At 58.4% G+C, this 56,077-nt stretch carries 56 protein-coding genes and 1 tRNA gene (1 of these 57 cut by a window edge); 27 read left to right on the plus strand and 30 right to left on the minus strand.

The features are described from left to right. Positions 1–196 (plus strand): hypothetical protein (locus tag AAFN47_RS19580; protein WP_499810945.1); only part of this gene is annotated, 196 nt, incomplete at its 5' end. Here the strand turns inward: AAFN47_RS19580 and AAFN47_RS19585 are convergent. From AAFN47_RS19585 to AAFN47_RS19595, 3 genes are all read right to left on the minus strand, one after another. Continuing rightward, positions 193–1,065: a hypothetical protein gene (locus AAFN47_RS19585; protein ID WP_499810946.1), complete on the minus strand. Its 873-nt coding sequence runs from the start codon at positions 1,063–1,065 to the stop codon at positions 193–195. The two genes, AAFN47_RS19580 and AAFN47_RS19585, sit on opposite strands and share 4 nt — an antisense overlap. Positions 1,066–1,482: 417 nt before the next feature. Next, positions 1,483–1,569, minus strand: a tRNA-Leu gene (locus AAFN47_RS19590). 92 nt (positions 1,570–1,661) lie between these two features. After that, entirely contained in the window at positions 1,662–2,186 is a 525-nt protein-coding gene (locus tag AAFN47_RS19595; RefSeq protein ID WP_499810947.1) for a methylated-DNA--[protein]-cysteine S-methyltransferase, read from the minus strand. A gap of 163 nt (positions 2,187–2,349) precedes the next feature. Between AAFN47_RS19595 and AAFN47_RS19600 the strand changes: the two genes are divergently transcribed. The 3 genes from AAFN47_RS19600 to AAFN47_RS19610 all read left to right on the plus strand — a co-directional run bounded on the left by AAFN47_RS19600 (position 2,350) and on the right by AAFN47_RS19610 (position 6,167). Beyond that, the gene (locus AAFN47_RS19600) at positions 2,350–4,614 is read left to right on the plus strand and encodes a hypothetical protein (RefSeq protein ID WP_499810948.1); all 2,265 of its coding nucleotides are present in this window, start codon (positions 2,350–2,352) and stop codon (positions 4,612–4,614) included. Next, positions 4,611–5,690: an HlyD family secretion protein gene (locus AAFN47_RS19605; protein ID WP_499810949.1), complete on the plus strand. Its 1,080-nt coding sequence runs from the start codon at positions 4,611–4,613 to the stop codon at positions 5,688–5,690. The genes AAFN47_RS19600 and AAFN47_RS19605 overlap by 4 nt, the downstream gene beginning before the upstream one ends. Positions 5,691–5,945: 255 nt before the next feature. Continuing rightward, the gene (locus tag AAFN47_RS19610) at positions 5,946–6,167 is read left to right on the plus strand and encodes an EF-hand domain-containing protein (protein WP_499810950.1); all 222 of its coding nucleotides are present in this window, start codon (positions 5,946–5,948) and stop codon (positions 6,165–6,167) included. 128 nt (positions 6,168–6,295) lie between these two features. Here the strand turns inward: AAFN47_RS19610 and lepA are convergent, their stop codons facing one another. Both lepA and AAFN47_RS19620 read right to left on the minus strand, forming a co-directional pair. Then, complete coding sequence (gene lepA, locus AAFN47_RS19615; protein WP_499810951.1) at positions 6,296–8,116, minus strand: translation elongation factor 4; 1,821 nt, start codon at positions 8,114–8,116, stop codon at positions 6,296–6,298. Between the two features lie 70 nt (positions 8,117–8,186). Then, positions 8,187–9,041 (minus strand): C40 family peptidase, encoded by an 855-nt coding sequence (locus tag AAFN47_RS19620; protein ID WP_499810952.1) that lies wholly within the window; start codon positions 9,039–9,041, stop codon positions 8,187–8,189. A gap of 127 nt (positions 9,042–9,168) precedes the next feature. Between AAFN47_RS19620 and mbfA the strand changes: the two genes are divergently transcribed. Together mbfA and budA are read left to right on the plus strand one after the other, a co-directional pair. Continuing rightward, positions 9,169–10,152, plus strand: coding sequence for an iron exporter MbfA (gene mbfA / locus AAFN47_RS19625; protein WP_499810953.1), 984 nt, complete (start codon positions 9,169–9,171; stop codon positions 10,150–10,152). Positions 10,153–10,234: 82 nt separating this feature from the next. Further along, positions 10,235–11,059, plus strand: a complete 825-nt coding sequence (gene budA, locus AAFN47_RS19630; protein WP_499810954.1) for an acetolactate decarboxylase — start codon at positions 10,235–10,237, stop codon at positions 11,057–11,059. Positions 11,060–11,064: 5 nt separating this feature from the next. Here budA and AAFN47_RS19635 read toward each other — a convergent pair whose 3' ends face one another. The 5 genes from AAFN47_RS19635 to AAFN47_RS19655 form a co-directional block, all read right to left on the minus strand. Further along, on the minus strand, positions 11,065–14,190 hold the full coding sequence (locus AAFN47_RS19635) for an efflux RND transporter permease subunit (protein ID WP_499810955.1): 3,126 nt from the start codon (positions 14,188–14,190) through the stop codon (positions 11,065–11,067). Next, positions 14,191–15,354 carry an efflux RND transporter periplasmic adaptor subunit gene (locus tag AAFN47_RS19640; RefSeq protein ID WP_499810956.1) on the minus strand — a complete coding sequence of 388 codons (1,164 nt, stop codon included), beginning with the start codon at positions 15,352–15,354 and terminating at the stop codon, positions 14,191–14,193. It lies immediately after the preceding gene. 111 nt (positions 15,355–15,465) lie between these two features. Continuing rightward, complete coding sequence (locus AAFN47_RS19645; RefSeq protein ID WP_499810957.1) at positions 15,466–16,509, minus strand: aldo/keto reductase; 1,044 nt, start codon at positions 16,507–16,509, stop codon at positions 15,466–15,468. 84 nt (positions 16,510–16,593) lie between these two features. Beyond that, a complete protein-coding gene (locus tag AAFN47_RS19650; RefSeq protein ID WP_499810958.1) occupies positions 16,594–17,220 on the minus strand; it encodes a transglutaminase-like cysteine peptidase in 627 nt (208 codons plus the stop codon). Positions 17,221–17,354: 134 nt separating this feature from the next. After that, entirely contained in the window at positions 17,355–18,143 is a 789-nt protein-coding gene (locus AAFN47_RS19655; RefSeq protein WP_499810959.1) for an alpha/beta hydrolase, read from the minus strand. Between the two features lie 215 nt (positions 18,144–18,358). Between AAFN47_RS19655 and infC the strand changes: the two genes are divergently transcribed. The 7 genes from infC to AAFN47_RS19690 all read left to right on the plus strand — a co-directional run bounded on the left by infC (position 18,359) and on the right by AAFN47_RS19690 (position 25,177). After that, positions 18,359–18,895: a translation initiation factor IF-3 gene (infC, locus tag AAFN47_RS19660; protein WP_499811078.1), complete on the plus strand. Its 537-nt coding sequence runs from the start codon at positions 18,359–18,361 to the stop codon at positions 18,893–18,895. Positions 18,896–19,177: 282 nt separating this feature from the next. Continuing rightward, positions 19,178–19,378 carry a 50S ribosomal protein L35 gene (gene rpmI / locus AAFN47_RS19665; RefSeq protein ID WP_220228947.1) on the plus strand — a complete coding sequence of 67 codons (201 nt, stop codon included), beginning with the start codon at positions 19,178–19,180 and terminating at the stop codon, positions 19,376–19,378. Positions 19,379–19,401: 23 nt separating this feature from the next. Further along, positions 19,402–19,803, plus strand: a complete 402-nt coding sequence (gene rplT, locus AAFN47_RS19670) for a 50S ribosomal protein L20 (RefSeq protein WP_499810960.1) — start codon at positions 19,402–19,404, stop codon at positions 19,801–19,803. Positions 19,804–19,938: 135 nt separating this feature from the next. Continuing rightward, positions 19,939–21,021 (plus strand): phenylalanine--tRNA ligase subunit alpha, encoded by a 1,083-nt coding sequence (gene pheS, locus AAFN47_RS19675; RefSeq protein WP_499810961.1) that lies wholly within the window; start codon positions 19,939–19,941, stop codon positions 21,019–21,021. Between the two features lie 39 nt (positions 21,022–21,060). Next, complete coding sequence (gene pheT, locus AAFN47_RS19680) at positions 21,061–23,475, plus strand: phenylalanine--tRNA ligase subunit beta (protein WP_499810962.1); 2,415 nt, start codon at positions 21,061–21,063, stop codon at positions 23,473–23,475. Positions 23,476–23,495: 20 nt separating this feature from the next. Further along, on the plus strand, positions 23,496–24,482 hold the full coding sequence (locus AAFN47_RS19685; RefSeq protein WP_499810963.1) for a Gfo/Idh/MocA family protein: 987 nt from the start codon (positions 23,496–23,498) through the stop codon (positions 24,480–24,482). Positions 24,483–24,574: 92 nt separating this feature from the next. Further along, on the plus strand, positions 24,575–25,177 hold the full coding sequence (locus tag AAFN47_RS19690) for a nucleotidyltransferase family protein (RefSeq protein ID WP_499810964.1): 603 nt from the start codon (positions 24,575–24,577) through the stop codon (positions 25,175–25,177). Between the two features lie 4 nt (positions 25,178–25,181). Here the strand turns inward: AAFN47_RS19690 and AAFN47_RS19695 are convergent, their stop codons facing one another. Genes AAFN47_RS19695 through AAFN47_RS19705 form a run of 3 tightly spaced genes read right to left on the minus strand, consistent with a single transcriptional unit; the run spans position 25,182 to position 28,169 of the window. Next, on the minus strand, positions 25,182–25,631 hold the full coding sequence (locus tag AAFN47_RS19695) for an HPr kinase/phosphorylase (protein ID WP_499810965.1): 450 nt from the start codon (positions 25,629–25,631) through the stop codon (positions 25,182–25,184). Positions 25,632–25,639: 8 nt separating this feature from the next. Next, positions 25,640–27,442: a sensor histidine kinase gene (locus AAFN47_RS19700; RefSeq protein WP_499810966.1), complete on the minus strand. Its 1,803-nt coding sequence runs from the start codon at positions 27,440–27,442 to the stop codon at positions 25,640–25,642. A gap of 19 nt (positions 27,443–27,461) precedes the next feature. Further along, a complete protein-coding gene (locus tag AAFN47_RS19705) occupies positions 27,462–28,169 on the minus strand; it encodes a response regulator transcription factor (RefSeq protein WP_499810967.1) in 708 nt (235 codons plus the stop codon). Positions 28,170–28,535: 366 nt separating this feature from the next. On the opposite strand from AAFN47_RS19705, the gene AAFN47_RS19710 reads away from it, so the two are divergent. From AAFN47_RS19710 to AAFN47_RS19720, 3 genes are all read left to right on the plus strand, one after another. After that, positions 28,536–30,158, plus strand: a complete 1,623-nt coding sequence (locus AAFN47_RS19710; RefSeq protein WP_499810968.1) for a phosphoenolpyruvate carboxykinase — start codon at positions 28,536–28,538, stop codon at positions 30,156–30,158. Positions 30,159–30,256: 98 nt separating this feature from the next. Beyond that, the gene (gene arfB / locus AAFN47_RS19715) at positions 30,257–30,691 is read left to right on the plus strand and encodes an alternative ribosome rescue aminoacyl-tRNA hydrolase ArfB (RefSeq protein WP_499810969.1); all 435 of its coding nucleotides are present in this window, start codon (positions 30,257–30,259) and stop codon (positions 30,689–30,691) included. Beyond that, a complete protein-coding gene (locus AAFN47_RS19720) occupies positions 30,681–31,301 on the plus strand; it encodes an alpha-ketoglutarate-dependent dioxygenase AlkB family protein (RefSeq protein WP_499810970.1) in 621 nt (206 codons plus the stop codon). The genes arfB and AAFN47_RS19720 overlap by 11 nt, the downstream gene beginning before the upstream one ends. 12 nt (positions 31,302–31,313) lie before the next feature. Here the strand turns inward: AAFN47_RS19720 and coaA are convergent, their stop codons facing one another. From coaA to hisB, 7 genes are read right to left on the minus strand one after another with little or no spacing between them, the layout of a single operon-like run. Continuing rightward, positions 31,314–32,306 carry a type I pantothenate kinase gene (gene coaA, locus AAFN47_RS19725; protein WP_499810971.1) on the minus strand — a complete coding sequence of 331 codons (993 nt, stop codon included), beginning with the start codon at positions 32,304–32,306 and terminating at the stop codon, positions 31,314–31,316. Continuing rightward, on the minus strand, positions 32,299–32,631 hold the full coding sequence (locus AAFN47_RS19730; RefSeq protein ID WP_499810972.1) for a phosphoribosyl-ATP diphosphatase: 333 nt from the start codon (positions 32,629–32,631) through the stop codon (positions 32,299–32,301). The genes coaA and AAFN47_RS19730 overlap by 8 nt, the downstream gene beginning before the upstream one ends. A gap of 19 nt (positions 32,632–32,650) precedes the next feature. Further along, complete coding sequence (gene hisF / locus AAFN47_RS19735) at positions 32,651–33,427, minus strand: imidazole glycerol phosphate synthase subunit HisF (protein WP_499810973.1); 777 nt, start codon at positions 33,425–33,427, stop codon at positions 32,651–32,653. Next, the gene (hisA, locus tag AAFN47_RS19740) at positions 33,424–34,167 is read right to left on the minus strand and encodes a 1-(5-phosphoribosyl)-5-[(5-phosphoribosylamino)methylideneamino]imidazole-4-carboxamide isomerase (protein ID WP_499810974.1); all 744 of its coding nucleotides are present in this window, start codon (positions 34,165–34,167) and stop codon (positions 33,424–33,426) included. The genes hisF and hisA overlap by 4 nt, the downstream gene beginning before the upstream one ends. Further along, a complete protein-coding gene (gene hisH, locus AAFN47_RS19745; RefSeq protein WP_499810975.1) occupies positions 34,164–34,814 on the minus strand; it encodes an imidazole glycerol phosphate synthase subunit HisH in 651 nt (216 codons plus the stop codon). Before hisH ends, hisA begins: the two co-directional genes overlap by 4 nt. Before the next feature lie 5 nt (positions 34,815–34,819). Continuing rightward, positions 34,820–35,305, minus strand: a complete 486-nt coding sequence (locus tag AAFN47_RS19750; protein WP_499810976.1) for a DUF2628 domain-containing protein — start codon at positions 35,303–35,305, stop codon at positions 34,820–34,822. 7 nt (positions 35,306–35,312) lie between these two features. Then, positions 35,313–35,918, minus strand: a complete 606-nt coding sequence (gene hisB, locus AAFN47_RS19755; RefSeq protein WP_499810977.1) for an imidazoleglycerol-phosphate dehydratase HisB — start codon at positions 35,916–35,918, stop codon at positions 35,313–35,315. A gap of 179 nt (positions 35,919–36,097) precedes the next feature. On the opposite strand from hisB, the gene hslV reads away from it, so the two are divergent. From hslV to AAFN47_RS19770, 3 genes are all read left to right on the plus strand, one after another. Then, entirely contained in the window at positions 36,098–36,676 is a 579-nt protein-coding gene (gene hslV, locus AAFN47_RS19760; RefSeq protein ID WP_499810978.1) for an ATP-dependent protease subunit HslV, read from the plus strand. Between the two features lie 54 nt (positions 36,677–36,730). Beyond that, positions 36,731–38,038 (plus strand): ATP-dependent protease ATPase subunit HslU, encoded by a 1,308-nt coding sequence (hslU, locus tag AAFN47_RS19765; RefSeq protein ID WP_499810979.1) that lies wholly within the window; start codon positions 36,731–36,733, stop codon positions 38,036–38,038. A 161-nt stretch (positions 38,039–38,199) separates the two neighbouring features. Next, complete coding sequence (locus AAFN47_RS19770) at positions 38,200–39,147, plus strand: DUF1402 family protein (protein ID WP_499811079.1); 948 nt, start codon at positions 38,200–38,202, stop codon at positions 39,145–39,147. Positions 39,148–39,152: 5 nt separating this feature from the next. Here AAFN47_RS19770 and AAFN47_RS19775 read toward each other — a convergent pair whose 3' ends face one another. The 4 genes from AAFN47_RS19775 to AAFN47_RS19790 form a co-directional block, all read right to left on the minus strand. After that, positions 39,153–39,524, minus strand: a complete 372-nt coding sequence (locus AAFN47_RS19775) for a helix-turn-helix domain-containing protein (protein WP_499810980.1) — start codon at positions 39,522–39,524, stop codon at positions 39,153–39,155. Beyond that, complete coding sequence (locus tag AAFN47_RS19780) at positions 39,521–40,057, minus strand: Smr/MutS family protein (protein WP_499810981.1); 537 nt, start codon at positions 40,055–40,057, stop codon at positions 39,521–39,523. The genes AAFN47_RS19775 and AAFN47_RS19780 overlap by 4 nt, the downstream gene beginning before the upstream one ends. Further along, positions 40,057–41,151: a murein transglycosylase A gene (gene mltA, locus AAFN47_RS19785; RefSeq protein ID WP_499811080.1), complete on the minus strand. Its 1,095-nt coding sequence runs from the start codon at positions 41,149–41,151 to the stop codon at positions 40,057–40,059. The genes AAFN47_RS19780 and mltA overlap by 1 nt, the downstream gene beginning before the upstream one ends. 81 nt (positions 41,152–41,232) lie before the next feature. Beyond that, the gene (locus AAFN47_RS19790) at positions 41,233–41,934 is read right to left on the minus strand and encodes a Tim44/TimA family putative adaptor protein (protein WP_499810982.1); all 702 of its coding nucleotides are present in this window, start codon (positions 41,932–41,934) and stop codon (positions 41,233–41,235) included. A gap of 264 nt (positions 41,935–42,198) precedes the next feature. Here AAFN47_RS19790 and AAFN47_RS19795 point away from each other — a divergent pair, with 264 nt between their 5' ends. Beyond that, positions 42,199–42,696, plus strand: coding sequence for an FxsA family protein (locus AAFN47_RS19795; protein ID WP_499810983.1), 498 nt, complete (start codon positions 42,199–42,201; stop codon positions 42,694–42,696). Between the two features lie 139 nt (positions 42,697–42,835). Beyond that, entirely contained in the window at positions 42,836–43,366 is a 531-nt protein-coding gene (secB, locus tag AAFN47_RS19800) for a protein-export chaperone SecB (RefSeq protein ID WP_220228972.1), read from the plus strand. 12 nt (positions 43,367–43,378) lie between these two features. Here the strand turns inward: secB and dnaQ are convergent, their stop codons facing one another. From dnaQ to AAFN47_RS19825, 5 genes are read right to left on the minus strand one after another with little or no spacing between them, the layout of a single operon-like run. Next, positions 43,379–44,077, minus strand: a complete 699-nt coding sequence (gene dnaQ, locus AAFN47_RS19805) for a DNA polymerase III subunit epsilon (protein WP_499811081.1) — start codon at positions 44,075–44,077, stop codon at positions 43,379–43,381. 4 nt (positions 44,078–44,081) lie between these two features. Then, a complete protein-coding gene (coaE, locus tag AAFN47_RS19810) occupies positions 44,082–44,678 on the minus strand; it encodes a dephospho-CoA kinase (RefSeq protein ID WP_499810984.1) in 597 nt (198 codons plus the stop codon). Further along, positions 44,675–45,520 carry a shikimate dehydrogenase gene (locus AAFN47_RS19815; protein WP_499810985.1) on the minus strand — a complete coding sequence of 282 codons (846 nt, stop codon included), beginning with the start codon at positions 45,518–45,520 and terminating at the stop codon, positions 44,675–44,677. The genes coaE and AAFN47_RS19815 overlap by 4 nt, the downstream gene beginning before the upstream one ends. Continuing rightward, the gene (locus AAFN47_RS19820) at positions 45,513–46,112 is read right to left on the minus strand and encodes a Maf-like protein (protein WP_499810986.1); all 600 of its coding nucleotides are present in this window, start codon (positions 46,110–46,112) and stop codon (positions 45,513–45,515) included. The genes AAFN47_RS19815 and AAFN47_RS19820 overlap by 8 nt, the downstream gene beginning before the upstream one ends. Before the next feature lie 17 nt (positions 46,113–46,129). After that, a complete protein-coding gene (locus AAFN47_RS19825) occupies positions 46,130–46,951 on the minus strand; it encodes a pyruvate, water dikinase regulatory protein (protein WP_499810987.1) in 822 nt (273 codons plus the stop codon). Positions 46,952–47,355: 404 nt separating this feature from the next. Between AAFN47_RS19825 and hemE the strand changes: the two genes are divergently transcribed. The 3 genes from hemE to rho all read left to right on the plus strand — a co-directional run bounded on the left by hemE (position 47,356) and on the right by rho (position 50,400). Continuing rightward, the gene (gene hemE, locus AAFN47_RS19830; RefSeq protein ID WP_499810988.1) at positions 47,356–48,381 is read left to right on the plus strand and encodes a uroporphyrinogen decarboxylase; all 1,026 of its coding nucleotides are present in this window, start codon (positions 47,356–47,358) and stop codon (positions 48,379–48,381) included. A gap of 38 nt (positions 48,382–48,419) precedes the next feature. Continuing rightward, entirely contained in the window at positions 48,420–48,947 is a 528-nt protein-coding gene (hemJ, locus tag AAFN47_RS19835) for a protoporphyrinogen oxidase HemJ (RefSeq protein WP_499810989.1), read from the plus strand. Between the two features lie 187 nt (positions 48,948–49,134). Then, positions 49,135–50,400: a transcription termination factor Rho gene (gene rho, locus AAFN47_RS19840; protein WP_499810990.1), complete on the plus strand. Its 1,266-nt coding sequence runs from the start codon at positions 49,135–49,137 to the stop codon at positions 50,398–50,400. On the opposite strand, the gene AAFN47_RS19845 is transcribed toward rho, so the two are convergent. Further along, positions 50,386–52,413, minus strand: a complete 2,028-nt coding sequence (locus AAFN47_RS19845; protein WP_499810991.1) for a thioredoxin domain-containing protein — start codon at positions 52,411–52,413, stop codon at positions 50,386–50,388. The genes rho and AAFN47_RS19845 overlap by 15 nt on opposite strands. A 29-nt stretch (positions 52,414–52,442) precedes the next feature. Here AAFN47_RS19845 and mnmE point away from each other — a divergent pair, with 29 nt between their 5' ends. The 3 genes from mnmE to rsmG all read left to right on the plus strand — a co-directional run. After that, complete coding sequence (gene mnmE / locus AAFN47_RS19850; protein ID WP_499810992.1) at positions 52,443–53,768, plus strand: tRNA uridine-5-carboxymethylaminomethyl(34) synthesis GTPase MnmE; 1,326 nt, start codon at positions 52,443–52,445, stop codon at positions 53,766–53,768. A gap of 150 nt (positions 53,769–53,918) precedes the next feature. Then, positions 53,919–55,802 (plus strand): tRNA uridine-5-carboxymethylaminomethyl(34) synthesis enzyme MnmG, encoded by a 1,884-nt coding sequence (gene mnmG, locus AAFN47_RS19855; RefSeq protein WP_499810993.1) that lies wholly within the window; start codon positions 53,919–53,921, stop codon positions 55,800–55,802. A 44-nt stretch (positions 55,803–55,846) separates the two neighbouring features. Beyond that, a protein-coding gene (rsmG, locus tag AAFN47_RS19860; protein WP_499810994.1) for a 16S rRNA (guanine(527)-N(7))-methyltransferase RsmG crosses the window boundary here: on the plus strand, positions 55,847–56,077 show its 5' end (the start). Its footprint extends 399 nt past the window's final position; 231 of the gene's 630 nt are visible here — the first part of the coding sequence; its start codon is at positions 55,847–55,849; its stop codon lies beyond the right edge, outside the window.

A 56,077-nucleotide genomic window follows, 5' to 3' on the forward strand; every position in this document is an offset into this window, starting at 1 on the left:
GGACCAAATGGTCGACCAGACGCTATCTGGACACGACACTATTGGAAAAACAAAGATTGACCGCTTGAGAGGTTCAGATCACCAGCCAAATCCAAAAGTGCGAAAGATATTTGACACTACCCCGGTCGACAGCATCTCTTTGGTCAGTGCCGGGAAATGCGCGATGACCTGGTATCAAACGCGATCTGAAACCTAATTTTCGACAATTGGTGAACCTGACACATTAGGGTCACGTAGTGGACGCCCATTTTGGTCTACTAGCGTTGTTTTGCAGGTGCCAGTTTCATCATCAAAAATTAATGAACGATCGAGATGCATGTAACCCGACAACATGTGACTCAGTTCAACTTCATTCCAATCTCTGAAGATTTGAAGACGCTGGCCATCCGGAAGGTATCCAGAATAGGACGATACCTGAAGCTGTACGATATCAACAGATTGCTCATTTTCTCCGGTAAGGTAGATGTGCGTGGCATCACGGAGTGAGGCTTTGTAATGTACTCTAGCGGCAATCTCACTAAACTGAAAACCAGAGATTGAAGTACCGGAAAGTGAAAACGGGCCCCTCGGGCCGATTTCCATCTGCAAACCACCGTCGTTTACGAATACGATACCAAGCTGACCGATCCTCATCGCGATAGACTGGCCAGGAATGTTCGTCATGAGATCAAAAGAACCTGACCTTCCGTCATCAAGGATCTGATAGGTAAAAAGTGAGAATGGAAAATCCCAGTGAAGACAATTGAAGAACATCGGCTTTCGGGCACTTTGCATTACGTAATGACAATGCCTGAGTTCCTCAATGTAGGCAGGTGGAACTATCGGACCCTTTTCGGGGTCACTTCGGTCCAAAAGCAGCCCGGTCTCTTTGATTAGAATTCCAATAAGGATCTTCGATAGCCACTGCGCCATCAATAACAGATTCTCAGATGTGTCTAAAAACCCCTTTTGAAGTACCTTTCTTACGGAACGCTCGATCTGTGACAGATAACCCGTATTGCACACATTGCAGCAAGGAACGGTAATCTTTCGATAGGGTATCGATGTGCGGTTCAGAAGATTCAAGCTTTTGTCCGCCAAACTTTGATCATGTTGAAGCCAAAGGGGGATCACATGTTCGCCTCGGCCAGTACTGGGAGTACCTCCACAGGAAAAGCACCTTTTCTCTGTTATGCTTGACTCGTTTGTCGCCCTATCTACCAGTTCAAGAAGTCCCATAACTCCTTGATTCCTCTAACCCATTTTGAGGTAGCTGCCGGAGAATGAAGACTTTTTACCACAAAAATCCGAAGCCCCAATTATAGCCGTTACCTAACGAGTAACCCCCATGGGTCCCTAGGCGCGGCCCGTATGACCTATACCGGGTGCTCCTGCAGATAACCCAGCGCCACAAGTCGGTACAAGCACTGGTACAAAAGAGTGCCAGTTAGTACAAAGGCGTAGCTCAAATATTCTTATTTTCTGGGCATTTGGAGGGGTGAATGGTGCCCAGAAGAGGACTCGAACCTCCACGACCGTGCGGTCACCAGCACCTGAAGCTGGCGCGTCTACCAATTCCGCCATCTGGGCATTTCAACACGAGGGCGTCATGTAAGACCGTGACAGTTTTCTGTCAATGACAAATCCGGCTGTTGAAGCAATTCGTTTTAAATAAGCGACGCTTAAAGCAAAAAGGGATATCCGCCCTCGTGTTTGAGCAAACTGATCTTCATTTCCACGCCGCCTTCGCCGGAAAATCCGCCGAGGCCATTTGCCGAGAGAACCCTGTGGCAGGGAATGATGATAGGGATCGGATTGGCGCCGCAGGCTTGGCCGACCGGCTGACCGTAGGTGCCGAGATCCCTTGCGATGTCGCCATAGGTGCGGGTTTCGCCGTAAGGGATCGCCTGCATGGCTCGCTGCACCGCATGCTCGAAGTCTCCGCCCTTCGGCGCCAAAGGCAGATCGAACTGCTTCAGATCGCTATCGAAATAGGCTGAAAGCTGACGAACGGCCTCGTCGAGAACCTCCGATTGACCTTGTGGTCGCTTGCGCTGCGCTTCCGAGTGCCAGAGCAGCCTCACGATCCTGCCGTCGCGCTCGACCACCGCAATCGTGCCGACCGGCGTTTCTACATGGGCGCAATTTTCCACATCGGGCAGCGATGCGGCCGGTTCCGGACCGGTGGTTGTCCTGTGGCTGTCCATGCCGGCGATTCTCTATCCAAGCGACAATTCTGTCAATCTGTCGCGCCGCTGATCGGCTGCGCGCCCCGCGGTCGTTCGACACAGGCATTGAGGTTATGCCGGATATCTGGCTAAACTTCCAATTGCAAACATTGTTGGAAAACATGAAACCCGCAAATTGGCCATGCCCGTGCCCCTCATCGAAGCCACGCCGCCGTTCCGGCGCAAGGCGGGGCCTGCGCCGATGACTGATCTTCCTGCGCAACTGCAGCGATTGAGGATCATCCAGTCGTTACGATTCACCGTATTTTCCGCCGCTGTTCTCATTGCGGCGGCGTTGACCGGCATGTCGACCGGCATCGCGACACTGGTTCCCGGAATCATGCTCGTCCTGTTCCTGCGGGACGAATCACTGGTCGCCAGCCTGGCGCTGCTCGCCGGTGTATTGTTTGGCGCCGCCGTCGTTTTGCTGAACAGCTATTTCTGGGCCCAGGCGCCGCTACTGTTCCTGATCTTCAGCCTGATTGCGATACTGGGTCTGGCCTACTGGGCCGCGCAGGGCATTCGCGGCCGCTGGCTGTACCTTCCCTTCCCGATCGCCGCGCAACTTTGTCTCCTGAGCGCCGTCTTCGCCGAGATCAGCGGCGCCGCGGACGGCGTCGAGGCCGCCTATGTCTGGGTCAAGGAAATGCCCGTCGGTATTGTGGTCTTCTGGATCGTCCTGATCGGCTTGTGGCCATCGCCGAAGGCCAGCGACCTCGACAGGCTGGTCCAGGCGGCTCGCAGCGAATGCGCCACGCTGCTGCGCCAAACAATTCCGCCTGTTGCAAGGGGCTTGTCCACCGCATTCATCCCGAGCCCGGTCAGCCTGAAGTTCTTCAGCGATCTGATGCAGACAGTCGATCGCGCTGCGGGCATGCTCAGGACCGCCTCGCACGACCGGGAATTTCTGGTCGCCAGGCTTCGTGTTCTGTCGGCGATTTATACGAATATTCGCTTTATGCAGCGCACCTTCGAGGATCTTCCCGAACCGGGGCTGAGCCCGCAAGCCCGCGCCGCTGCGGCTGATATCATGTCGGCATTGTCCAACCGGATCGAGGATGCGCCCGCCGACGATACGACGGACGCCATTGTAACGATCAGGCGCGAGGAACAAAGACATGCCGCGGATGCTGCAAGAAACCTGTCGTCACAGCGCATCGCCGCCCGGCTTTCCGGCTTTGTCGTCGCTGCCGAGGCGCTCGGACAGGATATTGCCGATTTCGACAATCCCGACAGCCGGAGCCCCCCGGTATCCGATCCAAATCCGGAAGCCGACCCGGCGGCGCCATTGATGATCGACAGCCTGCAGTCGGCGATCAAGATTGTCATCGGGGTCCTTGTCGGCCTGCTGGTCATCATGATGACGGACCTGCCGGCAAGTTCCTATTTGGTGATCATCATTCTCATTGTGCTGGTGCAGCCCAATCTCGGACGCGCGCATCTGCGCGTCCGCCTCTGGTTTCCGGGTGTTCTGGCCGGTTCGCTCTGGGCCATGGCCGGCCTGACGGTTCTGTCTGTGCTGCCGCATTTCGGGGTGTATCTCGTCTGGTTCCTGCCGGGTCTGTTTCTGGCCGGCTATTTCGGCACCGGCCCGGACCGGGTGTCCTATGTGGGCATACAGATCGCCGCGGCGATGGCGACAATTCTCGGCATGGCCGCCTATCCGGTGAACAACGTGATTTCCGCCGATGCCCGAATTGTCGGCGCCGTCGTCGGTTTTGTGATTGCCCTGGCGATCTACCACTTCATCTGGCCGATCCATCCGGCCACCCTGTTGCGGACGAACCTGGTTCGCAATCTGCGGGACATAAGCGCTGTCCTGGAGCGCCTGTGCGACACCGAAGCCGCGGAACGGGACGCCGGCAAAGAAGCCGGGCTGACCGGGCAAGTGATGGCGCTCAAGCTCCAGATTCAGGCCGATTTCGGTCTGCTCTACGACATCAGCTACCTGATTTCCCCACGGCTCCGGCCGGCCTACGACTATCATTCCCTCACACGTTGGTCGGGACAGATCTATCAACAGATCTGGTGTCTGCATGAAGCGCTCTCCGCCATTGACGACCTCGAACGGCGGCGCACCATCGTTGCGCCCATCGTCGCAGCCCGGAAGCCGCTTTCGGCCGTCCTGGAGACATTGGCGGATGATCTCGACAAATGCAGGAGCATGAACGCTCGGACAATGGAGCAACCGATCCACGCCGTCCGACAGCAGTTGCGGACGGCGCTTGGCGCGGTCGCCGCCGACACCGACGTCCGCCGGCAGCAGGATATCGAGTACGGTTTGAATTCGGTCGGCATGATGTTGTACTACCTCGACCGTTTCGCCGACGCGATGGATCTTGCGGCTGCAAGGCGTCCCCTTCGAACCGCCGAACTGGCGCAACTCTACGAGGCCGCAGACCGATGAGCCGAATCAGCAACTGGGCAACGTCCATACGGACCTGGATGATCGGATTGATGCTGCTGATCATCTTTGTGATCGTCTACTATATCGCAACCGATCGTATTACGCCGTTCACGACCGACGCCTATGTCCAGACGTATGTGGTTCAGGTCGCGCCCCGGGTCGAAGGCCAGGTCGTGGAGGTGCTGGCGAAGCAAGGCAGCGAGGTCAAGGCCGGTGACGCTCTGTTCCGGCTCGACCCGAAACCCTATCAATACGAGGTCGACCGGCTCAAGGCGTCACTCGCGGACGCCCAAACCAATATCCGGGCGCTTCAGGCTCAGCTTCAGTCCGAAAAGGCGGTCGTCGAACAGCGCCAGGCCGACGTCCAACTGGCGCAGGTCACCCACGACAGGGTCTCCACGCTCACGCAGGACAGCTTCGTCACCGTGCAGAAGCTTGACGAAGCAACCGACACGCTGAAATCCGACACTGCCCTGCTGGCCGAGGCAAAGGCCAACGTGCTGAACCTCCAGACGCTGCTGAATTCGATGATCGACGGCGAACACAGTCAGGTCGCCCAGGTCAGGGCGCAGCTCGAGACAGCGCAATACGATCTTGACCAGACCACGGTCTACGCCTCGATTGACGGCGTCATCGACAACATGCAGCTGCAAGTCGGCAAATATGTCGACGCCGGCGACGAGGTCATGACACTCATCGATACGGCGCAATGGTGGATTGTCGCGAACTATCCGGAGAACGCCCTGTCGGTCATCAAGCCGGGACAGAAGGTCAAACTCAGCTACTTCATGTATCCGGGAATAATCGTCGACGGCGAAGTCGCCTCGATCGGCTTCGGTGTTTACGAGGGACAGGGGCTGGCGAGCGGCGAATTGCCGGAAATTGAAAATCCGTCGGACTGGATCACCGAATCACAACGCTTTCAGGTACGGATTAGGCCTGTGACGAGCAGCGACCTGCCACTACGCGTCGGAGCCACGGCGCGCACCATGGTTCTGACCGGCGACAACGCGATCATGAACGGCCTTGGCCTGTTCTGGCTGTGGGTCGGCGCCAATATCGACTATATCTATTAGATATCGGTGCTTCGGCGTCTCCGCCTGAAAGCGTCTTGCGAGCGAGCTCACGGTTTATAAATAACCTATCTTTTCAACACGTTATATTAATCACGGTAGCCCACAGTTTTGTCAGGAAATCATCCCTGAAACTCCCTTTTTCAACCCCTGTGCGACCACAAACGGACGCCATCTTCACCCTCGTCCGGCGAATGGCCGGGCAGGCTGGCGCTCTCCGGAAGGGAGGCGCAGCAATCTGACAAAGGAGTCAAAACGATGAAAAAGCTTCTTCTCGCAACCGGCGTATCCATCCTCTCCATGGCGGCTGTCGCCGGAGCGGTCGAATATTCGGCAGCCGACGCCAATGGCGACGGTCAGGTGACGCTCATGGAAGCGCAGGCCGCCATGCCGGAAGCATCTGTCGAGATGATCGCCGCCGCCGATCTCAATGGCGACGGAATTCTGACTTCAACCGAGTTCGAAGCGCTCGCCCAATAGGCTGATACATAGCCGCGCACACCTCTCAGGGCGCACCGCTGACGCGTGCGCGGCCGCGCTTCGAGCATCCCCGCCATGCTTCCCCGTGGCGGGGATTTCTAATATGGCCGTCGGCGGCGGCGCTCCGGCTAATTGTCTTTCATCTTCAGCGCGGCGATGAACGCTTCCTGCGGAATCTCCACCTTGCCAAACTGGCGCATGCGCTTTTTGCCGGCTTTCTGCTTCTCCAGCAGCTTGCGCTTGCGGGTGGCGTCGCCGCCATAGCATTTCGCCGTAACGTCCTTGCGCAGGGCCGCGATCGTCTCGCGGGCGATCACTGTGCCGCCGATCGCCGCCTGCACCGGGATCTTGAACATGTGGCGCGGGATCAGTTCCTTGAGCCGCTCGCACATGTCGCGACCGCGCTTTTCCGCGGCGCTGCGATGCACCAGCATGGACAGCGCGTCCACCGGCTCGCCATTCACCAGGATCGACATCTTGACGAGATTGCCCGGCCGATAGTCGGTGATCTGGTAGTCGAAGGAGGCGTATCCGCGCGAAATCGACTTCAGCCGATCGTAGAAATCGAAAACGACTTCGTTGAGCGGCAGGTCGTAGGTGAGCATCGCCCGGCTGCCGACATAGGTCATCTCCACCTGGATGCCGCGACGATCCTGACAGAGTTTGAGGATCGCGCCCAGATGCTCGTCCGGCGTCAGAATCGTCGCGCGGATCCACGGCTCGTGAATTTCCGCAATCTTGACGACGTCAGGCATGTCGGCGGGATTGTGCAATTCGCGTTTCGATCCGTCTGTCATGACGAGTTCATAGACGACCGAAGGGGCCGTCGCGATCAGATCCAGATCGAATTCGCGCTCCAGCCGCTCCTGGATGATCTCCAGATGCAGCAGGCCGAGGAAGCCGCAACGGAAGCCGAAGCCCAGCGCCGCGGAAGACTCCATCTCGAATGAGAAGCTGGCGTCATTGAGCCTGAGTTTGCCCATGGCGGACCGCAAGTCCTCGAAATCGGCGGCGTCGACCGGGAAAAGGCCGCAAAAGACCACCGGCTGCGCCGGCTTGAAGCCCGGCAGCATCTTTGCGGTCGGCCGCTTGTCCTCGGTGATGGTGTCGCCGACGCGGGTGTCTGCCACCTCCTTGATGGACGCGGTGATGAATCCGATCTCGCCGGGGCCAAGCGCCTCGACCGCGGCCATTTTCGGCGTCATGACGCCGACCCGGTCAACAGGATAGCGGGCGCCCGTGCCCATCATGCGGATGGTCTGGCCCTTCTTTAGCTCGCCATCGATAACCCGCACCAGCACGATGACGCCGAGATAGGCGTCATACCAGCTATCAACCAGCAGCGCCTTCAGCGGGGCGTCGGAATCGCCTTCCTTCGGCGGCGGAAGCCGATTGACGATCGCTTCCAGCACCTCGGACATGCCCTGGCCGGTCTTGGCGGAAATCTCGACCGCGTCGGACGCGTCGAGCCCGATCACCTCTTCGATCTGCGCCTTGACGCGCTCGGGATCGGCGGCCGGCAGGTCGATCTTGTTGAGCACGGTGACGATCTCGTGGTCGTTGTCGATCGCCTGATAGACATTGGCGAGCGTCTGGGCCTCGACGCCCTGACTGGCGTCGACCACCAGCAGCGAACCCTCGCAGGCCGACAGGCAGCGCGACACCTCGTAGGCGAAGTCGACATGGCCCGGCGTGTCCATGAGGTTCAGCACATAGTCTTCGCCATCGCGCGCGCGATAGTGCAGGCGCACGGTCTGCGCCTTGATGGTGATGCCGCGCTCGCGCTCGATGTCCATGCTGTCGAGCAACTGGTCAGACATTTCACGCTCGGCCACGCCGCCCGTCATCTGGATCAGCCGGTCGGCAACGGTCGATTTGCCGTGGTCGATATGCGCCACGATCGAAAAATTGCGGATATGGGAAAGCGGAGTGCGGTTCGGTGCAGTCATGGAACTGCCCTATAGTCATTTCCCGTGCGGCTGAAAAGCCATTTTAATCCGGCGACGCTCGGCAAGGACGCTAGTGATCGTCGGTAATCGCCGCGTCCCCTACATCGGGGATCAAGCTGGTCTCGCCATTGCTGTCATTCGGCTCCCAATGCAGGTTCTTGTAATCGAAACCATGTTGCAGCGTCGGTTTCACGATCTTGAAATAGGGCGACAGGTCGAAATCGCGCGGGGCGTAGAGCGAATGATGCCGGATATGCAGGATTTCCTGCTGCGAATAGGCGGAGGCGGCCGATGCCTGCCCCTTGACGCGGGTAATCTCCGGCAGAATGGGATACTGGATCGACTGGAACGCCTGCGCGATCAGAGAGGAACAGATCGCCCGCGTCGGATCCCCGGAGCCGAGTGACAGCATGCGGCGGCGCCAGCGCACCGGAACCGGCGGCGTCGGCAGAAAATAGCGCAGCATGTCGATAATGTTGCGGGTATCGTATTTGAGGCCAAGTTTCGAAATCATGAAAGACAAGACCGCGCGCCGGTCGTCGCCCGTCAGCCCTACGGGCCGGCAGATCCGGGTATTGTAGGTCGCGTATTTGGCCAACGGCACGGCAACACAGCCTTCGCCGAGATTGACCTCGATGAGCTGCGGCCGGTCTCCGCCGTTCATGGGCGCCGGCAGTTCATCTCCGACGAAGATCGCCGAATGGGACCACGTCGACTGGGTCAGATACTTGATCGCGGCTGAAATCTTCTGATTGCCTTCAATCAGCAGCACATCGCCTGGAATCAGCGTCCGCTCCAGCGTCTCGGGATCGGACGGTGTATAGGGCTGATAGCCCGATGTCTCGCTCTGCAGCCGCGCCGCGACCATCCGGCCGAGACGATCCAGCAATGTGTCCTTGGCAATGGCGGCGGAACTCCCGGTCATGGCGCACACTAAATGACGCCTGCGCCATTATTTCAAGTCAGTTGCTTCTGGCGCGGCATGTCGCAGGCGCTTGACGCGGACCTCATAATTCCTATTTTAGAACGATTCTAAAATAGGAATTATTGCCATGCTGAGCAAGCTGACCGGCGCTCTTCGCCGCGACTTTTCAAGCTTGAGCGAACAGGAGATCCTGGCGCTCGCCATCTCGTCAGAAGAGGATGACGGGCGCATCTACCTCGCCTATGCGGATTTCCTGCGCGAGAACTATCCTGGTTCCGCTGCAATCTTCGAGGAGATGGCGGCGGAAGAAGACGGACACCGCCGGCGCCTGATCGATCTCTATCGCAAGCGTTTCGGCGAGCGCATCTTGCTCATCCGCCGCGACCATGTGCGCGGTTATTACGAGCGCCGGCCGCTCTGGCTGGCCAAGACGCTGTCCATCGACGCCATCCGCAGCGAGGCGGAGCGGATGGAAGCCCAGGCCGCCCGGTTCTACCGGGAAGCGGCGAAGCGCACGCAGGACGCGGCGACCCGCAAACTGCTGGGCGATCTGGCCCAGGAAGAGGAGAAGCACGGAACGCAGGCCGAGCGGTTGGTCGCTGAACACGCGCCGGAAGATGTGCGCGAGAAGGAATCCCAGCACGAACGCCGGCAGATGATCCTGACCTACATCCAGCCCGGTCTCGCCGGATTGATGGACGGCTCAGTGTCGACGCTGGCGCCGATCTTCGCGGCGGCGTTCGCCACCGGCGACACCTGGCAGACCTTCCTCGTCGGCCTCGCCGCATCGGTGGGCGCCGGCATCTCCATGGGTTTTACGGAAGTCGCTTCCGACGACGGCGTCATTTCGGGACGCGGCGCGCCGATCAAGCGGGGTTTTGCGACCGGAATCATGACAACACTGGGCGGCCTCGGCCATGCGCTGCCTTATCTGATCCCGCATTTCCATACGGCGACTGCGATCGCTATCGTGCTGGTAGTCTGCGAATTGTGGGCGATCAGCTGGATCCAGCACCGGTTCATGGAGACGCCCTGGTCGCGCGCGATCTTCCAGGTTGTGCTTGGCGGCGCGCTGGTCTTCGCGGCGGGTCTGGCGATCGGCACGGCATAATGGCGCAAGAAACGCGCGACAATTGTCGTCTAACCATTCCTGTGCAACGGTGGCGCCGCAAGTAAGCGAAAAGGCCACGCCCATGCCACAGCTTGTCGTCGACATTCCGCAATCGATCCTCGACGCGCTTGAAAAGCACTGCGCGCAAAGCGGAGAAACACCCGACCATGCGATCGCGCGCGCGCTCGCCGACGCGCTTCAGCTCGACCACGGCACGCTGTTTCAGGTCTCGACCTCCGGCGCGCTGATCGAGGGCGTGTCGGGCGACGCGGTGTCGATCGCCGCCCTGAAGGAGCAGGGCGACTTCGGGATCGGCACTTTCACTGGTTTCGACGGCGAAATGGTCGCGCTGGACGGACGCTATTTCCGCGTCGCCGGTGATGGATCCGTGAACGAAGCAGCGGATGAGACAATGACCCCTTTCGCCGTGGTCACGCATTTCGCGCCCCGGCAGTCAGCGCGGCTCGCACGCTTCGAAACGATGGCTGGGCTCGAAGAGCAACTCGACGCCTTGCGCGACTCCGACAACCACTTTTTCGCTGTCAGGCTCGATGGAAGGTTTTCGAGGATTCAAACGCGCTCCGTCTCGAAAACGCCTGTTGGCCAGTCATTGTCGGTTGCAGCGGAGCATCAGAGCGTGTTCGCCTATGAGGGCGTGTCAGGCGCGCTGATCGGCTTCTGGACGCCAGCCTACGCCAAGACGGTCAATATCGAGGGCTGGCACATCCATTTCATATCCGACGACCGGTCGAAAGGCGGCCACCTGCTCGATTGCGCGGCGGGCGGGCTCGACTGCCAGATCGAGGCGCTGAACGATTTCCGCATCGCCATTCCCGAAACCACCGCGTTCCTGAAAGCGCAGCTGACCGGCGATCCGACCGAAGCGCTCGATAAGGCCGAACATTAGAAGTTTCAAACTCCCGCGCTTTCCAGTTCGCGGTTGAGGCGTTCGGTTTCGTGCGCCTTGGTCTTGGTGAATCTGGCGAAAACGAGATAGGCGACAGGCGTCAGGAACAGCGTGGCGGCCGTGGCGAGGCCCAGACCGCCGACGATCACCCAGCCCAGCGACACGCGCGCTTCGGCGCCGGCGCCGACGGCCAGCACCAGAGGCAAACCGCCAAGCACGGTGGAAATCATGGTCATCATCACAGGTCGCAGCCTGCGGATTGCAGCTTCCTCGATCGCGTCGCGCACCGACCGGCCCTCGTCGCGAAGCTGGTTGGCGAATTCGACGATCAGAATACCGTTCTTGGCCATGATCCCGACCAGCAATACGAGCCCGATCTGGCTGTAGACATTGAGGCTGGTGCCTGTGAACCACATGGCGAACACCGCGCAGGCAAGCCCGAGCGGCACCGTGAACATAATGATCAGCGCGCTTATGAAGCTTTCGAACTGGGCCGCAAGCACCAGCAGGACGACGACAATCGCGAACAGGAATGTCCGCCCGATATTGCCTGACGTCTCGTTGAGCGTTGCGGCTTCAGCCAGCGGTATGATGCGCATGCCAGCGGCCAGATGCGGCGCGGTTATGCTTTCGGCTGCGGTCAGCGCGTCACCGAGCGAAAAATCCGGATCGAGGCTGGCCGTGATCGACACCGAACGCATCTTCTGCTCGCGGCCGAGCTCTGGCGCCACGGCCATTTCCTCGAGACTCGAAATCGCCGACATTGGCACAGTGCGGCCGTCCCCGGTCTTGAGGAAGATGTTTTCCAGATCCGTCGGATCGTTGATCGGATTGCCGGTCGAAATCACTTTTATTTCGACGGCGCGGTCCTTGACGAAAACCGTTCCGATGCTGCGGCCGTCGAGCATCGCCTGGATTACGGGCGCAAGCCCGTCAATGTCGATGTCGAGCATGGCGGCGCGCTCGCGATCCACCGAGATCAGCAATTGCTGCTGGTTGGTCTCATAGGAGAGCCGGACGCGACTGAAGCGCGGATCGTCTTCCATGTCGCGAATGACGGTTTCCGCCGTTGTGGCCAGTTGGTCGTAGTCGTCGCCGGCGATGGCGAACTGCAATCCGGATCCGGCGCCGCGTATGCCGAGACTGTTGGGCTGAATGGTGAAGGCGCGCAAACCGGGCACCTGCCCTAGCAGACCGTTGACTTCGTCGGCGATCTCCTGCTGGCTGCGTTTGCGCTCATCCCAGGGGGCGAGGGTCATGACCAGGAAGGCATTGTTCGCCTTGCCGCCGCGGCCCGCCAGTGAGAACACATTGAGCGCTTCGCCGCTATCCTGCAGCGGTTTGACGAGGGCTTCGATCTGCTTGAGGCGCGACGAGGTGTAATCAAGGCTGACGCCTTGCGGCGCGGTAATCGACAGGATCACGATCGACCGGTCTTCAGGCGGCGTCAGCTCCTGCCTCAGACCCGTGAAAACCGGATAGGCGATAGCGGCGAGCAGCACGGCGACGCCGATGACGACAATCGGCATTCGCAGGCAGGCGCCGAGCATCTTTGCATAAATATTCGCGCAGAATGCGCCGAAGCGGGCGATCGGGCCGGGCGTCTTCCGCTTTTCGGCGTCGCGCGGATCCACGGCCTTGAGCAGTCTTGAGGCAAGCATTGGACACAGCGACAGCGCAACGATTGACGATATCAGCACGGCGATCGTCAGCACGAAGCCGAATTCGCGAAAGAGGCCGCCGGTCTTGCCTGGCAGAAACGATATCGGCACGAAGACGGCCGCCAGTGTCGCAGTCGTGGTGATGACAGCGAAAAACACCTGACGGGCGCCCACTACCGCCGCGGCTCTGGGACCAAGGCCGCGATTGCGCTGGGTGACGATGTTCTCGAGCACGACGATCGCGTCGTCGACAACCATTCCGGTCGCCAGCACAAGGGCGAGAAGGGTCAGGATATTGATTGATAGTCCGGCGAGCCAGATGCCGGCGACCGCGCCGATCAGCGCTACAGGCAACGTAATCGCCGGGATGATCGTCGCCCGCACATTGAGTAGGAAGAGATAGATGACCGCAATGACGATAAGGATTGCCAGAAGCAGCGACTTGACCACTTCCTCGATCGAGGCGCTGATGAAAGTCGCGTCGTCGCTGGTGACGCGGATATCGACGTCCGGCGGGAGGACGTCCCTGATCTCGTCGACGGCGGCCCGCACGGCCGCGGATATTTCAAGCGTGTTCGATCCGGCTTGACGCACCACGCCAAGCCCAATGCCCGCCCTGCCATTGGCGCGCAGGGTCGAATCGCCGGGATCTGGACCGTAGGAAATGACCGCCACATCCGACAGCTTGGTCTTGTCGGACAACATCGTCGCATCGAATTCCTCGGTCGAGTCGATCGCGGCAGAAGCGCGCACCACGATGTCCTGGCTGGAGCTTGTGAGCGAACCGGCCGGCGCGTCAAAGGCTGCCGAATTGAGGGCGGACGCCAAGTCGCCGACCGTCAGGCCGCGGCTTGCGAGCCGGTTCGGATCGACATCAATGCGGAAGATCTTGTCGCGATCGCCATAGACATAAACGTCGGCGACGCCCGGAATGGCCGTCAAACGGTCAAGCACGTCGTCCTCGACCAGTATCGTCATGTCCTGGACGGTCAGCGCGTCCGACGTCACGGCGATCCGCATCACCGCCTGGGCGTTGTCGTCCGCCTTGATGACGCGCACTTCGTCGATATCGTCCGGCAGATCTCTCGAAATGCGGCTGATCGCGTCTTTCAGATCATTGGCGGCGACATTGATGTCGACAGATTCGTTGAACTCCACGGTCACCCGGCTGCGGCCAAGCGAGGATGTGGACGAGATCGAGCGCACGCCGGGCACGCGTCCGGCGGCGCCTTCGATGCGCGCGGTGATTTCCCTGTCGATGGTTTCGGGCGCAGCACCCGTATAGTCTGTTCTTACGGTGACCACCGGACTGTCGACCTCCGGCAATTCGCGGATTTCGACGCCGAAGAGCGCGGCAATGCCGCCAACGAGAATGAGCAGATTGATGACGGAGGCAAGCACCGGCCGTCGCACGAACAGCGCGGTGAAACCGCCGCTGTCTGTTTTCTTTTCGTTTTCGCTCTTATCCACCTACGAGCCTCTGAAAACGGGCGAGCCGGTGTTTCGGGTAATTTCCAGGTCGGAACCCGGTCGCAGGCTCTGCAGACCCTCCGTCACGACCTCGTCGCCTTCCGCAACGTCGCCGGACACCAGCACGTAGTCGGCGTTGCGCTGCAGGATCGATACCGGAACGCGGTCGGACTTGCCGTTCTTCACCTTCCAGACATAGGGACCCGACGAACTCCATTGGACGGCCAGCGGATCGACCGCCGGGAATGTCTCGCCCGGGAATTTCAGAACGACCCGAAACGACATGCCGGGGCGCATGCGATCATCCTCGTTGTCAAGAATGGCGCGAACCTGGATGGTGCGGCTCGCTCTGTCGACGCGGCTGCCGACCGTGCTGACCTTACCCTCAATGCGAACGCCGGGCAGGGCAATCGCGGTGACTTCGACCGGCTGGTTCTGTCGTATCTGCAGGCTGAATCGCTCCGGAACCCAGAAATCGAGAAAAATTGATGACCGGTCGTCAATGGTGACTATCTCGGTCTGTTGGGTGACATAGTCCCCGGTTTCCGCCTCAATGAAACCGACGATTCCATCGATCGGCGCAATGACCGAGCGCCGTCTCAGCGCCAGTTCGGCCTCGCGCAGATCAAGTTCGGCGTTGTCGCGCTCGATCCGTGCGTCAATCAGCTGAACCTGGCTTGCAGCGCGGGCGGTCACGAGCTGTTCGTAGCGCTTGACCTTTTCGTCAGCGACTTCGAACGCCAGCTTCGCCTGATCTCTTGCAATAGACTCGGTGTCGGAATCCAGTTCGGCCAGCAGGTCGCCCGCCTCGACCTTGTCGCCCGGAAGAACCAGAACCGCTTCAAGGATGCCTTCGGAGCGCGGCACCACTTTCACCGACCGGACTGCTTCGCCATCTCCGATCGCGCTGATTCTGTCATTGATGGCCGCGTTTCCAACCATCGAAGTGATGACCGGGCTGGGTTGACCGGCGCCGCGGCGCTGCGCGCCGCTATCCGTTTTTGCGACCTGCCCGTCTCCGTCGCCGGAAATCAGGGCGACGATCGATTGCGGCACACCGAAGTTTGTCAGTTTGCCGGCGGCCGATGCATCCAGTCTCGCCCAGGCGACTAGCGCAACAAGCAACAGGCAAATCAGAAGCAGGGACTGCTTGAACCAGCTCATCTTTTCTCCGAATTGGGGACCGGTTTCCGGTCGGCCGGCCGCCTTGCCCCTCATGATAGAGCAAATGCGCGCTTCGACCAGCAGAAAAGCGAAATTAAGGCCTATGCGGCGTCAGATCGGTCGGGGTTGATCACGATATATTGACTGAATCTCGTCAAGGACCGCGTCGGAAAGAGTCATATCCGAGGCGGTAATGTCGATCTTCAGCTGGTGCATGGACGTCGCGCCAATAATCGGAACCGTCGGAAAGGGGCGGGAAAGGCAAAAGGCGATCGCCATCTGTGCAGGATCAAGCCCGTGGCGGGCGGCGACGTCGAGATAACGCGCAATCGCCGCTTTCGAAACTTCATGATAGCGCCCGTTCAGGTTTTCCTGAATCGTCATGCGCGATCCGGCCGGTGTTGATCCATCGGCGTATTTGCCGGACAGACATCCGGCCGCCAGCGGCGACCAGGCAAGCAGCGTCACATCCTCAAGCGCGCTGACTTCGGCAAGATCGAGATCGAACAGACGCGTTAGCAGATTATATTCATTCTGGATGGACGCGATGCGCGGCAGGCCATGGCGATTGCTCGCTTCGATGAACTTCATTACGCCCCAGGCGCTCTCGTTGGACAGGCCGAAGGCGCGCAGCTTGCCCTCTTCCTTGAGCCGCGCGACCTCGCCAAGAATATCGGCGACTTCCTGATCCATGTCGCCGGCGTTCAGCGTACGCGGATCGTAAGTCCAGTGCTTGCGGAAATGATAGGATCCGCGATTGGGCCAGTGAAGCTGGTAGAGATCGATGTAATCCGTCTGCAGGCGCGTCAGACTGTCTTCGAGCGCTTCCCTGACGGTCGCTCCGTCGACGCGGCGTCCGTTGCGGACATCGCGATTGCCTTCGCCGGTCACCTTCGTGGCGACGACCAGACGGTCCCGGTCCGGCCGGCCCTTGAGCCATGTGCCGATGATCTCTTCGGTGCGGCCGGTGGTTTCGGCCAGACGCGGCGTCGTCGGATACATTTCGGCGGTGTCGATGAAGTTGATTCCCTGATCGACAGCGAAATCAAGCTGTTCATGACCTTCGGCTTCGCTGTTCTGCGATCCCCATGTCATCGACCCGAGGCAAATTTCGCTCACGCTCAGGTCGCTGCGACCCAGCTTTTGATAGTTCATCCCTGTCTCCGATAGAAATGGAAGCAGACCGCCACACGGCGGCGCCTCTTCAGACTGATGGTTATTCGCCGATCTTAGCAGAAATCAGTTGGGAATCGATCCCACCATCAGTTCGTCGCCATTCTCAATGCTGACCCAGCGGCCCGCATGGAAGCTGGCCTGGCGCTTGAGGTAGGTGTAGGGCGTGTCGATCCACAGACGCACCTCGTCATCGAGATTGTCGAGCACGTAGTCGCCTTCGGCCGTTCTCAGCGTCAGCACTGCGTGGCCTTCGCCGTTGCGCTTGCGAACCACCGTGATCAGAAGATCCGAGGACGGAAAGCCGCGCTTCATCAACATTGCGCGCTTTTGCAGGACATAATCCTCGCAATCGCCAAAGGCTCCCGGATAGGACCAGACTTCCTCCCGACCGTGTATTTCCTCATCTGTCATCGGCATGACGGAATAGTTGACGGCCGTGTTGACTTCCCGAACGACGGACCAGCCATAGGTGGTGACCCGGGACGGCGGCTTTTCCGCTTGTGTGCGGGCGCACTCGTCGCGGTGAAGACGGCAGAATTCGTAGTGGCCAATGGGCTGAGAAGTCATCCCGCCTTCCAGCATCGATGAATATCCGTGCGGATTGGCGAGTTGCGCCGCTAGCGCCGTTGGCGTCACGTTTGCCATAACAGCCAGGCCGACAACCATTGCATGCAAGAAAAAGCGTCCCATAAACGACCGGTCCCCGTACCCCCGCGAACATCGTTAATGAACAGTTAAAGGGAGACGCGGCTATTAAGTCAATCTTAAGCATTGGAAAGTTCCGGTTATGGTTACCGGAAAAGTTAACAGCGGGAAGTTTTACGTCATCTGCGTGTCATCGCCGCAACAGTTTTGAGCAGGCGGGCAATGTCCTGAGACCGGGACAGACGGTGATCTCCGTCGCGAACCAGCGTCAGCACCACATCTTCACTCGGCAGATGGTCGACCAGCCTGAGCGCGTGTTCATAGGGAACGTCGGGATCCATCATCCCCTGAATGATATGGACCGGACATCCTGTCTCTATAATGCCCGTGAGCACCGAATTGCGCGCGCCGTCCTCGAAAAGCGCCCGGGTATAAACGTTCGGCTCCGGCCCGTAGGGCGTTGGCTCCTCGAAATATCCCTGTGTTTCGAGCGCCTGCTTCTGTGCGTCTGTCAGCAGCGGTTCGTGCAGGTCGTTGGTGAAATCGGGCGCCGGCGCCAGGAGCAGAAGGCCGCTCACACGCTCCGCCTGGCCGGTTTTGCGCAGCTCCTGAAGCATCCGTATCGCAATCCAGCCACCCATCGAGGAGCCGACAAGCAGCTGCGGCCCACCCGTAAACGCGTCAAAGACGGCGAGGCTCTCCTCCAGCCAGCGCGATATCGTGCCGTCGATGAAGGCGCCGCCGGATTCGCCATGGCCGGAGTAATCAAAGCGCAAACAGGACATGCCATGCTCTTCGGCGAAACGATCAAGCTCCTCGGACTTGGTTCCCATCATGTCAGACCGATAACCGCCAAGCCAGACGAGGCCCGGAGCATTTGCCGCCTCGTTGGCGGGGGCGCGATAACGCACTGCAATGCGCCGCGCCTTGTCATCCTGTCCGACCGTCGCCATTTGTAATTGTGTCATTGCGCCGTCCTCTCAAAAGCTGATCGCCGGCCATTGGTGCAGGTTCATCGCCGCGTCGTAAACACTGAACCGCGAAGGGTTGGTGATTTTTTGTCGCGACCGTGCTATTGACTTAATTCAGGTGATGTTGAAAGTGCCGCAACTCGCGGGAGGCGGGTGGGAAAATTCGACACCCTGCCGAACCAAAAAACGCAACAGTATGGGAGACTACGACCATTCGCAGACCATTCAGAGCACCGCCGACAACCAATACGGGTCCGCGTGCCAACGATGATATCCGGGCTCCCCGGGTACAACTCATTGATCCAGAAGGAAACAACAGAGGCGAAGTTGATATCGAGGAAGCGCGTTCCGCCGCAACGGAATCCGGGCTTGACCTCGTCGAAATCTCGCCGAACGCCACTCCACCGGTGTGCAAGATCCTCGATCTCGGTAAACTGAAGTATCAGAACCAGAAGAAGGCCGCCGAGGCCCGCAAAAAGCAGAAGACGGTCGAGGTCAAGGAAATCAAGATGCGCCCGAACATCGACACGCACGATTACGACGTGAAGATGAAGGCTATGAACCGCTTTTTCGAAAGCGGCGACAAGGTGAAGGTCACCTTGCGTTTCAGGGGCCGCGAAATGGCCCACCAGCAGCTTGGCATGCAGCTTCTCCAGAAGGTGAAGGACGATACGATCGATATTGCGAAAGTGGAAGCCGAACCGAAACTGGAAGGCCGCCAGATGATGATGGTGCTGGCTCCCCGCTAACCGCCCTGCTATCTGCATCGGAAGGCCAATAACGGCAAATGGCCCGCGGAGGCTTGCGCGGGCGGATTTCTGTCGTTATAAGGCCGCGTCCGAACCGGCCGGCAGGGCATGCCGTGTCGGTTCTGAATGCAAAACACCCTACAGGCGCAGACATCCACCTTTCCGCGAGGAATCGGTTCGGTTTGCGACCAGCCCGAAAGCGCATGGCCGCGCGGGCGACACGGGACACCAAAACAACAGGGCGACGCCGATCGGCTGGCCCGAAAAGAACGGAGAAGCAAAATGCCCAAGATGAAGACGAAGTCTTCCTGCAAGAAGCGATTCAAGATCACCGCATCGGGCAAGGTCAAATCCGCGGCCGCCGGCAAGCGCCACGGCATGATCAAGAGGTCCAACAAGTTCATCCGCGACGCGCGCGGCACGATGGTTCTTTCAGAACCGGACGCCCGCATCGTCAAGAAGTTCATGCCGAACAGCCTCTAAGCCCGGAACCAGGAGATCACATCATGGCACGCGTTAAAAGGGGCACAACGTCCCACGCCAAACACAAGAAGGTTCTCGCCCAGGCCAAGGGGTTCTACGGCCGCCGCAAGAACACCATCCGCACAGCCAAGGCCGCTGTCGACCGTTCAAAACAATACGCCTATCGCGACCGCAAGGTCCGCAAGCGCAATTTCCGTGCGCTTTGGATTCAGCGTATCAACGCAGCCGTGCGCGAGCATGGACTGACCTATGGGCGTTTCATCGACGGTCTGAACAAGGCGGGCATCGAAGTCGACCGCAAGGTTCTTTCCGACATGGCCATCAACCAGCCGGAAGCCTTCGGCGCGCTGGTCGCCAGCTCCAAATCGGCGCTGGCATATCTCAAGGACACCACTCCGAACGCTTTTGAAAGCGCTGTCGGCTAAGCCAGCGTTTTCCCGAAGCATCTTTGACATCAGGGAAACCCGCGCTGGCAGGGCTGGCGCGGGTTTTTATTTTGTTTTCGCAATTCCGGATTATTGATCCGGCCACAGACAGACAAGTTCAACGGATACACGACAATGAGTGACCTGGAAGAACTCGAACGGACCATCCTCGCCGACATCGCCGCGGCCGACAGCGAGCAGGCGATCGAAACGGTCCGCGTCGGCGCACTCGGCAAGAAAGGCACAGTCTCGGAGAAACTGAAGACGCTCGGCGGCATGTCGGCGGACGAGCGCAAGGTGATGGGCCCGGCGATCAACGGAATGAAAGTCCGCATCGCTGACGCCATCGGCGCTCGCAAGCAGGAATTGCACGAAAGAGCGATCGAAGACCGGATTGCAAAGGAAACCGTCGATATAACGCTTCCGGTGCGCCAGTCGCCGCTCGAAGCCGGCCGTATCCATCCGATCTCGCAGGTGGTGGACGAAGTCACGGCGATCTTCGCCGATATGGGCTTCTCGATCGCCGAAGGTCCGGACATCGAAACCGACTACTACAATTTCACGGCGCTGAATTTTCCCGAAGGCCATCCGGCGCGCGAGATGCATGACACGTTCTTCTTCAATCCCGACGAAAACGGCGAGAGAAAGGTGCTGCGCACCCATACGTCTCCGGTCCAGATCCACACGATGGAGAAGCAGACGCCGCCGATCCGCATCGTCATTCCGGGCAAGACGTACCGCTGCGACAGCGACGCCACGCACTCGCCAATGTTCCATCAGCTCGAGGGTCTTGTGATCGACACGGCGTCGAACGTCGCGAATCTCAAATGGGTGTTGCAGGAATTCTGCGCCGAGTTCTTCGAGGTGCCGTCGCTGAATATGCGGTTCCGCCCTTCCTACTTCCCGTTCACGGAGCCAAGCCTGGAACTCGACATACAATGCGATCGCTCCGGCTCGGAAATACGCTTCGGGCAAGGCGACGACTGGATGGAGATTCTCGGTTGCGGCATGGTCAATCCGAACGTGCTTCGCAATGTCGGCCTTGATCCGGACGTCTACCAGGGATTCGCCTGGGGGATCGGCATCGACCGGCTCGCAATGCTCAAATACGGCATGCCGGATCTGCGCGATTTTTTCGACGCCGATGTCCGCTGGATGTCGCATTACGGCTTCCGGCCGCTGGATATGCCGACACTGTTTTCCGGCCTTTCCGGCTAATCTCGCCTTTGACCTTTTGAACGAATTACGGACAGTCCGATGAAATTCACTCTTTCCTGGCTCAAGGACCATCTCGAGACGGACGCCACGCTCGACCAGATTGTCGAAACATTGACCATGATCGGCCTCGAGGTCGAACATGTCGATGACCGCAAGGCCCTGAGCCCGTTCGTCGTGGCCCGTGTAATCGAGGCCCGTCAACACCCCGACGCGGACCGGCTGCAAGTTCTCACCGTCGAAACCGGTTCGGGCTCGCCGGTGCAGGTGGTGTGCGGCGCTCCCAACGCCCGGGCCGGCCTCGTCGGCGCCTTCGCGCCGCCCGGAACCTATGTGCCTGGGATCGATCTGACCCTGTCGGTTGGCAAGATCCGAGGCGTCGAAAGCCACGGCATGATGTGCTCGGAGCGCGAGCTGCAGATGTCGAACGAGCATGACGGCATTATCGACCTCGACAGCGATGTCGAGATCGGCTCGAGTTTCGCCGCGTTCGCCGGTCTCGATGATCCCGTCCTGGAGATTGGCCTGACCCCCAACCGACCGGACTGCACCGGCGTGCGCGGCATTGCCCGCGATCTGGCGGCGGCTGGTCTCGGCGCGCTCAAGGACGGCGACACGCCGCCTGCGGGCGGCGATGGTCCATGTCCGGTAAACGTCACGCTTGTATTCGGCGACACCGACCCGTTGTGTCTCGGCTTCGCGCTGCGCGGCGTCAGCGGCGTTAAAAACGGCCCAAGCCCGCGCTGGATGCAGCAGCGGTTGAAGGCCATCGGAATGCGGCCGATCAATGCGCTTGTGGACATTACCAACTATGTCACCTTCGACCGGGGTCGACCGCTTCACGTTTTCGACCAGGCGAAGGTCAAGGGCGACCTCGTTGTGCGACGCGGTCGCAAGGGCGAGACAGTGGAAGCTCTGGACGGCGGCAAGTACGAGGTTGATGACGATGTCTGCGTGATCGCCGACGACGATGGCGTGGAATCCATCGCCGGCATCGTGGGTGGCGAAGTGACCGGCTGCGATGAGAATACGACCGAGGTGCTGATTGAATCGGCTCTGTGGGATCCGATGAACATCGCCCGCACAGGCCGTGATCTCGGCATTATTACCGATGCGCGGTATCGCTTCGAGCGCGGCGTCGATCCAGCCTATATGGTGGAGGGTATGGAGCTTGCAACGCGCCTTGTCCTGGAAATGTGCGGCGGAACGCCGTCAAAGTCCCTCGTCGTGGGATACAACGAACCCGAACGCAAGATCATCCGGTTCCCGGTTTGCGAGGTGAAGCGGCTGACAGGTCTCGATATTCCGCAGGCGGAATCGATATCAATCCTCGACAAGCTTGGCTTCGAGAGCCAGGGCGACGGCGACACTGTCGATGTCCGGGCGCCGACCTGGCGTCCCGATATCGACGGGAAGGCCGATCTCGTCGAGGAGGTGATGCGTATTCACGGCATCAACATGATCGAAGCCGAAGCCCTGCCGCGCACCGGCAGCGTGAATACGCGCATCCTGACGACGCTCCAGATCCGGACCCGAAAGGTGAAACGCGCGCTGGCCGGCCGTGGCATGATGGAAGCCGTCAACTGGTCCTTCATCTCGGAGCAGGAAGCCGCCCTTTTTGGCGGCGGACAGGCCGAACTGAAACTCGCCAATCCGATTTCGGCGGATATGTCGGACATGCGCCCGTCCTTGCTGCCCGGACTGCTTGCCGCAGCGCGGCGCAACGCCGACCGGGGACATGGCGACATCGCCCTGTTTGAAGTATCCGACATCTACAAGGGCGATGCGTCCGGCGAACAGCACAGGGCCGCGGCGAGCCTGCGAACCGGTTCAGCCGGTTTGGAAGGCGCCGGAAGGCACTGGCGCAAGACAACATCCGCCGTCGATGTCTTCGACGCAAAAGCAGACGCAATGGCGGCCCTTGAAGCCTGCGGCGCGCCGGTCGGCAACCTGCAGGTCGAGAGAGGCGCGCCCGAATGGTATCACCCCGGCCGTTCCGGCGTTATCAAGCTCGGCCCGAAAATGACGCTCGGCGCCTTCGGTGAATTTCATCCGAAGACGCTGGACGCAATGGGGGTTTCCGGCCCGGTTTGCGGATTCGAGATTCTTGTAGACGCCCTGCCGGAACCGAAGCGCAAGGCGACCCGCACCAAGCCGCCGCTCGATCTGTCGGCGTTCCAGACCGTGCATCGCGATTTCGCGTTCGTTGTCGACAAAACCGTCGCGTCCGGTGAGATTCTCAAGGCGGCCGAGGCGGCCGACCGAAAGATGATCACGGCCGTGAACCTGTTCGACGTGTTCGAGGGCGCGTCGATCGGCGAGGGCGCCAAGTCAGTCGCCATCGAAGTTGAGATCCAGCCGCGGGAACGAACACTGACGGAAGCGGAAATCGACGCTATCGCCGACAAGATCGTCGATAACGTCAAGTCGAAGACGGGCGCCGTGCTGCGAGGCTGACAAAACGGGAGGAATGCGTCATGTTTCGATGGGGTATATTGTCGACGGCGAAGATTGCGCGCGAGCAACTGTTGCCGGCTATTCAGGATTCCGACAACGGCGTCGTCTTGGCCATCGCAAGTCGCGACGAGGCGAGAGCAAGGGCGCTTGCCGACCGGTTCGGCGCCGAGCACGCCTTTGGCTCTTACCAGGCGCTGCTCGATTCCGACTTCATAGACGGCGTCTATATTCCCCTGCCGACGAGCCAGCACATCGAGTGGAGCCTCAAGGCCGCGGAAGCCGGCAAGCACGTGTTGTGCGAAAAGCCGATTGCGCTGCATGCCGACGAGATCGACAAGCTGGTAGAAGCCCGCGACCGGTTGGGCGTCATGATCTCCGAGTCCTTCATGGTCTTTTACCACCCGCAATGGACCAAGGTGCAGAACCTGATCGCTGATGGCGCCATCGGCGCATTGCGGCAGGTACAGGGGGCGTTCGGCTACTACAACACCGACCCCTCGAACATGCGCAACCAGGTGGCGCTCGGCGGCGGCGGCTTGCCGGACATCGGAGTTTATCCGACCGTTACCACACGCATCGTGACAGGCAAGGAACCGGCGCGTGTGCGGTCCACCGTCACGCGTGATCCAAACTTTGGAACTGATGTCTACGCCAATGTCTCGGCCGACTTCGGCGATTTCAATCTGGATTTCTACTGTTCAACACAGTTGGCGCTTCGCCAGCACATGGTGTTTCACGGTGAAAAGGGCGTGATAGAAGTCCATGCGCCCTTCAACGCTGGCACCTATGGCCACGCCGTCGTAACGCTGCACAATCAGGATCACACCGGCGCGGAAGTATTTCGCTTTCCGGGCGTCCAGCAGTATCGCAATCAGGTTGAAACTTTCGTTCGGGCTATCAGCGGCAGCGGCGAAGCACTGTTTTCACTCGAAAACTCGAAACTGAATCAGAAGCTTATCGACGCCATCTACCGGGCGGCGGAGCACGATGGTTGGGAGACCATCTGACACGGCTTGTATGCGCACAGTCACAGACGCATAATCGCCGTGACGCGTGATTCGCTGGGTGACGAATCGGCAATCCATACAGAGGATTATGCGTGAGCCATCTGCGCTATGCCGGCCTGTCCCATGAAGAACAATGTGCGGCGTTGCTCGACATCGCGCAAAAGGATCCACTCCTTCATGAAGCGCTGGCGATTGCGCGCAGCATGCAGCTTCCGCAGTGGCGGATTGTATCGGGCGCCGTCTACAATACCGTCTGGAATCATCTGACCGGAAAGCCTTCCGGCTACGGCGTCAAGGACATCGATCTCTTCTACTATGATGCGAGAGACATATCGTGGAAGGCCGAAGACACGGCTATCCGCCGTGGATCAATTCTCTTCGCCACGCTGCCGGTGCCGGTGGAGATCCGCAATCAGGCCCGCGTTCATCTGTGGTACCGCGAGAAATTCGGTCAACCGTTTCCCGCGCTTGCAACCGGTGACGAATCGCTCGGTCGTTTCGCTTCAAAGACCCATGCAGTGGGCCTTCGTCTCGACGCCGACAATCATGTCGACCTCTATGCGCCGTTCGGGCTCGATGACGTCTTTTCCTTCAGGATCACGCCCAACAGGACGACCAACAACCGCAAGACTCACGAAAAGAAGGGCGAGCGGGCGAAACGGCTGTGGCCGGAGGTCAGCGTAGAGCCCTGGTGACGAATCAGGACCGAATCAAACGGTCGTCGAGAAATGCCTCGACGAGATCGAGGGGACCGATTATCCGGTCGGCGACCATAAAGAGCAGCGGCAGCGCAATTCCCGGCAGCGGTTCAAAAAACTGTCGTTCCGGCAGTCTTTCGCTTTCTTCCGCATCCACAGCCCGTATTGCGACATGCATCACTGCCTGCGGCAGGTGCTCAACGCCGATTATTCCGGAGCCGCGAATCTCGATTAGCCCTGCGATTTCGGGAGGCGAGGAAACAATAAGGCGTTGGCCGGCCTCCTCCACGAGGACGCGGTCATCGGATACCAGCGCCGCAAAGCGTCCACGATTGCGGGCGTCGAGAAGGCAATGGCGCGCCAGATGAGACTTGCCGCTTGCGGGTGGACCTATGACCAAAAGACCCGTTTCACCGGTCACGATGGCCGTGGCGTGGATATTTCGGCTCATGGGCGCAGTCAGATCCGTTCGGCCGGAAGCTTCACAATGAAGCGCGCGCCGAGGATTTTGCGCGACTTCCCGTCGATCATGTTTTCGGCCTTGAGCGTTCCGCCATGCGCTTCGATGATCTGTCGGCTGATGGAGAGCCCAAGTCCGGAGTTCTGACCGAAGGCCTCTCCTTCCGGCCTGTCCGTGTAGAAGCGGTTGAAGATGTTCTCGATATTCTCCACGCCAATGCCCGGACCGTTATCCTCGACGAGAATGAGGCAACTGTCCTTTCGGCGCTGCAGCCTGATGGTGATGCGCCCATCTTTTTCAGGCACGAAGGATCGCGCATTATCGATGAGATTGGTAATGACCTGGCCGATGCGCAGATCGTGGCCATTGACCCGGAACCGGTCTTTCGGCGCGTTCTCAGGCTCTATCTCCAGATCGATCTCGACAGTTTTCGAGCCTTTTGAAATCTGTCTCGAAATCAGCACGAGGTCCTGCATGAGCTTGCGCAGATCGACAGGTTCGGCGTCCTGACGCGCGAGTTCCGCGTCGAGTCGCGAAGCGTCGGAGATATCGCTGATCAACCGGTCGAGGCGGCGCACGTCGTGCAGGATGATTTCGAGCAACCGGGCTTTCGACGCGTCGTTCTTGACGAGCGGCAGCGTCTCGACGGCGCTGCGCAGCGACGTCAGCGGGTTCTTCAGCTCGTGGCTGACGTCGGCCGCGAAACTCTCGATCGCCTCGATCCTGTCATAGAGCGAATTGGTCATGTCGCGAATAGCGGCGGACAGATTGCCGATTTCATCCTGTCTTGCCGAGAAATCCGGTATTTCTTCGCGGATGCTGACGCCACGGCGCACCCGCTGGGCCGCGTCGGCCAGACGGTGAAGCGGATTGGCGATCGTGCCGGCGAGCAGCAACGACAGCAGAATATTGACGGTCGCGGCGACAATGAAAACCCGGAGAATGGCGATGCGCTCCGCCCGGATGATCTTGTCGATATCGCCGGCCTGGGTCGACAGCAGCAAGACGCCGAGCACGGCGCGAAACCGCTGCACCGGCACCGCGACGGAAACGATGAGTTCGCCCTTGTCGGTCGATCGGACGACTGCGCTGCGTCCGCCGGTCAGCGCAGTCAGAACCTCCGGATAGAGCGATCCGTCGGCGCCCGGTTGTTCCTTGTAAACCGGCAGATCGGCCCGCTGGATCAGTCGGTTCAAAAAGGACATAAAGCGATCGGTGATGTTCAACGGCTCGTCGTCGAGGGGCGGCAATTCGTACCGCAGAATCTGACCGCGAGAATAAAGGTGCTGCGAATCGAGAATCAGGCTTGCGTCGCGGTCATAGATGCGCGCGCGCGTCCTGGTCGGTGAAATCAACCGTCTCAGCACAGGCGCCACGCGTTCCGGATCGATCGGAAAATCGAGATTGTCGAAGTCACTACCCGGCGAGATTGTTTCACCGGCCTGCAACTCCAGCAGCTTCTGGGGATCGATGGTGATGGCGTCGGTCTCGACGCTGACCGATCCTGCAATCGCGGCCGCGATGATCTCGCCCTGGGTCAGCAGGCTTTCCACCCGCGCGTCGATCAGACCGTCGCGGAACTGGTTGAGGTAGAGGATGCCCGAAAGCAGGACCAGCAATGCCGCAAGATTGAGAAATATGATGCGGCGGGTGAGGCTCGAAAACATCGCCCGGCCAAAAACCCTTCGCAGAATTGAAAACGGCCGCGCCCAACCGCGCCCGCCCGGTTTGGCTGCGTCATCATCCGCCGGCGCGGGAACAGACCGGGGAGAGAGTTTGCTGTGGTCGATACCTGCCGTCATGTTTCGGCCGAAACCGTTCTCAATCCTCCCGGAATCGGTATCCGACGCCGTAGAGCGTTTCGATCATGTCGAAATCGTTGTCCACCATCTTGAATTTCTTGCGCAGCCGCTTGATGTGGCTGTCGATGGTGCGGTCGTCGACATAGACTTGTTCATCGTAGGCCGCATCCATCAAAGAGTCACGGCTTTTCACGACGCCTGGCCGTTGCGCCAGAGCGTGAAGAATAAGGAATTCGGTGACAGTCAGCGTAACCGGGCGGTCCTTCCATGTGCAGGTGTGCCGCTCCTGATCCATGACAAGCTGACCGCGTTCGAGTGAAGCGCTCTCCGTCGGGGTTGAGCGCGTCGCCGCCTGTCCTTCCCGACCTGCCGCACGGCGCAGAATTGCCTTGGTGCGCTCGACCAGTAGACGCTGGGAAAACGGCTTTGTGATGAAGTCGTCGGCGCCCATCTTCAGACCGAACAGTTCGTCGATCTCCTCGTCCTTGGAGGTCAGGAAGATGACCGGGATGTCGAGTTTCTGGCGCAGCCGGCGCAAAAGCTCCATGCCGTCCATGCGCGGCATCTTGATATCGAGAATCGCAAGATGCGGCGGATGCGCGACCAGGCCCTCAAGCGCGGAGACGCCGTCGGTATAGGTCTCGACGCGATAGCCTTCCGATTCCAGGGCGATGGACACAGAGGTCAATATGTTTCGATCATCATCGACAAGCGCGATCGTATGCATGCGGTATCTCCGTCTTTTTGAGGTTCGACCATCCGCCGGTTTGCACCGACGCCTGTCGCCAGTCGGGTCCTCATGGGGGCAAAGCTAGAACAAATTGTGGCGAGGCGCCATGGAAAGTGTGCTGATGTCGCCTCTGCCCATGCCTTTCAGCCAGTCAACCGGCCTTGCCCGAGGCCCGGATTCCGCAGAATTGCTGCACTGCAACGATAATTATAAACCGATTTAAAAATTTTCACAGAATTTTAAATCGATTAATAATTTGAATTTATTGTATTTTTCGCGAATTCCATGTTGATTGTCGAAAATTATCTCCCTATGTTCCCGAAACTTTTTAAACGGGAACTCAACGACGGCAAGGCGACCATCATGCAGAAAAATGCAGGCGAAAGTGGACAGCGCAATCCATCGGCCGGAATCGAAAGCACTGGCCTGAAGAATCTCGGTCATGTGTACTACAACCTCGTTGAGGCCGAGCTTTATGAGAGATCGCTGCGTCGCGGCGAAGCATCGCTCACTGCCCACGGGGCGCTATGCGCAAAGACCGGCCAGCACACCGGCCGGTCGGCGCAGGACAAATACATCGTCTGCGACGACACAACCGAGAACCAGATCTGGTGGGACAACAACGAGGCCCTGTCGCGCGATCATTTCGACGCGCTGCACGCCGATTTTCTCGCCCATGGAGAAGGCAAGGACCTCTTCGTCCAGGACCTGATCGGCGGCGCCGACGAAGCAAACGCCCTGCCGTCGCGCGTCATTACGGAATTCGCCTGGCATTCGCTTTTCATTCGCAATCTGCTCATTCGACCCGATCGCGACGCGCTTGAAGATTTTGTCCCCAAGCTGACGATCATCGACCTGCCGTCCTTCAAGGCCGATCCGGTGCGTCACGGCTGCAGAAGCGAAACCATCATCGCAGCCGACCTTATGCGCGGGATCGTGCTGATCGGCGGCACGTCCTACGCCGGCGAGATGAAGAAATCGGTGTTCACCGTGCTCAACTACCTGCTTCCCGAACGAGGCGTGATGCCCATGCACTGCTCCGCCAACCAGGGACCGAACGGCGACACGGCCGTATTCTTCGGACTTTCCGGAACCGGAAAGACCACGCTTTCGGCCGACCCGGCGCGCACTTTGATCGGCGATGACGAGCATGGCTGGGGCGAAGACGGCGTGTTCAACTTCGAGGGCGGTTGCTACGCCAAGACCATCCGTCTTTCTGAAGAGGCCGAGCCGGAAATCTTCGCCACGACCCGGCGTTTCGGCACGGTTCTGGAAAATGTCATTCTCGACGAAAACCGGGTTCCGGATTTCGACGACGGATCGCTGACGGAAAACACGCGCTGCGCCTATCCGCTTCACTTCATTCCGAATGCGAGCGCCACCGGAAAGGCGACCAAGCCTTCCAATATCGTAATGCTGACAGCGGACGCCTTCGGCGTTCTCCCGCCGATCGCAAAGCTGACGCCCGCTCAGGCCATGTATCATTTCCTGTCCGGCTACACGGCCAAGGTCGCCGGCACCGAAAAGGGCGTGACCGAACCCGAGGCGACCTTCTCCACCTGTTTCGGCGCGCCTTTCATGCCGCGCCATCCATCGGTCTACGGAAATCTGCTGCAGGATCTGATCGCCCGCGAGAATGTCGATTGCTGGCTGGTCAACACCGGCTGGACCGGCGGCGCCTACGGCGCCGGCAGCCGTATGCCGATCAGAGCGACGCGCATATTGCTTACCGCCGCGCTCGACGGCTCCCTGAACCAGGCCGAATTCCGGCGCGATCCGAATTTCGGCATACTCGTGCCTGTCGCGGTTCCGGGCGTTGACAGCAGCATTCTCGACCCGCGGTCGACCTGGGCCGACAAGCAAGCCTATGACGAACAGGCCCGCCGTCTGGTGGATATGTTCACCGGCAATTTCGAAAAGTTCGAATCGCATGTCAAAAGCGACGTGCTTGGCGCCGCGCCTGGAATGCTGGAAGCCGCCGAATAAGGCAAACAAACGCCGAAATGATCAAAGCCGCGGATTCCCGTCCGCGGCTTTTTTGCATGGTTTCGCAAGATTGCTTTCTGCTGTAGTGAGAACGCGCCATGGCCAGCGAAACGCTCTACATCAACCGGACGATCAGAATCGAGGGGTGGGAACTCGTCGAACAGTTCGTTCGCGCATCCGGACCGGGCGGACAGAATGTCAACAAGGTTTCGAGCGCCGTGCAATTGCGGTTCGACGTCCGGAATTCGCCGTCCCTGCCATCAGCGGTCAAGGACCGGCTGACGCGTTTGGCTGGCCGACGGCTGAGCAAGGAGGGCGTGCTGGTGATAGAGGCGGATCGCCATCGCACCCAGGAACGCAACCGTGAGGACGCCCGCGAACGGCTGAAGGCGCTGATCCTTCGCGCCGCAGCGCCGCCGCCGCCGAAGCGCGCGCCGACCAAACCAACGCGCGGATCGGTCGAACGGCGTCTCAAGGCGAAGGCCGATCGGTCCCGGACCAAAAGTCTGCGAGGCAATGTCGATGACCATTGACCGTCTGCCCGACGGCGTCGACTATCATCCGGCCTGGCTCGACGCCGCCACCCAAACGGCGCTGCTAGAGGAAATCCGCGCAGTTGTCACGCAAGCTCCGCTTTTTACACCCAGAATGCCGCACACCGGAAAGCCGATGCATGTCCGCATGAGCAATTGCGGCGCGCTTGGATGGGTCACGGACAAGGAAGGCGGCTATCGCTACCAGGCGACCCATCCGGAGACCGGGCGTCCCTGGCCGCCAATGCCGGAAATCCTGCGCGACCTCTGGGACCGGTTGTCCGGCTGTAATGCACCACCCCAAGCGTGCCTTATAAATTTCTACGAAGCGGACGCCAAAATGGGGCTGCATCAGGATCGCGACGAAAGGACATTTTCCGTCCCGGTGCTTTCCGTGTCGCTTGGCGATGATTGCCTGTTCAGGATCGGCGGCCTGAAAAGAGGCGGGCCGACGCAGTCCCTGAGACTTGCAAGCGGCGACGTGATCCTGCTCGGCGGTGAGTCGCGGTTGCGTTACCACGGAGTCGACCGGATCTATCCCGGCACATCCATGCTGATGAAGAAGGAAGGCAGGATCAATCTCACCCTGCGCCGGGTGGACCCCGTCTGAACATCCGCCCGTTCAGAGTTTACGTAGCGCCACCTGTTTCGTGAGATGGTCTGCGCCTTTCTGCAGGATCAGGTCAGCCCGCGGTCGCGTCGGCAGAATATTCTGTCTGAGGTTTCTCAGATTGATGTTCTCCCAGAGCCCGTTGGCGATCGCGAGCGCCGTTTGCTCGGAGACGGCCGCATAGCGGTGGAAGAAGGAATCCGGATTTGTGAAGGCCGTGTCGCGCAGGCGCATGAAGCGGTCCACATACCATTTGTGAATCAGATCCTCCTGCGCATCGATATAAATCGAGAAGTCGAAGAAATCGGAGACGAAGGGAACAATCTTGCCGTCTTCGGGCAGATCGCGCACCTGCAGCACGTTGATGCCCTCGAAAATCAGGATATCCGGCCGGTCGATTTCTATGTGTTCATCCGGAATCACATCGTAGATCAGGTGGGAATAGACCGGCGCTTTGACATTCGGCCGGCCGGCCTTGATGTCGGCGAGAAACTTCAGGATCGTACCGACGTCGTAGCTTTCCGGAAAACCCTTGCGCTCCATCAGGCCGTCACGGCGCAGAACGGCGTTGGGAAGCAGAAAGCCGTCGGTCGTGATGAGATCGACCTTCGGCTTGCCCGACCAGCGCGCCAGAAGTTCCTTCAGAATGCGGGCGGTCGTCGACTTTCCGACCGCCACCGAACCGGCGATGCCTATGATGAACGGCGTCTTCGTGGCGTCTGGCACGGACAGAAAATTCCTGCGCTGCTCGAAGAGCATGCGTGATGCTTCGACGTGTGAATAGAGCAATCGCGAAAGCGACAGGTAGATCCGGCGCACCTCGTCGAGATCGACCGGATCGTCGATCGAACGCAGCCGGTCGACTTCGTCTTCTGCGAGCGTCAGCGGCGTGTCGGCCCTGAACTTCGCCCATCTCTCGGCGGTGAAGACCCTGTAGGGCGAATATTCGCTGCCATCCATATGGTCGAGCGATGCACCAGATTGTGGGGAAATCTGCTTATCCATGGCCATCGGCCCTGCGGCTCGCCTTTTCTTGAAGCCCGGATTGCGAACGCCTGTTTTCGAGTTCGTTCATCACCTCATCGACGCCGACGCCGGCGATCCTGAGGGCAACGAGCAAATGAAAGAGCAGGTCGGCGGATTCGCCGATCAAGGCCTTGCGATCACCGGAAACGGCGGCGATCACGACTTCCACGGCCTCCTCGCCCAGCTTCTGGGCCGCCTTTTCCTGACCCGCTGCGACGAGCCGCGCCGTCCAGGAGTCCTGTTGCGAGGCTTCGGCGCGCTCCGCTATGACTTTTTCCAGTTCGTCGAGTGTAAATCCGGACATCGCCAACTCCGTTGCGCGCTCAATCGAGCCGCATGGGGATCCCAGCTTCGGCCATGTGGCGCTTGGCTTCACGAATACTATAGGTCCCGAAATGAAAAATCGAGGCGGCAAGCACCGCCGTCGCGTGGCCTTCCACAACGCCTTCGGCCATGTGATCGAGGGTTCCGACGCCGCCGGAAGCTATGACCGGAACAGACACCGCATCGGCTACGGCGCGCGTCAGGGGAATGTCAAAACCGCTTTTGGTGCCGTCGCGATCCATCGACGTCAGGAGGATTTCGCCGGCGCCGAGATCCACAACCTTGCGGGCAAAACCGATGGCCTCGATCCCGGTCGGTTCACGACCGCCATGGGTGAAGATTTCCCATCGGTCCGCCTCGTTCTCGCCGCTCACTTTCTTGGCGTCAATTGCCACGACGATGCATTGATTGCCGAACTTGTCGGCGGCTTCGGCGACAAATGCCGGGTTCTTCACGGCCGCCGTGTTGATCGAGACCTTGTCGGCGCCGGCAAGCAGCAATTTGCGTATGTCGGCGACCGTCCTCACGCCGCCGCCGACCGTCAATGGCATGAAACACTGTTCGGCTGTGCGCGCGACGACATCGTAAATCGTGTCGCGATCGTCGGACGAGGCGGTAATGTCGAGGAAACAAAGCTCGTCGGCCCCTGCCGCGTCATAGACGCGCGCCTGTTCAACCGGGTCGCCGGCGTCGATGAGATCGACAAAGTTGACGCCTTTGACGACACGTCCGTCTTTCACGTCGAGACAGGGAATGACGCGAGCTTTCAACGTCATGACGCAACCCCAGCGACGGTTTCGAGCATGGAAAGCGCTTCGGCCGGATCGATGCGGCCGTCATAAAGGGCGCGGCCGGAGATCGCGCCTTCGAGAACGGCGGCGTCTGCTCTGGTCAACCGTCCGATGTCGTCCATTGACGCCAGGCCGCCGGACGCAATCACCGGGATTGCGACGCTTGCAGCCAGCCCCAGCGTCGAATCCCAGTTGATGCCTGCAAGCACGCCGTCCCGATCGATATCCGTGTAGATGATCGCTGCGACGCCCGCGCCCTCGAATTGCTTCGCGAGTTCAATCGCGCCCAGTTCGGACGCTTCGGCCCAACCCTCAACTGCGACCTTGCCGCCCCGCGCGTCGATGCCGACTGCAATGCGTCCGGGAAACAGCCGGCAGGCCTCTTTGACGAGATCCGGATTGCGGACCGCGACGGTGCCGAGAATGACGCGGGCAAGCCCCTTGCCGAGCCAGGCCTCGATGTGGTCGATGCTGCGGATGCCGCCCCCAAGCTGCACGGGATTGGACGTCGCTTGCAAAATTGCGTCTACCGCCGCCCCGTTGACGCTTTCGCCGGCGAAGGCTCCGTTGAGATCCACCACATGCAGCCATTTGAAGCCCTGGTCCTGAAACCGGCGGGCCTGTTCGGCCGGGTCGGTGTTATACACCGTCGCCCGGTCCATGTCGCCAAGCTTGAGACGAACGCAAACGCCGTCCTTCAGATCAATGGCCGGAAACAGGATCATGGAGACCACCTCAGAAAATTCGCGATCAGCTTCAACCCGAGCGTCTGGCTCTTTTCGGGGTGAAACTGGGTTCCCGCCAGGTTGTCGCGCGCCACAATCGCCGTAACCGGGCCGCCATAGGAAGTATCGGCGACAATGTCCTCGGGATTTTCCGCGTCGAGAACATAGGAGTGGACGAAATAAGCGTGCAGACCGTCGGAACCGGTCGGAACGCCATTCAGAAGCGCATGGCTGCGGCGCACTTCCAGGGTGTTCCAGCCGATCTGCGGTATCTTGAGGGTCGGATCCTGCGGTTCCATGATCCTGACATCACCGGCGATCCACCCGAATCCATCCGTCACGGTCTTTTCCAGCCCGCGGGCAGCCATGAGTTGCATGCCGACGCAGATGCCGAGAAATGGCCGCGCGGCCGTCACAACGGCCTGTGTCAGCGCATCGTCCATGCCGGCGATCGCCGCCAGACCGTTGCGGCAGTCGGCGAAAGCACCGACGCCCGGCAGAACGACACGATCAGCGATTACCACCACTTCCGGCCGGTCGGTCAGAATGATTTCTGCGTTCGTTTCGCTTTCACGAGCGGCCCGTTCGAAAGCCTTGACGGCCGAACGGAGGTTGCCCGATCCGTAATCAATAATGGCGACTTTCATGACCGTCAGCCGTCCATGTCCAGCAGGCCGAGCGCGGGGCCCGACGAACTGCTTTTTCTTGAGGGTGGTTGCGTTGGCGGCAGGGGCACCCGTTCTGGCGGTCTCGTTGACTCCGGCGACGGTTGCTCCATGCCGGCAAAATAGATTTCCTCTGCCGTCGCCAGATCCGGCGCATCGACCACGCCACGGCATATCCATCCCCGGCGTTCGCGCCCTGCAATGCGCATCGCATTTCCCTCGAGCGCCACATAGATCGAAACTAGCAGCGAGGCGAGGACAAACAGAAGATCCCATTGCGGCAGACCGCCGGAGGCGATCGCCAGACCGACAGAGACCAGCAGAACGACAGCGGCGTGGAACCACAACCGGTGCCAAAGCAGCCAGATAAACGGCAAGATCAGGGCGATGAAGGCGAATCCGTCCCGGATGAAAACGGCGCCTTCATCAAACCGGGACGCCTCCGGAGGCGTCAGAACCACATAGCTCGTCATTTTCGATCTAACCCAGCGTTCCCTTGGTGGAGGGAATACGGTCCTTCTGGCGGCTGTCGATCTCGATGGCCGCCCGGAGCGCCCGGGCGACCGATTTGAAACATGTTTCGGCGATATGATGACTGTTGGCGCCGTAATGGTTCATGATGTGCAGCGTTATGCCAGCGTTCTGGGCGAACGCCTGAAAGAATTCCCGGCAGAGCTCGGTGTCGAACGCGCCGATTTTCTGGGTCGGAAAATCCACATTCCAGATCAGATAGGGGCGGCCCGAAACATCCACGGCCGCCTTGGTCAGCGTTTCATCCATGGCGAGGTCGAGAGATGCGTAACGGGTAATGCCGCGCCGGTCTCCGAGCGCTTTTGCAAGCGCCAGGCCAAGCACGATCCCGGTGTCCTCCACACAATGGTGATCGTCGATGTGCAGGTCGCCCTTGGCTTCGATTTGCATGTCGATCAGCGAATGCCGGGACAACTGCTCGAGCATATGGTCGAAAAAACCGATCCCGGTCGAGATCTTTGATGCGCCCGCGCCGTCGAGATCGATCGCGACGGAAATCGATGTCTCGTTGGTATTGCGTTCAATTTGCGCGGCTCTTGCCTGACCGTTGTCCAAAGCACTGCCTCACCCGGTTGATATTGAACGCTGCATATCAGGGCGTGAGGAAAATATCCAGAAAAGCATCATGCAGCGCACACGAATCGAAGAGGACAATTTGCAAAGACGGCTGAGCCCCTTACATAGGGGCTTCTGCACCGGTGCAAAATCCGGACTAGACACGAGGAAAGGCTTTGATGAGCGAACACGATCCATACGGCGTCATGCACGCCACCACGATCATCACAGTGCGCAAGGGCAATCAGGTGGTTATGGCTGGCGACGGGCAGGTGAGCCTCGGCCAGACCGTCATGAAAGGCAACGCCCGCAAGGTTCGCCGCCTCCGTTCTGGTAAATCTGGCGAAGCAGACGTTCTTGCAGGGTTCGCCGGCGCAACGGCGGACGCCTTTACCCTGCTTGAACGACTGGAATCAAAGCTGGAACAATATCCGGGGCAGCTCATGCGGGCCTGTGTGGAACTGGCGAAGGACTGGCGCACCGACCGCTATCTGCGCCGTCTCGAGGCCATGATGCTGGTGGCGGATCCCGGCGCCACGCTTGCGCTGACCGGCACCGGCGACGTGCTGGAGCCGGAACACGGAACCATGGCGATCGGCTCGGGCGGAAACTACGCCTACGCGGCCGCGCGCGCCTTGATGGACACCGATATTTCGGCCGAGGACATCGCGCGCAAGGCCATGCGGATCGCCAGCGAAATCTGCGTTTACACCAACGACAACATCATTGTCGAATCCCTCGAGAGCACTGCGGGATAAGTCCAGTGCTCGTTGCGAACACCCTTTAGAAGATCAAGACCAGGTCCAGTACATATGACAACCTACTCCCCGCGCGAGATCGTCTCCGAGCTCGACCGCTACATCATCGGCCAGAAAGACGCCAAGCGCGCCGTCGCCGTGGCGCTCCGCAATCGCTGGCGCCGCCAGCAGCTGTCCGACAGCCTGCGCGACGAAGTCATGCCGAAGAACATTCTGATGATCGGCCCGACGGGCGTCGGAAAGACGGAGATCTCGCGCAGGCTTGCGCGGCTTGCAGGCGCGCCCTTCATCAAGGTGGAAGCCACCAAATTCACCGAAGTCGGTTATGTTGGCCGCGACGTCGAACAGATTATTCGTGATCTGGTGGAAGTGGGCATTTCTCTTGTGAAGGACAAGAAGCGCGAAGAGGTCAAGGCGAAGGCCCACCTCAACGCCGAGGAACGGGTGCTCGACGCCCTTGTCGGATCCACGGCGTCGCCGTCGACGCGGGAATCTTTCCGCAAGAAGCTTCGCGATGGTCTTCTCGACGACAAGGAAATCGAGATCGAAGTGGCCGACACAGGCTCCGGGATGCCGAATTTCGAGATTCCGGGCATGCCGGGCGCCAATATCGGAGTCCTGAACATCTCCGAAATGCTCGGAAAGGCCATGGGTCAGTCGACCCGCAAGATCCGCACCTCAGTCAAGGAATCCTACAGCCAGCTGATCTCCGATGAATCGGAAAAACTGCTGGATCAAGACCAGATCCACCAGGAAGCGCTGCGCATTGTTCAAAATGACGGGATCGTTTTTCTCGACGAGATCGACAAGATCGCGGCGCGCGACGGCGGAATGGGCGCAGGCGTTTCGCGAGAAGGTGTCCAGCGGGATCTATTGCCGCTGGTGGAAGGCACGACAGTTGCGACCAAATACGGTCAGGTCAAGACAGACCATATACTGTTTATTGCTTCAGGCGCCTTTCATGTCTCGAAACCATCCGACCTGCTGCCGGAACTGCAGGGCCGCCTGCCGATCCGCGTCGAATTGCGCGCTCTGACGAAGGAAGATTTCCGGCGCATCCTCACGGAAACGGAAGCAAGCCTCATCAAGCAGTATGTCGCGCTGATGAAAACTGAAGACGTAACGTTGTCCTACACCGAAGACGCGATCGATGCGCTGGCCGACGTCGCCGTGGAACTGAACGACAGCGTGGAGAATATCGGCGCGCGGCGGCTTCAGACGGTCATGGAACGGGTTCTCGACGACATATCCTTCGAAGCGCCTGACAAATCCGGCAGCGAGTTCACGATCGACGCGGACTATGTTCGTGAACATGTCGGCGATCTCGCCAAGGACGCCGATCTGTCACGTTACATCCTGTGACTTTTCGGCATCGGTCGCGACAATATATTAGGTTGATAAAACGGATTAGCCTTTGAGACGGTCCTTCAATACTCGACTTTTTGATTTTTGGTCTTAAAAGTTGCTCTGTCTAATACTTCTTCCGGAGGCCTGTCGCATTGTCCTTGCCGAAAACGGCAACCATGCTTCTTGCAATCGTTATTGCCGCGCTGGCGACGACAGGCGCCAGCGGGAAAACTATAGTCGTGCCCGAGGGCAACAGGCACGCCAGCCAACCCAAGGTTCCGGGCGCCTCGATCAAGCGCACGCGCGACACCCGCTCCACCTTTGATCGCAAGTATGACAAGATTCTCGACCTTTTGCAGCGAGACCGGAAGCTGCGCGCCAAGATCAATTCGACGGCGACGCAGTACGGGATCGATCCGATTCATATCGTCGGCGCTCTGGTCGGCGAACATACATACAATGTCGACGCCTATGATCGCCTGCAATCCTACTACATAAAGGCCATGGCCTACGCCACGGGCGGGCTGTCCTTCTCCTACAACAGCATGGACGTGGATGAATTCGTCGATCTGCCCGAATTCGACAAATGCCGCTCCTTTTCGAATTCCTTTGACCTTTGGACCTGTCGCGAAGCCGTGTGGGAAAAATCCTTCAAGAACCGCACGGTGCGCGGGGTCCGTTATCCGAACGACCGCTTCAGCGCTGTCTTCTTCCAGCCTTTCTACGCCGGTCAGACCTTTGGTCTCGGACAGCTCAATCCGCTGACTGCGCTCATGCACACCGACATGGTCAATCGCGTATCCGGCTACAGGAAGCTGTCCCATCGGGACGGAGAAGAAGTCTACAAGGCGATCATGAATCCGGACATGTCGCTCGCCTATGTAGCGGCGGCGCTACGCCATTCCATCGACGCCTATCGCGAGATTGCAGGCCTGGACATATCCGGCAATCCCGGCATTACCGCCACGCTCTACAATGTCGGAAATCCGGATGACCGGGCCAGGGTGCTCGCCCGCCGGAACCGCGACCGGAAGTCGCGCGGCCAGAGCCCTTTGATGCCGCAGGAAAATTACTATGGCTGGCTGGTCAACGATCGCATCGACGATTTGAGAGCGCTTTTCTGAACCGGCTATCGCGGAGCGTCAGGCGACTGCGCCTCCAGAAGACACAGCATTTCACGTATTGCGGACTCATCCAGTTTGCCGATGTCGCTTGCAAGCCGGTTGGCGAGCCGGGTGGCGTCGACAGACAGTCCTGACGTGTCGACCACAATGCGTGGATGCGAGATTGCAGCCAGCTTCTGAAGTTCCTCTGCTTCGTCCCAGATGACGTTGAAATAGCCGATGATGCGCTGTACGAGCTCCCAGCTGGGTTGTCCGCGATGGCCATGCTCAAGGGCTGACACATAGGCCGGGGTCACGCCGATGGCCGCCGCCATCGTCTTTTGCGAGATACTGCGCTTTCTGCGCATGTCGCGAATCGCCTGACCGAAGGGAGTCATCGGCTTTTCTCTTTTCTTTTCAACCTGATATAGAGTGCGCCCTCGCCGCCGTGTCCGCGGGCCGCAGGCTGGACGCCAGAGGCGAGACCTGCAAATTCCGGCATTGTGAGCCACAATGGAACGACCCTGCGCAGAACGCCGTCGCCGTCATTGGACCGGCCTTTGCCGGTAATGACCAGCACATGGCGCAGCCCTCTTTGCCTGGCGTCGTGCAAAAACCGGCGCAGCAGGTGGTGCGCCTGGCTTTGGGTGAGACCGTGGAGATCGATCGTTGCTTCAATTGGCACGCGTCCGCGCGACAGTTTGCGATAGACGCTGCGGTCGATCGGCTGAAGGTCATGCGCAGGTGGCGACTGAACGGTCGAGCTTGCGCGAATTGGCGCATTCGCCTTCTTCCGTGGCGTAGCGGGAGTTGCTTCGGGCTCATCCGGAATGGCGGCCGATTTGCCTGGATAAGCCGTTACCGTGCGGGCCACTCGGCTCCACAGCACCCTGTCCTCGTCGCTGAGACCGTTTTTTCTTTCCCGCGCCATCACCGATACCGATCCGCCGCGACCTTCGGCGCGAACATGTAAAATACCGCCTGATGATTGACCGATCCCGCCAGTTCTCCGGCCTTCTCACCGGAACCGACAAAAATATCGCCGCGGGCAGGACCCAAAATCGCCGAGCCGGTGTCCTGCGCAAGCATCAGTCGCCTGAATGGCGCGCCGGTGAGGTGGGTAAGGTCCGGCGCACTGATGAAGAAGGGCGTTGCGAATGTGTGCAGGGTCCGGTCGACGGCAAGAGAATGCATGGCGGTCAGCGGCGTCTTGGCTGCTGCGACCGGCCCCGCAGACGGGTCATCAACCGGCGCTTCGCGGAAGAAGATGCAGGATCGGTTGCGCCACAATATATCCTCGATACGGTCGGGATGCCGGTCGAACCAGTCGCGTATTACCGTCATCGTCGCTTCGCCCGGACGGAAGACGCCAAGCGCCAGCAATTCCTTGCCAATCGACGTGTATGGATGCCCGGTCTTGGCTGCGTAGGTAATGCGCTTGCCGGAGCCGTCCGGAAAGTTCAGGCGCGCCGAACCCTGGACATGAATGAAGAAGACATCGACGCGGCTTTCAGCCCAGGCGATCTCTAGACCGCGATTGTCAAGAAAGCCCTCGTCGATTTGCCGGCGATCGGGATATTCAACAATCCGATCGCCTATTCTCCTCCCAAAAAGGAATGCGGCGTCCATATCGCGAGGGCGGTTCGTCGCGTCGAGGTCGACGAGATCTTCAGGACGGCGATAGAACGGGTAACGGAAGCGATCGGTTCTGTGTGGCGAAACCTCGATTTCCGGCTCATAATAGCCGGTCACGTGGCCGGGCGCATCGATGCGGAAAACCTCGAACCGATCCTCGAAAAACCGACGCGCGGCCGAACCGCTCAAAGCGCCGGCCGATTGAGCGGCATCAAATATGGACCGAAAATCTTCAACGGTAAGACCGAATGCGCCTGTTCGATAGGGTTTGACGGCGGACGTATATCCGGCGCACCGCCGCAAACCATCCAGAACTGGTGCCGGATCGCTGTCCTCCCAGCCTGGCAGATCGCAAAATTTTATGGATGTCAGGGCAGTTGGCATGTCCATTTCCCGAGCAGCCGGAAATTGCGTCATGCCGTTGGCGCTCCATTATCGGATCCATTCGCCGCAGCGTACGGATTTCGGATTTCAGTCTTCCGACTCCGTCGCGATCAGCTTCCAGTTCGGATCGCGCGAACCGGTGTCGCGCGCGAACGTCCACACATCGTTGACCTCACCCACATTTTCAGGGTCGCCGTCGATAACCTCACCCTGCTTGTCGTAGGTGGCGGAAATGAGTTGGGAAGAGATCCGCATCGTCACGCTGGCCTCGCGGCCTTTCATCTCGGCGCTGACAATATCCGCCTTTCCGATGCCGACAAAAGTCGATTTGACGGTTTCGGATCGCGATTCGCGATCCTTTATCGCCTCGACAAAGCCGTCATAGACCTCCTTCGACAAAAGCGACCGCAAGGCTTTCCGATCGCCCTCGGCAAAGGCCGTGATGATCATCTCGTATGCGGTTTTCGCGCCGTGGATGAACTCTTTCGGATCGAAAGTCGGGTCGGCTGTCGTGATTGACCTCAAGCCTTCGTTCAGTTCAGTGCCAGGTTTGGCATAGGCGTCGACGCTCACAAATTTCTCTTCCACGCGCGTCTCGCCTTCGCGGCGCGGCAGGGTGATAACCTTGCCGTTATCCGAATCGGCGACGGGCTTTTCCGCGTTGCGCGCGCTGTAAGGATCGAAAGGCGGCCTTTCGCTGCCGGTGCGGCGGCCAAGCACATTGCGAAGCTGCAGGAAGATGATCACTGCCGCTACGAGAAAAAATATTGTTACAAAGTCAAAATCCATCGTACTTGGTACCAGTCATTCAGACAATTTGCTCAGCGCCGACTTTCATAAAACATATAATCCCTCGGCATGCATCATTCAAATCGGGATCGCATCAACTTGCAGTGCTTCGATCGCCGTCAGGGTTAACGCCAGGCGACAGTCACGCGTTCCCTACCGAAAAAGGAGCAGCATAACTATATTGCCTGTCGGATACGGCCGGCTTTCATTTCCGGACCGCGATCTGTAACCTCGCGTCGAAACAAGACCAGCATACGGAGATTCATGCCTTTTTCCATCATTCCCATTCTGCTGCTCGCTGTCCCGCTTGCGGAAATCGCAGCCTTTGTCCTTATAGGACGCGAGATAGGCGTTTTGTGGACGCTTGCAATGGTGTTCTTCACCGCGGTGCTCGGCTCCATATTGTTGCGCGTTCAGGGATTGGGTCTGATCGCCCGCATTCGCGCGGAAACAGAAGCCGGGCGCGTGCCTGGCCGCGAACTCATCCACGGCGTGATGATCCTGGTCGCTGGCATATTGTTGCTCACTCCCGGTTTCATCACCGATGCGGTTGGTTTTCTTCTATTCGTTCCCGCGATCCGGGACGCCGGCTGGCAAATGTTCCGTAGCCGCGTCACCTTTATAACTCCCGGCGGCATGAAGCCTGGCGGCGACTATCGGAATGATCCACGCTCAGGAATGAACCGCAAGGGATCGATCGATCTCGACGAAAGCGAATATGAACGCGAACCGGATCCGGACTCGCCCTGGTCCGGTCGCTGATCACGCGGATAGCGCCGCCTGTTTCCGGACGCCTCGACAAGCGCGGCCTTTTTTGTTGTAAGCGCCGGAATGAAATGTTAGCCAGTGGCCGCAAAAGGAACCGGTCCGGCTCCGATCGATCTAACCCAAGGACAGATGAATGGCCGACACTCCCAGTCAGACAGGAACTGGAAATCCGCAGAATCCCGCTGGCGCTGCGCCCGGCAACGGAAAAGCGCCGACGCTCAATGTGCTGGCGCAATACATCAAGGACCTCTCCTTCGAGAATCCGAACGCGCCCCAGTCGCTGATCCAGAAGAAACAGAATCCGAACATTTCCATCAATGTGAACGTGAACGCCAATCCGGTTGCGGAAAAGGACTATGACGTCGTTCTGACGCTGTCGGCCGAGGCCAAGACTGAAGATTCGGTCATGTTCAATGTTGAGTTGACCTATGGCGGCGTATTCCGGATCGACGGTTTCCCGCAGGAACACATGCTGCCGCTGCTCTTCATCGAATGCCCGCGGCTGCTGTTTCCGTTCGCCCGGCAGATCATCGGCGACGCGACCCGCAATGGCGGCTTCCCGCCGCTCATGATCGACCCGATCGACTTCGCCCAGATGTTCGCAAAACGCATGGCTGAAGAACAGGCCAAAGGCCAGGTCCAGCCTCCGGCGGCCGCCAACTAGCCTGCTTCGAATTCAGTTGTAATGAATTGTCCAGAGGGCCTTGTCGCCAAGGCCCTCTACGAGTTTGTCGTGGGCGGCCTGCTCCGATTCTGTCAATCGTCGCGGCAGGGCCTCGGGACGGGAGCCGACTTCGCCTGACAGCGTGACAGCGCTCTGATCTTCGGTCACAGAACGAACGTCGACTAATCCGAGCGCCGCTTGGCGGCCGCCATTCATCTCGATATAGACTTCAGCCAGCAATTCCGCGTCGAGCAGTGCCCCGTGCTTGGTGCGGCGCGAATTGTCTATGCCGTAACGTCTGCACAATGCATCGAGCGAATTCGGACCCATGGGATGGCGTCGGCGCGCCAGCGCGAGCGTATCCACAACCCGTCCCGGATCAACGGGCGGCCGTCCGATTCGTGCAAACTCCGCGTTGAAAAAGCCGATATCGAAAGATGCGTTGTGGGCGACCAGCTTTGCGCCGTCGAACAGATTTTCCATCTCCTCGACAATCTGGTCGAAAGTCGGCTTGTCAGCGAGAAATTCGTCGGTGATTCCGTGGACCGCAAGCGCTTCAGGATGCACCTTGCGGCCGCCAGCGTTGATATAGACGTGGAAAGTGCGGCCCGTCGGAAACTTGTTGAGCAGTTCGACCCCGCCAATTTCGATGACGCGATCATGTTCGCTATCGATGCCAGTCGTTTCAGTGTCGAAGATGATTTCGCGCAGTTCCTCAGCCATTCGTGCCTTCCGCCAGTATTTGCGCCAGAACCTGGTCGACTTGTTGTTCCGAATCCGCAAAGGTTCCGGACGTATCAATGACATAGTCCGCGCGACGCCGTTTTTCCGCATCCGGAGTTTGCCGGGATTTGATTGACTCGAATTTCTCTACCGTCATTCCGGGGCGCGCCAGAACCCGTTCTCTCTGGATGGCCTCATCGCAAGTAACAACGAGAACGCGATCCACGCTTGCATCGCCGCCCGTTTCAAAAAGCAACGGAATATCCAGAATAACAAGTCGAGCGCCGTCCCGTCTGGCGCTTTCAACAAATTTTTCGCGCTCTTCATGCACCAGAGGATGGACGATAGCCTCAAGCCGTTTCATCGCGGCTTCATTACCGAGCACAAAGCGCGACAGGACATCACGGTCGACAACGCCATCGATCACTGAACCCGGAAACGCGGTTTCAATCAGCGGCGCTGCTCTGCCCGCATAGATTTTGTGCACGATTTCGTCCGCGCTGATATGCGGTACGCCGCGATCGACGAACATGTCGCCAATCGTCGTCTTTCCCATCCCGATGGACCCGGTCAATCCCAGCACGATCATTCTTTTCGCTCCAGATCACTCACGATTAACGCCCTCAAATCCTCCGTCACTTCGGGTTGCTTGCCGAACCATTTTTCGAAGCCTGGCGCCGCCTGATGCAGAAGCATGCCAAGACCATCCACGGTCCGCAAACCGAGCGCTGCAGCCTGCTCCAGCACAGGCGTTTGCAAGGGAACGTAGACAATATCGGTGACAACTGCATCGGGCGCCAGTCGGTCGAGATAGAGCGGAGGCAACGGGTTTTCGCCTGACATTCCGAGCGACGTCGTGTTTACGAACAGATCCGCCTTTTCGACCACCTCCTTCAAAGCGGGCAGCGGATGGGAGAAGACGGCGTCGCCAAACCGGTCCGCAAGCTCACGCGCGCGTTCGAAAGTGCGGTTGACGACGTGAATTGTGGTGAACCCGCTATCGCGGACTGTCTGGATCACCGCGCGACTGGCGCCGCCGGCGCCGAGGATTACCGCAGTCTTTCCCGCCTTCCAGCCCGGCGCAGCCTGGTCGAGATTGGCGGCAAAACCATAGCCGTCCGTATTCGTGGCGCAGAGCCTGCCGTCTTCCATCCACAAAGTGTTGCTTGCGCCGAGTTCCGTGGCCAGTTCGTCTGCAACATCGGCCAGGCGAAAAGCTGCTTCCTTGTGCGGTATGGTCACATTGCCGCCGATGAGACCGGTGCGACTGGCTGCGACATCCTGCAGAAACTGCGCAAACGCCGCCGGATCTACTTCGATTGCATCATAGCCTCCGTCGATCCGGTAGCGCTCGAGCCAATATCTGTGAATGAACGGAGAACGGGAGTGGGCGACCGGAAAACCGGTCACGAACGCCAGCGGCTTAGCCATCAATAACGCCCAGCTTGAGGAGTTCGTCGAGCAGCGGCAGCATCGGCAGACCGACAATTGTGAAGAAGTCGCCCTCGATCTTCCGGAACAATCGTACGCCCGGCCCTTCAATCTGGTAGCCGCCAACACTCGACAACGCCTTGTCGCCAACCATGGACAGATATCGTCCAACATAAGCCGGATCGAGCGGGCGCATGGTCAAATGAGCGGTTCCGACATATCGCCAAAGGATAGCGCCGTCCCTCGCCAGCACCACTGCGCTGTTCAGCGCATGCGTCTTGCCGGCGAGCTTCAGGATCTGGCGGGCAACAGCGTCCATGTCTTCGGGCTTGTAGAAAACCTCATCCTCCAGCGAAAGTGTCTGATCCGCGCCGATCACGATCGCTCCGGGATTGCGGGCGCTGACTTCCAGCGCCTTTGCTTCCGCAAGCACTTGCGCAATATCGGCGGGCGTGGCTCCGCTTTCTTTCAGCGGTTGTTCCGCCGCCCGTTCGTCGATATCAGCTGGCGCGACGTCGAACTCCAGTCCTGCGTCGTCCAGCAATTTCCTGCGGTGCGGACTTGCAGAAGCCAGAATAAGGGTATCGGACATGGTTCCTCCTTTTCGGTTTATCGCACCCCAACCTTCAATGCGATGATTGCGGCGGCGGTTTCCTCGATTGACCGTCTGCTAACGTCGATCACGGGCCAGTTGTTGCGGGCGCAGATGGTTCTGGCGTGTTTGAGTTCCTCAGCGATGACTACCCTGTCGACATAATCGTCGCCGCTATAACCGCTGGTCGATCCGAGAACGCGATTCTTGCGGACTTCCGCAATCCTGTCAGAAGAGGCGACAAGACCGACGATTAGGGGGTGCTTTGCTTTTTCCAGAGACGCCGGCAATGCGCTGTTGCGAACAATCGGCACGTTGATTGTCTTGTAGCCGCGATTAGCGAGATAAATGCTGGTGGGTGTTTTTGACGTTCTGCTGATGCCGACAAGTACAATGTCCGCCTCTTCGATATCGGCGGGCAACTGGCCGTCATCATGCTCCATGGTGAAGTTGAGCGCTTCCATGCGGCGAAAATAGCTCGCATTCAGCGAATGCTGCGCGCCAACCCGATGTTTGGACGGCGGTCCGAGGTAGGATTCGAACAACGTAATGACGGGATCCAGCACGGAAATACATGGTACGCCCATATCCCTGCTGCGCTCGTCTATGACGTTAGAGATTTCCGGATCGACCACTGTGTAGAGGACAATACCGGGGGCGCCGTCGATTGTATCCAGGATGGCGTCGAGCTGTCGACGCGTCCTGACCATTGGATGAACATGTTCCAGGGCGCGCGTGTTCTTGAATTGCGCGGCGGCTGCACGACCAACCGTCAGCAATGTTTCGCCAGTCGAATCGGAGATCAGGTGAAGATGGAAATAGTTTTTTTGTTGATCCACATGATTCACCGGGTGCTGTTGATAGCTGTGCGTTAACTCGACCTAGTACCGGGGTCCGTCTCAATGCAAGGGAAAACCGGTGTGTTTTTCCACATCGGCGTTGTGTCGGGGTCAATCCGGCATGTATTTCGGGAAAGCGGGAAAAAACCTGGTTGTTATTGACTAATCCACAGCTTGCTTTTTCATTCTTGGAAAACCAGCCATCACAACCCATTGAAAACATGAGCTTAAGATTTCTTTAACCATAATTCCCGCGGTCTGGCTGTCCTCGATTTTTTCTGTCTGTGAATTACCCGGGATCTGTGAACAAGTTGCGGTATTCCACTAATCCTTGAAACCCACCGAGTCATAGAATTAGAAGAGCTTTTAGAGAATCTATTTTTTATTGAGGAAAGGACCCAAGCGTGGGAGAAACCCGAAAAGTGCTCAGGGTTCTGAAGGGCGAGAAAGTGTTTCCGCCTCCTGTATGGCTGATGCGCCAGGCTGGCAGATATCTTCCGGAGTACAGGGAGGTGCGAAAGCACGCTAAAGGCTTCCTGCATCTGTGTTACACACCGGATCTGGCTGTTGAAGTGGCGATGCAACCCATACGTCGTTACGGGTTTGATGCAGCGATCCTGTTTTCCGACATACTCGTGATTCCCGACGCACTGGATCGCAATGTGCGCTTTGAAGAGGGTCGGGGACCCTTGATGACGCCGATAGACGCTGAAGGCGTCGCCAGGCTCGATGGCTCCGGATTCCTCGACCATCTGGCGCCGGTCATGGAAACAGTCAGCCGTTTGCGTTCTGATTTGCCGGATGAAACGACGCTGCTGGGTTTTTGTGGCGCTCCCTGGACGGTTGCGACCTATATGATCGCCGGGCACGGCACGCCGGATCAGGCGCCGGCGCGGCGCTTCGCCTATCAGCACCCAGAAGCCTTCGATTCGCTGATAGATCTTCTCGCCGACCTGTCGGCTGACTATCTTTGCGCGCAGATTGAAGCGGGCGCCGACGCCGTGCAGATTTTCGATTCCTGGGCGGGCGTTCTGGGAGAGGTCGAATTCGAGCGGTATTGCGCAGCGCCAGTCGCAAAGATCATTCGCCGCGTTCGTGAAAGGCACGCACAGGCGAAAATTATCGCTTTCGCAAAGGGCGCAGGTCTGTTGCTTGACAATTATCGTGAGCGCGTTGGATCGGACGCCGTCGGTCTTGACTGGACAGTGCCCCTGTCCTTTGCAAAGAAGCTGCAGGCTGAGGGAGCGGTCCAGGGCAATCTGGATCCGGTGCGTGTGGTCGCCGGCGGAAGAGCGCTTGAGGAAGGCGTGGACAGGATCCTTTCAGAACTTGGACAGGGCCCACTGATTTTCAATCTTGGTCACGGAATAACGCCAGACGCCGATCCGGCGCACGTTTCGCAGCTGGTGAAGCGCATTCGCAATGCGTGATTTCGATTTCGGAACGTAAGCGATATAGGCGCAAATCCATGAGCGAAGTAAAAGACGGCGAGAAGGCCTCCATACGAGCGCGGTTAGCGGTCGCTTGCCTCATAGTGGTCGTCGCCGGGTTGATGATCTGGAACCCGCCAGAGCTCTTCCTGTGGATCAAGGCGGTTCACGTCATCGCCGTGATCTCCTGGATGGCCGGGCTCGTTTATTTGCCGCGCCTGTTCGTCTATCACTCTGAAAGCAAACCCGGGTCGGACAAATCGGAAACCTTCAAGGTTATGGAGGACCGGCTGTTCCGGATCATTATGCGTCCGGCCATGGTAGTTTCCTGGGCGCTTGGACTTTGGCTCGCCTGGCGAGGTTTCGGATTTGTCGGTTGGTGGCTGTGGTTGAAAATAGCTGCGGTCTTTGCGCTTACCGGCGCCCACGAATATTTTGGCGCTGCGCTGAAAGCCTTTGCATCGGATCGACGAGAAAAGACGGCGCGCTACTGGCGCATGATGAACGAAGTTCCCACATTGTTGATGATCTTCATCGTCATCATGGTGATCGTGAAACCCTTTTGAGGGCTTGCCGTTTACCCTAAAATATGCGAGAGGCGATGGAGAAAAGGCTGAAATGCGTGTTTCACGTGAATCGCCTGGACCAAAATTCCCCCCACTTGGCATGCCGGCCAGCATGGACTGCTGTCGCGGAAAGCAATCCGAAACATCCGTTTTCACATGCCACCCAACGACATGATCGTGGAACCCCATGCAAGAAATGAAGCTTCAAGAGCTCAAAAACAAGAACCCGACCGAACTCCTCGAATTCGCCGACACGCTGGAAGTCGAGAATTCAAGCACGATGCGCAAGCAGGAGCTGATGTTCGCCATCCTGAAAAAGCTCGCAGCGCAGGATATCGAAATCATTGGTGAAGGCGTCGTCGAGATCCTCCAGGACGGCTTCGGTTTTCTGAGATCCGCCAACGCCAACTATCTGCCAGGCCCCGACGATATCTATATTTCTCCGTCCCAGATTCGCCGTTTTTCTCTGAAGACCGGCGACACGGTTGAAGGTCCGATCCGAGGTCCGAAGGAAGGCGAGCGCTATTTTGCGCTTCTCAAGGTCAACACGATCAATTTCGAAGACCCGGAGAAAATCCGTCACAAGACACACTTTGACAATCTGACGCCGCTTTATCCCGATGAACGCTTCAAGATGGAACACGACGATCCAACGAGAAAGGATCTTTCGGCGCGGGTGATTGATCTCATTGCGCCGCTCGGAAAAGGACAGCGCGGGCTTATCGTGGCGCCGCCAAGGACCGGTAAGACGGTGCTGCTACAGAACATCGCCCATTCAATTACCGCAAATCATCCTGAATGCTACCTGATCGTTCTTCTTATCGACGAGCGCCCGGAGGAAGTGACGGACATGCAGCGGTCGGTGAACGGAGAGGTGGTGTCCTCGACCTTCGACGAACCGGCCGCGCGACACGTACAGGTCGCGGAGATGGTCATAGAGAAGGCCAAGCGTCTGGTGGAACATGGCCGCGACGTCGTGATCCTGCTGGACTCGATCACCCGTCTCGGTCGCGCCTACAACACCGTTGTTCCATCATCGGGCAAGGTTTTGACCGGCGGTGTCGACGCTAACGCCTTGCAGCGTCCGAAGCGTTTCTTCGGCGCCGCCCGCAATATCGAGGAAGGCGGTTCCTTGACGATTATTGCTACGGCGCTCATCGATACGGGCAGCCGCATGGACGAAGTTATCTTCGAGGAGTTCAAGGGAACGGGCAACTCTGAAATCGTGCTCGACCGCAAGGTTGCGGACAAGCGCATCTTCCCGTCCATGGACATCCTCAAATCTGGCACACGCAAGGAAGACCTGTTGGTTCCGAAGCAGGATCTGCAGAAGATATTTGTTCTGCGTCGCATTCTGGCGCCAATGGGAACCACGGACGCTATCGAGTTTCTGATAGACAAACTCAAGCAGACGAAGAACAACGGCGATTTCTTCGACTCAATGAACACCTGACGAATCTGGCGGCGATATCAACGCCGCCAGTTCCTCCGCTGTCTCGGCTGGAGGCAGGCAAATAGAACCTTTGCACAAATATGCCCTGCTCGATCCTTCGCCGGATTCATAAACTGCATCGGCGGGCAGGAATTCCTGTGCGTTCTCTTCATCCATTAGGGTGATATCCATCCGGGAAGGATCTGGCTGGCCGATAAGCAAATCGCTTACTTGCTTGGTCGGATTCAAGACGATTAGTTTTCTCGGTTCCAGCGCCGTTGCTATGGCGTTGACGATTCCACTGGCGGCGAGCGGCGTTGTCCTTACGCGACCCCAACTGGCCGCCGCGCTGTTCATGGTCCGGAGCGTCAGTTCGGGGTCGTTTGTTAGGCAGGCCAAACGCGCCAGACCTTCGATGATCTGTGCGCTGGCGGACGGCATGGCGTCGTCGTGCTCATGACGCGCTCTCAACAGTATATCGTCGCAATCTTTTGCGGAATAGAGATACCCACCCTCGCCGTCGCTGTACCACTCTTCGAGAATGCAGGCCCATCGTCGAGCGTCTTCGATATAGCGGTCGTTGTTAGTGCATAGGTAGAGGCTTATCGCAGCGTTGATCATGGCGCCGTAATCCGACGCCAAAGCTGGCCAGGTCACTGCGCCTTCTCGCCAGGCATGGGCGAGGCGTCCGTCTTCGTCGCACATTGATTCGGATACGAAATCATACCCGTTTTCAGCCAGACGCAGATAGTTGAAGTCTGACAGAGTTTGTGCTGCTTCAGCCAGCGCGCGAACAAGCAGTCCGTTCCAATCCGCAAGGACCTTGTCGTCGCGTTCCGGACGAACTCTTTTTTCACGGGCGTGGAACAGTTTTTTACGCGCAGAGGAAAGCCGTCGCATTTCCTCTGGCGTCAGAGCCTCTGCGTCCGACTTTAGATTGGGAATATTCTTACCCTCCCAGTTGCCGACGGTTGTAATGTCGTAGTACTGGCAAAACAGGTCTGTGTCTGGTCCAAGAACGGTATCAACTTCCTCTTTGCTCCAGACATAGTATCGGCCTTCCTCTCCCTCACTATCAGCGTCTAGGCTGGAAGAAAAACCCCCGCCCGGAAGAAGCATCTCGCGTTCAAGCCAATCGACAGTCTCCTCGATTCGGCTGCGAAACAGATAGTCTCCGGTTTGTGCATAAGCCCAGTTCAAACTGCGGATAAGCTGTGCATTATCATAGAGCATCTTTTCAAAATGCGGCACGTGCCATGCATTGTCTACGGCGTATCGAGCGAGTCCTCCACCTACCTGGTCGTAAATGCCTCCATTGATCATGGCTTTAATCCAATGGAGCGCCGCGTCGCGAGAAGTAGTGGAGCCATTGGTTCTCCAATAGCGCCATAATGTCTCCAGCATTGAGGCGTTTGGGAATTTCGGAGCCTGGCCGATACCACCGTTGCGGGCGTCGTAAATGGACAATATCCCCTTCCCCTGATTGGACAATACGTCTTTTCCTGGAGATTCAGGCGAAGTGCTCGCTGAAAATTGTTGCCTGAGGTGTTTACCGATCGCTGCGGCGTTGCGTTTGATCTTGTCGGGATCATTGCGATACAGGTCTGAAATGGTTCTGAGCACTGTTACAAATCCCGGGCGTCCGAAACTTGCTGTTTTTGGAAAGTACGTGCCGCCCCAAAACGGTTCGCCTTTGCTATTGAGAAACATTGTCAAAGGCCAGCCGCCTTGCTCTCCCGTCGCCTGCAGCGCCGCCATGTAGATCTGATCGATATCACTGCGTTCCTCCCGATCCACCTTGATATTGATAAAGAGTTCATTCATCACGGCGGCTGTTTCGTCGTCCTCGAAACTCTCATGCGCCATCACGTGGCACCAATGGCAGGCTGCGTATCCAATCGACAACAGTATAGGCTTTCCGGAAATCCTTGCTTCTTTCAGGGCTTGTGCGCCCCACATCTGCCAGTGAACCGGGTTGTGGCTGTGCTGACGCAGATAGGGACTTGCGGATTGGTCTAGGACGTTCTTTAACATCACGGCTCCGAATACAGGTTTGAAGGTCGATGACGGCTCCAGACTATAGAGATACGATTTTTGCCTTGTCGAGTGGTCCGCCGCCATCCGGGGTGGCCGTTGTGCGCATATCTGGACCGGGCGTCCGATTCGCTGTCGAAACGATGACTGGAGTCGTGCCTGATGCACGCCGGGCAGTCCTTGCAAATATTTGTGATCGCGACGGTCACCTGATTGATCGTGGTCTCATTATCTACTTTCCAAAGCCGCATTCCTTTACCGGCGAAGATTGTGCGGAATTTCAGATCCATGGCGGTGTGGCTGTGATTAGCGCAACGCTTGCTGCCTTGTCCTCCTTGCCGGGATTGCGGAGCGCTGAGCCTGGCGAATTCTCCCGCCGCGCATTCGATAACGGGAAGATGGATCTGACAGCGGTTGAAGGGCTAGCAGATCTTATTTCCGCCGAGACAGAAGCTCAAAGGAAAATGGCGCTTGACCAGTCAAGGGGTTCGCTTCAGGAGATTTATCGCCGCTGGCGCAATGAGCTGATACGTATCCGCGCGATGATCGAGGCCGACTTCGATTTCGCCGATGAACAGGACGTTCCCGGTTCTGTCGCAGAGTCGATTTGGACAGATGTCAGTGGGTTGAGGGATGAAATCGAGCATCATCTCGTCGACGCACGCGCCGGAGAGATCATACGGAATGGATATCGCGTGGCGATTATTGGCGAGCCGAACGCTGGCAAGTCAAGTTTGCTAAACGCGCTGACGAAAAGAGACGTTGCCATCGTATCGGATGAGGCTGGAACAACAAGGGATGTTTTGGAGGTCCGCCTGGACCTCAATGGATATAGTGTCATTCTGTTTGATACCGCTGGTATTCGTGAAGGCGGTGGGGCGGTCGAGAAAGAGGGAATCCGCAGGGCAAAGGCCGCTGCTGCTTCCGCGGATCTCGTTCTCGAACTCCGGGAACCCGGCGCCGAAAGACAATTGGTAAACATTGATCCGGATCGTCATCTCCTTGTCGCGTCCAAGTCCGATTTGGGAAGAGATAATACTGCGTCTTGCTACGACTGCGAAGTGTCAGTGCGAACGGATCACGGTCTCGATGCGCTTATCGAGATGCTAACCGTACGTGTCTCCTCATCGACATCGTCCACGTCGACTCTGTTGCCAAATCGCCAACGCCACAGGGAATATCTGCAAAGATGTCTTTCAGCTTTGGCAGAAGTGCTCGATGATCCGCAGACGCCTATGGAAATGCGTGCTGAGTGGTTAAGAATTGCCGGAGATATGATTGGACGATTGACCGGAGCGATCGATACGGAAGATCTTCTGGATGTTATTTTCTCGGAGTTCTGCATCGGCAAATAATTGTCTATCTGGTAATGACTTGTGACAGGTTCACTCTTATATACGGTCTGCTCCAGACATAAACGAGTGACTCACGTGAAACATCGGCTTGTCCCGGAAAGGCGCCATTACGGTTTCACGTGAAACACATAGGCGCGGCGATCAGGACCAATGAACATAAACTATGATGTTGTGGTAATCGGCGGAGGCCATGCCGGCTGCGAAGCCGCTGCCGCTGCTGCGCGATCAGGCGCATCAACGGCGCTTGTAACCCTCAATCTCGACACGATAGGAATTATGTCTTGCAATCCGGCCATTGGTGGTCTGGGCAAGGGGCATCTCGTGCGCGAGATTGACGCTCTTGACGGATTGATGGGCGTTGTCGCTGATGCGGCTGGCATCCAGTTTCGATTGCTCAATCGAAGCAAGGGACCGGCGGTTCGCGGTCCTCGCACCCAGGCAGACAGAAAGCTGTATCGCCAGTCCATGCAAACCATCCTCGCCGACTACGCCGATCTCGACATTGTTGAAGGCGAAGCTTTCGACATTACAATGAAGAGTAACCGCGTGCGTTCGGTTGTCCTTGCAGATGGCCGAACTCTTTTCTGCGGCGCCGTGGTTTTGACAACGGGAACATTTCTGCGCGGACTTATTCATATTGGGGAGAAACAATTCCCTGCGGGACGCATGGGGGAAAAGCAGACGACCGGATTGGCGGGTACTCTACAGAGTGCAGGATTTCACCTCGGTCGTCTTAAAACCGGCACGCCAGCGAGGCTTGACAGCTCAACAATCGACTGGGCGTCAGTTGGACGGCAATCTGCTGATGAAACACCAACTCCATTCTCGTTCATGACGGATTCAATTGTTAACCCGCAAATTGATTGCGGGGTGACGCACACGACAGCACAGACCCACCGGATTATTTCCGAAAATCTCGGACGGTCGGCGATGTACTCGGGCCGGATAGAAAGCAAAGGTCCGCGATATTGTCCCTCGATTGAAGACAAGGTTGTTCGTTTCGCTGACCGTGAATCACACCAGATCTTCCTTGAACCGGAGGGGCTGGATGACAATACTGTTTATCCAAATGGAATTTCGACGTCTTTGCCTGAGGATGTTCAGGATCAATTTATCCGGTCGATTCCGGGCCTTGAAAAGGTTGTGATCAAGCAACCCGGATATGCGATTGAGTATGATCATATTGACCCGCGGGAACTCAAGACGACGCTAGAGGCCAAACGCATCCATGGTCTTTTCCTGGCGGGGCAGATTAACGGCACGACCGGATATGAAGAAGCCGGCGCGCAAGGTCTGGTTGCCGGGTTGAATGCAGCGCTGCTATGCTCTGATTCGGATCCGCAACATTTCAGTCGAACAGACTCTTATATTGGCGTCATGATTGATGATCTGACCAGTCGTGGCGTCACCGAACCCTACCGGATGTTTACGTCCAGAGCGGAGTATCGCCTGTCTTTGCGGTCGGATAATGCGGATCTCCGACTTACGCCGCTTGGAATAGAAATTGGTTTGGTCAAGTCTCAGCGGGAACATAAATTTACGAAATGGAACAACGGTTTGGGTAAACTTCGCGCCAGGCTTCAGTCATTGTCGGTCACACCGGTGGAGGCAAAATCGGCTGGGCTTAACGTCAATCAGGATGGCGTACGGCGAAGCGCCTATCAGTTGCTGACTTATGCTGAAATTGATATTGAGCGGCTTTCGGCGATCTGGCCGGAATTGTCTGGCGTCGATGCGGACTTGGCGGAAACATTGGAGATTGAAGCGATTTATTCGGTCTATCTCGAACGCCAAAGTCGCGATATCTCCTCTCACCGGCGAGAAGAGCAACGCAGAATACCGGATAATTTCGACTATTCGGATCTCCCTGGTCTGTCCGGTGAGTTGAAACAGAAGCTGGCGTTAGCCCGTCCAAAATCGATAGCCCATGCAGCGAGACTCGAGGGTATGACGCCGGCCGCCATCACCATTCTACTTTCCCGCCTGCGAATACTGGAACAGGGAAAAAGTATCGATGACCGCGCGGTGGGTTGAATTGTTTAATGGATCGATGCGACGTTTGCCGTCTGGTAACCCGTATGAGTAATCAATCAGACATAGAGAAGATTTTTCCTGTTTCACGTGAAACAATAGACCGTCTGACAGAATTCGTCGCCTTGTTTCGAAAATGGTCGACCGCCATCAATCTGGCGGCGCCGTCGACGCTTCCCGACATTTGGCGTCGCCATGTCGCGGATAGCATGCAGCTCTATGCTCTTAATCCAGGTCCAAGGAAATGGCTCGATCTTGGCAGCGGCGGCGGATTTCCG

This window comes from Hoeflea sp. CAU 1731 (assembly GCF_039888615.1).
GTDB lineage: Bacteria > Pseudomonadota > Alphaproteobacteria > Rhizobiales > Rhizobiaceae > Flavimaribacter.

Excerpts from the sequence above, each read along its gene's own strand:
- AAFN47_RS19595 (WP_499810947.1), bottom strand. The coding sequence starts at position 2,186 with ATGGACAGCCACAGGACAACCACCGGTCCGGAACCGGCCGCATCGCTG.
- AAFN47_RS19600 (WP_499810948.1), top strand. The coding sequence starts at position 2,350 with ATGCCCGTGCCCCTCATCGAAGCCACGCCGCCGTTCCGGCGCAAGGCG.
- AAFN47_RS19605 (WP_499810949.1), top strand. The coding sequence starts at position 4,611 with ATGAGCCGAATCAGCAACTGGGCAACGTCCATACGGACCTGGATGATC.
- AAFN47_RS19610 (WP_499810950.1), top strand. The coding sequence starts at position 5,946 with ATGAAAAAGCTTCTTCTCGCAACCGGCGTATCCATCCTCTCCATGGCG.
- lepA (WP_499810951.1), bottom strand. The coding sequence starts at position 8,116 with ATGACTGCACCGAACCGCACTCCGCTTTCCCATATCCGCAATTTTTCG.
- AAFN47_RS19620 (WP_499810952.1), bottom strand. The coding sequence starts at position 9,041 with ATGACCGGGAGTTCCGCCGCCATTGCCAAGGACACATTGCTGGATCGT.
- mbfA (WP_499810953.1), top strand. The coding sequence starts at position 9,169 with ATGCTGAGCAAGCTGACCGGCGCTCTTCGCCGCGACTTTTCAAGCTTG.
- budA (WP_499810954.1), top strand. The coding sequence starts at position 10,235 with ATGCCACAGCTTGTCGTCGACATTCCGCAATCGATCCTCGACGCGCTT.
- AAFN47_RS19640 (WP_499810956.1), bottom strand. The coding sequence starts at position 15,354 with ATGAGCTGGTTCAAGCAGTCCCTGCTTCTGATTTGCCTGTTGCTTGTT.
- AAFN47_RS19645 (WP_499810957.1), bottom strand. The coding sequence starts at position 16,509 with ATGAACTATCAAAAGCTGGGTCGCAGCGACCTGAGCGTGAGCGAAATT.
- AAFN47_RS19650 (WP_499810958.1), bottom strand. The coding sequence starts at position 17,220 with ATGGGACGCTTTTTCTTGCATGCAATGGTTGTCGGCCTGGCTGTTATG.
- AAFN47_RS19655 (WP_499810959.1), bottom strand. The coding sequence starts at position 18,143 with ATGACACAATTACAAATGGCGACGGTCGGACAGGATGACAAGGCGCGG.
- rpmI (WP_220228947.1), top strand. The coding sequence starts at position 19,178 with ATGCCCAAGATGAAGACGAAGTCTTCCTGCAAGAAGCGATTCAAGATC.
- rplT (WP_499810960.1), top strand. The coding sequence starts at position 19,402 with ATGGCACGCGTTAAAAGGGGCACAACGTCCCACGCCAAACACAAGAAG.
- pheS (WP_499810961.1), top strand. The coding sequence starts at position 19,939 with ATGAGTGACCTGGAAGAACTCGAACGGACCATCCTCGCCGACATCGCC.
- pheT (WP_499810962.1), top strand. The coding sequence starts at position 21,061 with ATGAAATTCACTCTTTCCTGGCTCAAGGACCATCTCGAGACGGACGCC.
- AAFN47_RS19685 (WP_499810963.1), top strand. The coding sequence starts at position 23,496 with ATGTTTCGATGGGGTATATTGTCGACGGCGAAGATTGCGCGCGAGCAA.
- AAFN47_RS19695 (WP_499810965.1), bottom strand. The coding sequence starts at position 25,631 with ATGAGCCGAAATATCCACGCCACGGCCATCGTGACCGGTGAAACGGGT.
- AAFN47_RS19700 (WP_499810966.1), bottom strand. The coding sequence starts at position 27,442 with ATGACGGCAGGTATCGACCACAGCAAACTCTCTCCCCGGTCTGTTCCC.
- AAFN47_RS19705 (WP_499810967.1), bottom strand. The coding sequence starts at position 28,169 with ATGCATACGATCGCGCTTGTCGATGATGATCGAAACATATTGACCTCT.
- AAFN47_RS19710 (WP_499810968.1), top strand. The coding sequence starts at position 28,536 with ATGCAGAAAAATGCAGGCGAAAGTGGACAGCGCAATCCATCGGCCGGA.
- arfB (WP_499810969.1), top strand. The coding sequence starts at position 30,257 with ATGGCCAGCGAAACGCTCTACATCAACCGGACGATCAGAATCGAGGGG.
- AAFN47_RS19720 (WP_499810970.1), top strand. The coding sequence starts at position 30,681 with ATGACCATTGACCGTCTGCCCGACGGCGTCGACTATCATCCGGCCTGG.
- coaA (WP_499810971.1), bottom strand. The coding sequence starts at position 32,306 with ATGGATAAGCAGATTTCCCCACAATCTGGTGCATCGCTCGACCATATG.
- AAFN47_RS19730 (WP_499810972.1), bottom strand. The coding sequence starts at position 32,631 with ATGTCCGGATTTACACTCGACGAACTGGAAAAAGTCATAGCGGAGCGC.
- hisF (WP_499810973.1), bottom strand. The coding sequence starts at position 33,427 with ATGACGTTGAAAGCTCGCGTCATTCCCTGTCTCGACGTGAAAGACGGA.
- hisA (WP_499810974.1), bottom strand. The coding sequence starts at position 34,167 with ATGATCCTGTTTCCGGCCATTGATCTGAAGGACGGCGTTTGCGTTCGT.
- hisH (WP_499810975.1), bottom strand. The coding sequence starts at position 34,814 with ATGAAAGTCGCCATTATTGATTACGGATCGGGCAACCTCCGTTCGGCC.
- AAFN47_RS19750 (WP_499810976.1), bottom strand. The coding sequence starts at position 35,305 with ATGACGAGCTATGTGGTTCTGACGCCTCCGGAGGCGTCCCGGTTTGAT.
- hslV (WP_499810978.1), top strand. The coding sequence starts at position 36,098 with ATGAGCGAACACGATCCATACGGCGTCATGCACGCCACCACGATCATC.
- hslU (WP_499810979.1), top strand. The coding sequence starts at position 36,731 with ATGACAACCTACTCCCCGCGCGAGATCGTCTCCGAGCTCGACCGCTAC.
- AAFN47_RS19770 (WP_499811079.1), top strand. The coding sequence starts at position 38,200 with ATGCTTCTTGCAATCGTTATTGCCGCGCTGGCGACGACAGGCGCCAGC.
- AAFN47_RS19775 (WP_499810980.1), bottom strand. The coding sequence starts at position 39,524 with ATGACTCCCTTCGGTCAGGCGATTCGCGACATGCGCAGAAAGCGCAGT.
- AAFN47_RS19780 (WP_499810981.1), bottom strand. The coding sequence starts at position 40,057 with ATGGCGCGGGAAAGAAAAAACGGTCTCAGCGACGAGGACAGGGTGCTG.
- mltA (WP_499811080.1), bottom strand. The coding sequence starts at position 41,151 with ATGGACATGCCAACTGCCCTGACATCCATAAAATTTTGCGATCTGCCA.
- AAFN47_RS19790 (WP_499810982.1), bottom strand. The coding sequence starts at position 41,934 with ATGGATTTTGACTTTGTAACAATATTTTTTCTCGTAGCGGCAGTGATC.
- AAFN47_RS19795 (WP_499810983.1), top strand. The coding sequence starts at position 42,199 with ATGCCTTTTTCCATCATTCCCATTCTGCTGCTCGCTGTCCCGCTTGCG.
- secB (WP_220228972.1), top strand. The coding sequence starts at position 42,836 with ATGGCCGACACTCCCAGTCAGACAGGAACTGGAAATCCGCAGAATCCC.
- coaE (WP_499810984.1), bottom strand. The coding sequence starts at position 44,678 with ATGATCGTGCTGGGATTGACCGGGTCCATCGGGATGGGAAAGACGACG.
- AAFN47_RS19815 (WP_499810985.1), bottom strand. The coding sequence starts at position 45,520 with ATGGCTAAGCCGCTGGCGTTCGTGACCGGTTTTCCGGTCGCCCACTCC.
- AAFN47_RS19820 (WP_499810986.1), bottom strand. The coding sequence starts at position 46,112 with ATGTCCGATACCCTTATTCTGGCTTCTGCAAGTCCGCACCGCAGGAAA.
- hemJ (WP_499810989.1), top strand. The coding sequence starts at position 48,420 with ATGAGCGAAGTAAAAGACGGCGAGAAGGCCTCCATACGAGCGCGGTTA.
- rho (WP_499810990.1), top strand. The coding sequence starts at position 49,135 with ATGCAAGAAATGAAGCTTCAAGAGCTCAAAAACAAGAACCCGACCGAA.
- AAFN47_RS19845 (WP_499810991.1), bottom strand. The coding sequence starts at position 52,413 with ATGTTAAAGAACGTCCTAGACCAATCCGCAAGTCCCTATCTGCGTCAG.
- mnmE (WP_499810992.1), top strand. The coding sequence starts at position 52,443 with ATGACGGCTCCAGACTATAGAGATACGATTTTTGCCTTGTCGAGTGGT.
- mnmG (WP_499810993.1), top strand. The coding sequence starts at position 53,919 with ATGAACATAAACTATGATGTTGTGGTAATCGGCGGAGGCCATGCCGGC.